We start from the raw sequence: 57,671 nt of genomic DNA on the forward strand, positions 1-57,671 counted from the left end.
ACCTGCATAGACCAATGCCATGCTGCAAACAAAAGTAAGTGCAATGGTCCAAGCCTTTAGACCTTTATGTTCTCGAATAATTAATGAAGTTAAAATAGGCAACATCGGTAAAGAACATGGTGTAAATGCGAGCAACATGCCTAAACCGAGAAATAATAAAATCCCATACCAAAGCGAGTGCTCAATTAACTTAGCTGACCAGATCTGATCTTGCGCAATTTGTGGCGTAGATAAATCTACTACAGGCTCTGTACTCTGCCCTTTTTCTAAAAGTTTTGAATCTGAAGAAGCTTCTGGTTGAGTATTTGCCAAATCGAGCAGTCGTTTTGGCGCTGTTCCTGCTTGGTTTTGCACACCAACTAAGCCATCTGCATCAGTTTGAAACTCAATAGTTTGTGGCGGATAACAAATACGATCTTTGGCACAGCCCTGCCAAGTCACACTATAGTGCTCTGAAGGTTTGGTCTTAATTTGGAAATTGATTTGATGATAATAAACCTGACTTTGCCCATAGTTTTCATCATATTGAGAAACGGCTTTAGGCAAATTTAAAGCTAAAGGTTGAGTACCTTGTTGTACAGTAAATTTATGTTGGTATAGATAATAATTCGGCTGAATCTGCCACGATAATTTCGCGATATGCGATTGTGGCGACTCAACCGAAAATGAAAAAGCCTGTTCTGGTGACAGTAGCTTATCTTCTGCAAAAACAAACTGGCTTAGTACAAAAGTAGCGGCTGCTAGAAAATAAATAATTCCCTGAGAAATAAGCTTTTTCATTAACATCAATTCAAGTTAGTTTTATCAGAATAAGAATGCCATACCTAAGCCACCTCGGTAGCCCTTATCTTGACCATCCAAATCAACACCTACACTTGCATCAAGTTGAGTACGTTTATTTAGTGCATAAACTAAACCTGTGCCTAAGCTATATTGGTAGTCTTGGCTTTCAGCTTTACGATAAACAAATTCAGAATAGCCAGAAAGTTTACCGGCAATCTTATAATTGATTGTTGGAATAGCTGTCACAGCCCAGTTGCTGTTTTGCACTTCGTAACGCATGGTAATTGCAGTATTGATCAAATCATTATATTGATAAGCCACTGCCGAACTTAAACTATAAATATCATCATGTGCAGTGAACTCATCATTACCCGTCGCAATGACAGCTTGAGCCAGCACAGCCATTGTTAAATTGTCATCATTTAAGTCAATAGCTCTTTTTAAACCGATGCTTACATCGCCTAAACCAGAGGTATCAGTGGTTTTACCTGCACGTTTGGTTTGAGTCCACCCGGGACCTTGCCAGCCTAATTGTAATTCTAAGTTCTTAGCCAAACCTGTACGGAATAACATATCCCCATTTACGGTTACGGTCTTTTCTTTCACGCCATCAACAGTTGATTCTGTATAAGTTGCACTTGGTAAACCTTGTTCCCAAGCTAACTGACCTACTGGAGTGATGCCTGTTCCAAAGCCTGAACCTGGACGGTCAAACGAGAACTCTGCTGCGAAAGTACTTCCTGCTGCAACGGTGGTCAGAGCAAAAGTTAAAATTTGTACTATTTTCATTTTAATATCCAATCAAGTAGTGAGTTCTTTTGACATTTTTGCTCCATGACGGCGCAATAACTCTAGTGTTTCACGCTCTTCTTGAAGCGCTTCTGACCAATCTATTTCATCAAAATCACAATCAAAGAACAACTGACTGATTGAAGATAAAATGGTGAGTCCTTCTTCATCACGTGTGTTTGGATCAACTTTTTCATCAAGTAAACGTTGAACCGCTGGTGCACATGCTGAGCTCGCAGCATCCCATAACGGACCATAAAACTCTTCTGCGTCCCAAAGATGTACATTCGCTTTGGCCTGAATCAAAGCTTCGAGAATATCGAGGTAAACTTGTAACGCTTGTTGCTTTTCTTCTTTTGCTAATGGTGTACCTGCTTCATAAGCTTCCGATACATTTTCCCACCATTTAAAAATTCCATCACAGATAATTGACACAGGTGGTCCCTGTTCCAGATCAATAAAATTCGGATCAAGTCCTTCAGCAAGTAATTTCTGCACTTGCGCGAGTTCTAATTCTTCTATGGCTTTAATTAAAGCTTGCTGCTGGGTGGTTAACATGACCATCTCTCAAAAATATATTAGGACTATTATGCCTAATCTCTTATCCAGATTTTAGAGGTTGATTGCATTGCATTGCAAACCTAATGTTGTGAATAGTTTTATTTTCGTCAAATATAAAAAAAGCCCCGAAGGGCTTTTTAGCATTTTTAAACTTCATCATCAATGAATTCAGGTTGCCCACCTCTCGGGTGTTCTTTTTTCTCAAAGGTATGTTCGAGGCTGCGTTTTAATTTTTCAATTGCGCCATGAATTGAAGCATCAATATTGCCTGCTTTATGGTGCACTGCAATTGGTTTCAAACCAGAAGGACGTGCTTCGATCATACATTGGATGTCTTTGTCGCCACCTTTATCCCCATTTTCATCACTAAAATGAACCGAGAAATGCGTAATACGTTCGCTATGACGTTGGAATTCTTGAGTAAGTTCTGCACGTACATAAGTAATTAAACGTTCACTATTATGGATGTTTTTATCTGTGCGGATTTCAATATTCATAAATACCATCCTCTCTTTCTTACTGTGGATCTTTTCTATGCAAAACTTTTTTATGTTGGCATGTTTTAAGCATGCATGAACTGACTTAAATTGTACATTTTGATGGTGTAATGGTTTGTTATCTCCTGTCTTAAACGTACTGCTTTTAATTTATTTTGAAGATCTTCATATCTTCAATATCAGTCCATCTATAAAAATATGCAAGCTGATTTTTTAAATTTTTATGAAAAAACGAACAAAAGGAGAGCAATCGTGTCCGAATCTTATCTATCTGGAGCAAAGCTCATTGAGCGGATTCAAAAGTCTCCTTATTCACGTGATTTAATCGGTTATCACGGACAGCCGCCACAGGTGAAATGGCCTAATAATGCAAAAATTGCTGTGCAATTTGTTCTTAATTATGAAGAAGGTGGCGAAAAACATATTGAGCATGGCGATGAGGGTTCAGAACAGTTCTTGTCTGAAATTATTGGTGCAGCAAGTTACCCAGCTAAACATATGTCGATGGACTCAATGTACGAATATGGTTCACGTGCTGGTTTTTGGCGCATTCATAGTGAGTTCCAAAAGCGCAAACTCCCAATGACTATTTTTGGCGTTGCAATGGCGCTAGTCCGCAACCCTTATATTGTGGAAGCAATTAAGCAAGCTGATTATGATGTAGTGTCTCATGGTTATCGCTGGCTTCACTATCAAGAGAGTGATATCGGACTAGAAAAACAGCATATGGAACAAGCCCTATCTGTTTTAGAAAATTTGTTTGAAAATAAAGTGATAGGTTGGTACACAGGACGTGACAGCCCCAATACACGGCAGTTACTTGCAGAGTTCCCGCAAATTCAATACGACTCGGATTATTATGGTGATGACCTCCCTTTTTGGACGACGATCACCAACTCTGCTGGTGCATCACGACCACATTTAATTATTCCTTACACCTTAGAATGTAACGACATGAAGTTTTGTTCACCCGGGGGATTTAATAGTTCAGAACAGTTTTTTCAATATTTGAAAGATAGTTTTGATGTGCTCTATGCAGAAGGTGAAAGTGCACCAAAAATGATGTCGATTGGTATGCATTGCCGTATTTTAGGGCATCCTGGTCGTTTTAAAGCCTTACAAAAATTTCTCGACTACATTCAAATGCACGACCGTGTCTGGGTGTGCCGTCGTCAGGATATTGCGCAGCATTGGTATAAAAATCACATAACTCAATAATTGATTTTTAATTTTCCAAATTCATAAGCGAATCGCAAATCACTATTGGCATTGTTATTGCTAAAACTCTATATGACAACAATGAGTTTAGGAATAACAGTGTTTTTAGCCGAGTTTAACCAAGCCCCACCAAACCAACTCCAGACGCTGTTAAAAAACTGTGTCCACATTCCAGCTTGGGCCGAAAAACTTATTAGACAATGCCCTTACTCATCAAAAGAAACTCTTTTGGAATATGCAGAGCAATTAAGCCAAATGTGGTCATGGCAAGACATCGAAACTGCTTTAGCAACCCATCCAAAAATTGGTGAACGACAGGCACAAAAGCAACTCAATGCAAAAGAGCAAGACTTTTCAGCTCAAGAACAAGCCGGCATTTCGTTAGATGAACAAACACAACAAGCTTTGCTACAAGGCAACCTCGATTATGAACAAAAGTTTGGTTTTATTTTTTTAATTAAAGCAGCAGGACTAAGTAGCAACGAGATTTTAAAAAAACTACATGAACGTCTGGAAAATGACTTGGCTATAGAAAAAATTATTGTACACGAGCAACTTGCAGCAATTGCCCTATTACGTCTGTCTCAGGAAATACAAGCATGATCAGTACTCATATTTTAGATACAAGTTTAGGTAAACCAGCTGCACAGGTGGAAGTAAAGTTATTTCACGCTGTAACTCATGAATTAATTGCTACAGCAACCACTAATCAAGATGGGCGAGTGAGTGATTTTGGAATAAAAGACTTGGGTGAAGGCGCTTATCAACTTGAATTTGAAATTGCAGCTTATTTTTCATCGCAACAAATCAAAACCTTTTTTCCACGTGTTTGTATTCAATTTTTTATAGAAGACATTAATCAGCATTACCACATCCCCTTACTGATTAGCCCATTTGCTTACTCCACTTATCGCGGCAGCTAACTCAAAATATAAATAGGAGAAAAATATGAATCATCGACAAAAAAATGCAATTTCTCCAGAGCATGAATATTTAGGAATATCCAAAAGTTTCGCCTACGGCTTACAGCATGTGCTTACCATGTATGGCGGCATTGTGGCTCCGCCACTGATTATTGGAACATCGGCAGGGTTAAGTGCAGCACAAGTCGGAATGCTCATTGCGGCTGCCCTATTTGTAGGTGGATTGGCAACACTCATCCAAACAATTGGAACTAAATATCTAGGTGCAAAGTTGCCTTTAGTTCAGGGGGTCTCTTTTGCAGGTGTTGCAACCATGGTCGCAATTATCACCACTGGTGGTGGTCTATCTGCTGTATATGGTGCAGTAATTGTCGCGTCTCTGATTGGACTATGCCTTGCGCCTTATTTCTCAAAAATTATTCGATTTTTCCCACCAGTTGTGACGGGATGTGTCATCACGATTATTGGTTTATCTTTGTTACCCGTTGCAATTCGCTGAATGATGGGTGGCAACGATAAAGCACCCGACTGGGGTAGCGTAGAAAATATCTCTTTGGCCTTACTGACCTTAGGCATTGTGATTGTTTTAAACATGCTGCCACAAGCAAGCATTCGTCGCTTATCTATTTTATTGGCTATTGTTGCTGGTACTACACTCGCCTACTTCATGGGCTTTGGGGATTTTAGTCAGGTCAGCTCAGGTGCATGGCTACAATTTCCACATTTATTTGCATTTGGTCTGCCAACTTTCGAGCTCAGTGCGATCTTATCAATGCTTATTGTTACCTTAGTCATTATGACGGAAACCACGGCCGATATTATTGCTGTAGGAGACATTGTTGGAACTGAAGTCGATGCAAAACGTATCGCCAATGGTGTTCGTGCCGACATGTTTTCAAGTGCTTTTGCCCCTATCTTTGGTTCATTCATGCAAAGTGCTTTTGCACAAAATGTTGGCTTGGTTGCAATTACAGGCATAAAAAGTCGGTTTGTGGTGGCAGCAGGCGGATTCATTCTGATTGTTTTAGGGCTGTTACCCATTATGGGCCGTTTGATTGCAGCAATTCCTATGCCTGTACTTGGCGGTGCAGGTTTGGTCTTGTTTGGGTCTGTTGCGGCGAGCGGAATTCGTACTTTGGCAAAAATTAATTATACCGATCAGAAAAATTTAATCATTGTCGCGACTGCTTTATCGGCAGGAATGATTCCAATTATTAACCATGAATTTTATGCTCATTTTCCAGTTTGGGTACAAACTTTATTTCATTCGGGTATTAGTTCAACTTGCATCTTTGCTATCTTATTGAATTTATTATTTAATCATTTTCCTTCTTTTCGTAGCTCAACTACCCCTCATTTGAACCGAACTGTAAACACCCGAAATACACATTGATGAATTACTTTTTAGAGTCCCACTTCGGTGGGCTTTTTTTTTAACCGTTGATCAAATTTGGCTTCATTTTTGCTTAAGACTCTGTATCCTTAGCGTGCTTTATTTGAGGGGAGATCATTTAAATGCGATTAAAGCAACTGGCGGCGACTTGTACCTTGTTATCTACAACTGCCATGGTTCAGGCAAAACCAATCTGGCAAGATTTTAGCGTAACCGGTCTTTATGGTGAAAACTATGAAGTTGTAGACGCAAAAGAAACCACCATTACATTGGAATATGCAGCAAAAGTTAAATATGCTGATGTGTTTTTCTTTATGGACCGCATGCGCGGCGAAAACGATCACAAAAGCACTTATTTTGAGTTATCGCCACGTTTAAGCTTAGGCGAAATATCTGGCAAAAAATTGGCGTATGGCCCAATCAAAGATGTGTTAATTAGTACCACGTGGGAAAGTAATAGCGAGAACGGTAATAATTTCGATAACTTCTTATATGGTTTTGCTGTCGATTTAGACATTCCATATTTTAAATATGCGAATTTAAACTTCTACCGCGCAAGCAATGAGAAAACTGATGACGATTATCAAATGACATTCGTCTATGGAATTCCATTTAATATTGCGTCTGAAGAATTCTTGGTAGATGGTTTCCTTGATTGGTCAACTTCTGAGGGTGACCATGCCAGCGAAATGAATTGGACAACACAATGGAAATGGAATGTGGGTAAACACATTTCTCCTGACACACGTCTATACCTCGGTATCGAACACTCTATATGGAACAATAAATTTGGTCTGCAAGGCCGAGACGAAAATAACGTCAGTGCATTGGTTAAATACCACTTCTAAAGTTTTTATTTAGAAGCATGAAACAGCAAGGAAAACTCCTTGCTGTTTTTGTTTTAATCGAGTGGATTACCCACGATATTACTAATAATACCTTGCATAATATGTCCGCCTTGCTCACGGCGTAATTCTTCATACCAAGCCTGTGTAACTGTTTCATCTTTCATATGCGTTACATCACAACGTTTGCGTGCCCTAAGAACCAATTCATTTGCACGTTCATTACGTTTGTTTTGATAGCGACGTAAAGCGTCCTCTAGCCCCAAAGTGTTAATTTGCAGAGAACGTGCTAAATAAATCGCATCTTCCATCGCTTGGCAACCGCCTTGTCCAATATCAGGTGTGGTGCTATGAGCAGCATCGCCTAAAATCACTACACGACCTTTATAAAACTCAGTGAAAGGTTCAATATCATGGATTTCTACCCGATTGGTCTTTTGCGGGTCTAAGCGCTCAATGAGTTGTTGTACTGGCTGGCACCAATCAGCAAAGTATTGTTTTAAAAATTTTTTATATTTGTCTCGATTGTTTTCTAATCCTGCTTGTAAAGGCACATCTAAAAAGAAATAGAACTTCCCATCTGCAACTGGCATCAGCGATGCACGCTTACCTTCCCCCACATAAGTCGTCCATTGCTGAGCTGGAGCTAAATCTTCAGATATTTCAACCAAGCCATTCCAGTTCACATAACCCGCATAACGGCGCTGTACTTGCTGGCCTAACACATAGGTCCGTGTAAGTGAGTGGGTACCGTCAGCCCCAATTAATAGATCAGCCTGCGTTGAACTGCCATCTGCAAAATGGACCTCAACAAAATCAGCTTTGTCTTCAAGACGTACCATTTTTTTGCCTAAATAAATCTGATCTCTGCCAAATTCATCCATCAGCATATTTTGTAAATCGGCACGTGCAACTGGATATGGTCGTTGGCCTACTTCTTCAATTAATGGTAGTAAACTGAATTGTGTCATCACATCTCCAGTTAGACCATCCACATAGGCCAAATCATCCATTTGTCCACCAAGTTTGGCGATTTTGTCAGTTAATCCCAGATAGTTTAGACATTTCACACCATTCGACCACAGTGAAATTGCAGCGCCAACTGGAAGAATCTTTTCAGTTTGCTCAAAAATGCGAACTTGGTGACCAAATTTTTTTAATGCAATGCCTGTGGTTAGACCTCCCATTCCCGCACCAATAATCACCACATTCATAACACTCTCCTATAGATATTCACCTATAGGGTGCTTATGCTAAAAACATGCCATCCTTCAAAACTTATTTAGCTTTTATATAAAACTGGCATGCACCATGCTTATATATTTACGTGTAAAACTCGTCTCAGCGCGCTGCGTGTTGGCGCAGTTTTAAATGAAAAATCATGTTTTTAACAAGAAATACGGATAATCCACTATGGCAACATTGCACGCTCCAGCTTTTGAACTTCCTGAAATTTTGAATACAAAAACCAATTTGGCAGATGCCCGAATTGGTGCACAAGTCATTGAGTGTTCAGATGATTTCTTTGCAGAAGCAAAGCGTATGCTGCAATTTGAAGCACCTGTTTTTGTTGAAGATAAATTTGATGACAACGGCAAATGGATGGACGGTTGGGAAACGCGCCGTAAGCGTCACGCAGGCTATGACTGGTGTATTGTGAAGCTTGGTGTAAGTGGAAAAATCAGTGCACTTGATATCGATACCAGCTTTTTTACAGGAAATTATCCTGCTTCTGCATCATTAGAAGCATGCTATGCACCAAATGGTGACCTTGCAGGGGCAAAATGGCAGGGTCTTTTAGGAAATACTGAACTCGGACCAAGCCAGCATCATATTTTTATGGTCGATAATGATGCACTTTTCACCCATATACGCCTCAATATTTTCCCAGATGGTGGTATTGCCCGTTTGCGTGTTTATGGAGACGTTCATATTCAGGTAACTGACAGCGAGCAAACTCTCGATTTATTAGCCCTAGAAAATGGTGGCCGTGTAGTTGCCTATAGCGATGCTCATTTTGGACATCCACGTAATTTGATCAATCCTGGCCGCGGAATCAACATGGGCGATGGATGGGAAACCAAACGCCGTCGCGCACCGGGTTATGACTGGTGTATTCTTGCGTTGGGTAAAAGCGGCAAAATTGAAAAGCTTGAAATCGATACGGCTCACTTTAAAGGAAACTTCCCTGCTCAAGTATCCATTCAGGCGGTTTACCTTGAAAATGCAACCGATGCACAGCTCATTCCACAAAGTATGTTTTGGTCCTACTTGCTTGAAGCACAGCCTATGCAAATGGACCATATTCATGAATATGTGAACGAGATTTTACAGCATGAAAAAATCTCGCATATTCGTATTAACATGATTCCAGATGGTGGCATTAGCCGTGTCCGTTTATGGGGGAAAATTGCTAAATCATGATGATGAATAAAGTCCAAATTCAGCCCTTAACGATTGAAAACTTTCAGCCCTTCGGAGAAGTCGTTTGCTGTGACGGGCATGACTTTTTTCATATTAATGATGCCCACACCGAGCGCTACCATGCGCTCGGTGAAACTGAAATTGAAGGGGAAGCAAAGGCAGGTATTAGTATTTTCCGGAATATTAAAGCCAGCGTGTTACCTCTGGAAATTTCAATGCTAGAGCGACATCCAAAAGGTTCTCAGGCATTTATTCCATTACAGCAACAAAAGTTTTTAATTATTGTGGCACCCTCTTTAGATGACCACACTCCCGATATTTCAAAGCTATGTGCTTTTGTTTCAAATGGGAAGCAAAGTATCAATTATCGGGCAGGTACATGGCACCATCCTTTGCTTACCTTTGAGGCACCTAGTGATTTTGTGGTAGTTGATCGAATTGGAGGTGGAGCAAATTGTGATATTTTTCAATTTCCACATGCTATAAAAATTATGGTCTAAATCAAAATATACAGATCTGTATATTTTGATTTAATGGTCACAACACCAATAGCAACAAACGTTGCAGTGATTTCCAACAATTTAGGTTTATATAAAAAAATCCCCGCCTATTGAGCGGGGATTTTTTTAATTCTTTTTAAACAGTGATATCGGCTAAGTTACCTTTCTGCTCAAGCCACTGCTTACGATCTGCCGAACGTTTTTTTGCAAGTAATTTGTCGAGCAAGCCTGCCGTAAAATGAGCATCATCAAGATCTAATTGAACCAAGCGACGTGTATTTGGATCCATGGTCGTTTCACGTAGCTGAATTGCATTCATTTCCCCCAGTCCTTTGAATCGGGTAATTTGCGGATTACGATTGCCTTTCACATTTTTCAAGATGACTTCAAGCTCATCATCATCAAGCGCGTAATGGACATCTTTACCAATGTCGATACGGAACAATGGTGGCATTGCTACAAACAAATGGCCTTCTTCAACCAATGAAGGAAAGTGTTTAACGAATAATGCGCATAGCAAAGTCGCAATATGTAAACCATCCGAGTCAGCATCGGCCAAAATACAGATTTTGCCGTAACGCAGCTCTGATAAATCATCACTACCTGGGTCTACGCCAATGGCAATCGCAATATCGTGAACCTCTTGAGAAGCCAAAACTTCATCCGAAGAAACTTCCCACGTATTTAAGATTTTTCCACGAATTGGCATGATGGCCTGAAAGTTTTTATCACGCGCTTGCTTGGCACTACCACCAGCCGAGTCACCCTCGACAATGAATAGCTCTGTGTCTTCACGAGTTTGCCCAACACAGTCGGCCAATTTACCTGGCAATGCAGGGCCAGAAACAATCTTTTTACGCTCAACTTTTTTAGCCGCTTTTAAACGACGACCTGCTTTAGAAATCGCCATTTCTGCCAGTTGCATCGCAATTTCAGCATGTTGATTTAACCAAAGTGAAAACGCATCTTTAGCAATATTTAAAACAATATTAGATGCTTCTCGACTAGAAAGACGCTCTTTGGTTTGACCTGAAAACTGTGGTTCTTGGAACTTGAGTGACAAAATATAGTTCACGCCGTCCCAAACATCTTCTGCTGATAGTTTGAGATTACGTGGTAACAAGTTACGTAGCTCACAGAACTCACGTAATGCTTCGGTTACCCCTGAACGCAGACCGTTCACATGGGTACCACCTTGTGCAGTTGGAATCAGGTTGACATAACTTTCTTGAACCTGCTCACCGCCTTCGACATTCCAGCAAATCGCAAACTCGCATGCCGCACGATCTGCCTGTCCACTGCTCACAAACGCAGGGTTTGGTAAGATTTCACGGTCTTGTAATTCATCCATCAAATAGTCGACGAGGCCATTTTCAAATTGCCATTCGATTTTTTCATCGTTAATTTGATCGATATAAATAATTTTTAAACCAGCGGCTAAAACAGCTTTGGCTTTTAAATTATGTTTGAGGGCTTTTAAAGCAAATTTTGGGCTATCAAAATATTTCGTTTCTGGCCAAAAATGTACCGTTGTACCTGTCGCACGTTTTGGTGCTTTACCTTCTAGCACAGCTAAAGGAGCAACTGGCTCACCTTGTTCAAATGCCATCTGGTATAAGTTACCCTGACGTTGAACTTCGACCTCAACACGTGTTGATAAAGCGTTTACAACTGAAATTCCCACCCCATGCAAACCACCAGAAAACTGATAGTTGTCGGTACTGAATTTGCCGCCAGCATGGAGCTTGGTCAGAATAATTTCGATACCACTTTGTCCATATTCAGGATGAATATCGACTGGCATACCACGGCCGTTATCTTCAACCGACAATGACCCATCTTTATAAACCGTGACACATATTTTGTCGGCATGACCCGCTAATGCTTCATCAACAGCATTATCAATAACTTCCTGAGCTAAATGGTTAGGTCGAGTCGTATCGGTATACATACCTGGACGACGACGAACAGGATCTAAACCGGAAAGGACTTCAAGCGATTGAGCCGTATATTGTGTCACGTTGTACGTTTTCCTTATTTGATGGTGTGCGCAAAGAATTCGATCACTAACGGTAATTTTTCTTCAAAATCTTCCATAGCATGATTGCCATGAGCATCCGTCAAAATCAATGAGGATGGAGTTGTAGCACTATAATAGCGTTGTGCTTGACGATAATCCAAAATTTCGTCGCCTTGTTGCAACAAGACGAGTATTTTGTCAGCATTTTCAGGTTGTTTCAGTTCCAGTTGTTGTAACTGGCGTAACTGAATATGATCAATTGACCATTGATCATTCACCACATAGGGCATGCTTTCAACTTGAAATAACTCATCAAACAACTTCCATGGTTGCATAGCCGGATTAATCAGTACAGCAGGAATATTATATTTCGCGACAAAATATGTCGCAAAAAACCCACCTAAACTACTCCCAACAAGTGCAACTTCATCCAAACTTTCAATAAGCTCTGAAACTTGCTTAACCACCTGATCTGGAGATCTATTTAGGTTTGGCAAATGCACATTAATCCCTAATTCGCTACAATACTGCCTTAAGCTCAATCCTTTAATCGAAAGAGAGCTACTATTAAAACCATGGAGGTAGATAATATTCATATATTCCCCTCTAAATTGAGACAAATTTCACAATTTTGTTCTCAGTTTGTATAGAAAAGCGCTATTGTCAGACAAGAAAAACCATTCAACTAACCATTCATCAGTATTTTAAAAAAATGTGTTATTTAAACTACTAAGATGGAAACGTTTACTACCGTTGATAAAAAGTACAGCTTAAAACGTCGGTTATAACGTATATGGGGAAAAGATATGCCGAGCTTAACACCACTACATGAAACTTATTGTAAATGGGATCGTACGCCACCTAGTCAGGCAGACGTACTAGAAGGTTTAGCTCAACTGTTCAGCACCAGCTTAAATGGTGTACATGAATTAATACAAGTTATTAATATTGAAGTATTAAAAAATGCTTTTGGTATTAGCACACAAAATGCTAAAAACTTTCAAAAACGACCATTTGTTCAAAAAGCATATCAATTTTCTTATGGCGCTTTACAAAAATATGGTCGTTATTTTTTAGCACCTGGTTTGCGTCGTATTATTGAAAAATATCCAACACTTCACGAAAAACCACTTACCCCAAGCCTACATTTTTTGGTGGGAATTTTGAATGGTATTTTTGGGGATTACCTACTTAAACAACATAGCCCCCTTGCTTTACCAATAGTGCTATACGATCACTACGGTGCCATACAGCAAGGGGAACTTGCAGGTCGTATTGTCATTTTGGTTCATGGTTTATGCATGAACCACCTTACTTGGTCAAACGCCCATTATGGTGGTATTGGAGAGCGCCTATTAGCCCAACGTGACCATAACACGATGCTATATTTAAATTACAATACAGGTCGCCGCATTTCAGCCAATGGCCGTAGTTTTTCAAATTTGTTAGAAGATCTTGTAAAACATAATCCAAGAATTACCAGTATTGATATCATTGGCCATAGCATGGGTGGGCTAGTTTCCCGTAGCGCCTTGTTTTATGGCAAACAAAATATGTATCAATGGATTCATATGGTCGAAAATCTAGTATGTATTGGTTCTCCACATCATGGTGCGGTCTTGGAGCGCTTTGGCTTTACCATTCAGGATAAACTAGGTGCATTCCCTTTCGTAGGCTTACTTGGCCAGCTAGTCAATATTCGTAGTAACGGTATTTTAGACTTACGCCACGGCAGCGTTCGTGACGACGACTGGGAATATATGGATGCACGTATTGGCATGATGGATGATAACCGCGCTCCGGCTCCTCTGCCGTCCCATATCAATACCTTTTTAGTGGCAGGCACACTCGAATTTGAAAAAGTGCGTAATAAAGCACTTACCGTGATTGGCGATTACTTGGTGAGTGTGAAAAGCGCGTTAGGCGAACACCCTAACCCACGTTTTCAGCTTAAAGTTCCAGACTCACATAAAGCCGTGTTTTATGGCTTAAATCACTTTGAAATTCAATACCACTCAAGTGTTGCCGAACAGATCACGCGCTGGTTATATCCTCATGCTAATGATTATGTGCAAGAAGGTATTCAAACCCATATTATTGATATGCCGAACTATACGCTCGAAGATTTGGAAGGAATTGTAGAGACGTAAAAAAGGCCCAACTTATGTTGGGCTTTTTTATAGAATCTGAAATATTTTAAAAAGAGCTCTATAACTATTATTTATCTTTAAAAAATAAGTTGTCTTTACTATCTAAAACTTCATCAGAATAAAGATAGTATTTTCCTTTCTTAAAGACTACTTTTCCTAACTTTTCACCACTTTGAACTTTAAAGAAATATAGTTCGTTATTTTTCTCTTTCACTTTGCATATATAAGATTTGTCAACCTGAAAGCCAGTAGTAGAATACTCACACTTTTTGGGTGTTAGTGTTAAAACGGATTCTATGGTCGCAACATTTCCACCTGCTAGTTCTTCTGAACTATAATAATGATAAGTACCATTCCACTTATCTACATTTGCAAATGTGTTAGCAGAAAGAGCCAGCAATAATAAAAAAACAAGTTTTTTCATGTAACTCAAGAATTACTAATAAATTTAAAAATATTATACCTAAACTCAGTTTACCTGTTTAAAATATACTTTTTCACCCTCGGAACATACCCCATAAAAAATTCCATAAGACTCATTATTTACAGAGGGATTATTCAAATAACCATTACAGTCTAATACTAAATCTCCAGCATTTTTCTTAAAAACTATTTTTTGCTTTTGATAATATGGAGCACCCGTATAATTATCAGCTAAATAATAGATCCCCGATTTAAAATTCTTTGATTCAGCTTGTTTAGTTGCATATCCATTCTTTATAAAATCAATCCCACCCAAAGCTAGGTTAACTTTATCAATATTTAAACTCAACTCACTACTATTATTTTTATCCACTTTAGCTTCTGCCCATCCAACTTGAACATCTTCACTATAAACATTTTTATAATATAAAGTAAAATTACCATTATTATCTTTTATATAAAATTCATCATATGCAGGATCAAGTCTTTTAAAGAGATAATTATCCATCTTTTTTGTAGGTGTAAAATTCTTACACTTTCCTGACTTTTCACAGATTCGATATGAAAAATAAAATTTTGTGTTACTTGATTTAGGCTGATCCGCTTCAGTTGTACATGCATACATTAAACTAATTAAAAATACAAGAAATAATCTGCTCATCATTGTATAGTCTCTATATATTTTTTCAACCAATACATCAGTTTAAATAAAGTCTAAAAACTTCTAGATTTTAAATTTTATGGAAATAAAAAATTAAATGGATTTAACAACTTTAGAATGAATATTATTTACAGAAGAAGTGTAATAACAATCCAAATAAAAGTATTATAAAATCAATTAAACCAATATAGGCACTTTTATTACTAAAAGTGTCTATATTATTTAAATTATCAGATAAATTTCATTAATTTTCTCTATATTTATTTCTTAAATCCAACAAACCTTTGCTATATATTTTTTCATTTTCAGTGCATGATGCTTGTAAGTTCATATCTAGGTAAGTATAACGATGTAACAACTTTTCTTCATTGTTGTGCCCTCCAAAAATATTAAAATGTGCACCTTCACTTGAAAAACATTCAGTTATAATGTTAGGAATTCCATCCCCTATCAAATCAACTCCTCTAATTTTATTATTTTTATATAAAATCTGATCCTTATTTAATTCAAAGCCATAGCCTCGAACTAAATCCTTGCTTCTTTTATTAATATTATAAAAATAGTTAGGCTCATCTGTAACAATAGTTAATTTTGAAACACAATCAGAATCATCATTTTTCAATACTGGTGTTACGACATCATATTTAATTTTTTCATCATCTTTATAAATAATTACAACATCTTTATTAAGAGTTTTTTCACTTATAATACATCCTTCATCAGAGTCTAATAATAAATAAATTTTATTATCTAAACTCTTCTTTATTTTTCTAATTTTTACAGTAGATTCAATGGATTTATTATTATCTACTTTCTGTATTTCAAAAGAATTGGCATAAGCTCCTTCAATTAGATATTGAATAGCACATACGCTTAAACCTAATAAACATACAAAACTTAATTTTTTATAAATCACTCTTATTTTCTCGTATCACTAATGAAATTAATATTTATAGCCATTCATAACTTTACTATATGAATTTTATAAAATTTCAACTTTCCAAGCTTTATTAGTAACTATTTTCCCATTTTTTACATTTAAAACGATATTGTAAGCTGCTGCACCACCAGCATTAAAAGTATTTAAAATAAAAATGTTATTATTTAAGTAATATATTTTAAAGTCAGCAAGCTCGTTCTTGCCCTCATCGATACCATCTTTAGGGAAAAAATATTGCTCAAGCTCAGTTCTACTAATTTCTATTCTGTTATCTTTTTCTTTAACAATAATTTTATCAAGTTGTAAAAAATTATTGTCAGGTAGACTACCATCTGTACCAAAGAACTTTTTATCATTAAAATATTTATATTCACCTTTAAAAGTTTTATAAAGTTTAGGATCTAAAATAGCTTTTTTTGCATACACTTCTACTATTATATTTTTATCACTATAAACAGCTTTTACTCTAGAATATTGAGATAGCTTAATAGAAGTATAACCACTAAAATTATTTATTCTGTTTTGATAAACAAATCCAGTTATACCATTACTTGCATTAACTAAACAAAAATTATTCGCCCCTTCATCCATCACACAAGAAACAATTTCATTATTATTTAATTTGGACGTAACTTTAGAATTTAAACTTGAATTTTCCCTCACATTCGCGTACCCATCCTTATCTTGAATAAAACCAAAGTCAGCATATGAAGCCTCAATAGATCCGATCATGAAAGAAGTAAAAACTATAAATTTAAGATATTGTTTCATTTAAGCTCATTCTTTATTTTGAATTTTCTCTTTTATAATAATATCATCTTTCAAAGTGATATTACTATTATTAAAAACAACCAAAATCTCAATAATACATGATTACTCTTCATCATCATGACAATCATTTTTCTTACTTTTATATTCACATCAGTTGTATAATTAATTATAAAATTTAAATTTATTAAATCTTCTTTTCTAAAGATTTTCGGAACCTATATTCCAAACATTTTTACCATTAGTAACAAATGCCAAATTAAATTCTGGAACTTTATTATTAGTATCAATTTTATATTCTACAGAAAACTCATCTTTTTTCTTACCAACAATATTATATATACTTGGCTCCTTTAACCTTTGATCACAAGCTTGATATATATATATAAATTTTGTCTTTTAAAATCTTAATTGTAATTTCACTACAATAACATCCACCTGTTTCCAACTCTTTCACAATACCATTTGTACATTTAAATGGTTTTATTAGGTTTCCTTCTAAACTATCAAAGTCCAAATATGACTTTCTCAAATCTTTTATTTTAGAATTATTAAAATCACTTAGACATTTATAGTTTTCATTACTTACTTCTTTCCCATTAAAATTACATTTTAAATTTCTACTTTTCAACCAAGAACGTTGATTATCAATAAAAAAATTAACTTCATTTTTATTATCACTGATATAGCTTTTTATATCAGAATATATACTATTCAGATCATGCTCACTATTACTATATATTGTTTTCTCATCTATTGGTTGTGATTTATAAACTGCAGCAGTTGAGGAAATGCATACGCTGAAAACCAATAAAAATTATAAAATTTAATAAAACTAGTTCTCACTATACACACCTTCAATAAAAAAATATTACGTAAATTTCTATTTATTACTTAAAAATTTAATAACTCTAGTACAATTCATAAAATTATAATTCATATAAAAAGCCCAAATATATTAGGCTTTTTATAATTATAAAATAAATTATCTAAAACTCTATAAGAATGAAGATAATATTTTTTAAAAGATAGCTTACACAAAATTTCGACTTCATATTTATTAAGTAAATCTTCATTAAAATAACATAATCTAAAAACTAGAATAAGATATTAAAAAGTTTACTTTATTTGCTGAATTTGCATAAAACCTTCATTACATTCTAGAGTTGAACCTTTTAAATCTTCACATTTAATTTTATTATCTTTTGTCAACTTAAATTTAAAACCATTATTAATTTTATACCCAGGTTTAAATTCTTTAGATAATACTCCCCAAACAGCAGGGTTGTTCTGCTCATATATCGAATTTACAGTATACATATTTAAAGAATCATCCATAGTAATTTTTTTTATATAATTTTGGTCTAAAAAATTATAATCATATTTGCCATTTTTATTGTGAGAAACACTTGTATTATTTAGTTTCACAACAGCAATTTCTTTTGTTTTTTTATTAAAAATATAAAATTTCTTTATAATATAGAAATCGCCTCTTAATACATTTCCCGTGTATTGTGTAAAACCGATAAAATTATTGTCTGCAAAATATGGTGAAATAACATATCTATTCAAACCAGATATTTTATTTTTATCCAAAGTATATATATTATTTCCTTTCTTCAAAAGAATACTATAAGAATGAGTATCTTTATCACTAGAATTCAAAGAGTTTTCTTTAGTTTGAATTTCGTAATCTTTATCTATTTTTACAGATTGGCCAAGTTCATTAATACTTTTATATCCTTGAGAAATAAAACTATTTGAATCATCATATAGAATAATATTTTTTGCCTGCGAAAGGTTTGGTATTAATAAAGCTAATATCAAAAACAATTTACTTCTAGACATCTAATACACTCAATTTATTAACATAACATTATTGAATTTAAATCAATTATTTATTCAAGCTTATAATTACGAACTCATATAAAGCAATGTTTTTTATTTTAAAGTATTCTTAAATTCAGTACCACTTAATTTTTCTAAAAAATACTTGTTAGCAGTTTCCTCATGTACATGATTATGTGCAAGAAGGTATTCAAACTCATAATTGATGAATAGAACTATACATTCAAAGATTTGGAAGGGATTGTAAAGATGTAAAAGAAGCCCAACTTTTGTTGGGCTTCTTTATAGAATTGAAACCTCTCTGGTTATCTCAGATATTGAAAATAGAAAAGGTTATAAATATATTAGAAAGAGTTCTATAACAATTATTTATCTTTAAAAAATAAGTTGTCTTTACTATCTAAAACCTAATCATCGTAACTTCATTAATTAATATTAATTCTATTATAAATTTATGAGTTATTACTCACCCAATAAAAATTTTAATATTAAAATACTATTTTAATACCAAAATTAGTTTCCAATTTATATTTAATCTTTCTGTTTTAACTTTTCTTCCAAGTTAGATCCATCAGGGTAAATAACATTTGAAATTAAACATTTATTATTACAATCCAATAAAATTGTTAATTTACTTTTATTATCAAAAAAAATATCTACACTTTTATCATTTTTTTTTAAGGCATTTGATAATATTATTTTATCCTGACTATTATAAAATGGGTCCATATCTAAGTTACATACATAACCCTCTTCTGTACATTTAATATCCTCCAAAATCAATGATTTCAAGTTATTTGTTAAAAATTCATCACCATTTTTTGATAAAAAATCACTCAATTTATTTTCGTTATCTCGTCCAAAATCATAAGGGGAATATATTTTATAAAAGTTTAGAACAAAAGATACTATATCAACTTCTTTTTGGTTTGTACTCTCTTTACTTATAGAATCCAATTTTTCCTTAGACTCTTGTACAGATTGTTTTGAATTGCAGCCAAAACAAAAAAATGTTAAAAAAATTACATATAGTAGTTTTTTAATATCAGCAAGCATATTTATCCTCTAATCATAATACCGAAAAATTCTATAACTAATGGTAGGCCTTCCTCTATAGATATTTATTCCATTTTGCCTAAAGTCCGAAATCCATTGTGACCCATCATAACCAGAAATATGCCCATGCACATGTGAACCAAATCTATCAATTATATATATATCACCAATTTGTGGCGTATATCCATCCTTATCTACTTCTCTAAATTCATTATCCTGCATAACTCTTACATACTGATAAGCAGAAGCAGGTCTAGGATTAACTTTTCCACCAGCTGCTTCAAAAGCTAATCGGACATACATTGCACACAACCCGCGGCTTTTTGCCGTAGAGTTTGCTCTTAAAGTTTGGGCAAAAATTGCTTTATTAAACCCTCCTTTAGATTTTGTTATATAAATCTTAATAGGAGACATATTTTCAATTACAGTATACTTCTCAATTAATATTTTATTACCACTTTTATATTTTATACTTATTTCTTGATTTATCTCACATTTATGTAATTTACGCCCAGTACTTCCACTTATATGGACTCGAGATTGTCCTTTATAAACTATTTCATAACTTAAATTCGATGCTAGTGCTTTTGTAGTATCCAAGTAAGTCTCTACTTCAAATGTGCCTTCTTTACTGACTAATTTAATAGGATGCCCATTATTTCCACGTACATCATTTTGCGTTATTGGTGCAGTTTTATTTTTTGAAACAACAATTTCACCATCTGCTTTTAATGGTGGAGTTGTTTTTGCAAAAGCAGGCTGTTCATATTTTTCAAACAAAGCCCGTTTATAAAATAAAACTTTATTATCAAAATATGTTTCCGGTAACACGACTTGACCTGAGGGTATAGTTAATTTTACTCCAAAGCCAGCTAAACCCTTTAAAGTGATTCTGCCATCATTTCGTGTATATTTATTTTTCTTTAAACCCCTATATTCTGAAATAATATGATAATTTCCCATAGCCTTTGTTGAAGAGTGGTCCATTATCAACACTTTTATTTCTCTAATTGGAATTTTAATGGTTTTTAATACATTCTCTTGAACATTAAATTCTTCAATTTTTTGATTAAGTTTCCCAGAAAAATCTTTAACATAAATCGTAATTTTTGCACCAGATTCTGCACGGATCTGCTCTTCACCTCTACTATCAGCAACATGTTCTTTCATCTTATTTTTGTAAAAAATTCCATACGAAAAATTTTCAATACTTTTATTAGTATCATTTTCTACAAATTTTATTTTAAAAGAAGCCAGACCATTATCAGCATTTGGTGCTGGTATAGAAGTTTGTGTTTGTCTTGAGTTTTCTACAGGAGTTTCTCTCTTAGAAGGATTGCCATTGTGTTGGTCTAATTTATCTGCTACAGGGGTTGATGCTTTAGTAATTTTAATATTTAGAGGAGCTTTAGCTGAAGGAATTTTAGCTGGAACAATGATATTATCTTTCTTAAAGCTAATAGTTCCATTTGGCTTTACAACTATACCCTTAATAATCGCATTACTATCCGTAACTTTTGTTATCTTGATATTTCCATCTATGACGATTTCAACTTCTTTATTTACTTCTTTGCTATTATCATCATCCAAAAATACAGCATTCACAATAGTGCATTGTCCACTAGATTCACCTCTAGCTATAGCCTTTCTCATTGAAGGCCCTCTAAATACCTCTATTAATTTATCTGCATATACTAATTCAAATTTTCCTGTAGCTTTATTTTTTTCCTTATGTGTAGCATATCCAGCATCTTCCAATGCTTGAGCTTCCCTTTCAAATATACCTCTCACCCCATTACTGAAAAACTTATGATACCTTTGATTTTCTTCTAAAAATTTAACCCTATCTTCAACTGCTTCATCAAAATCTTTATAATTTCTAAAATCATGATATTCCTGTACACGCGTTCCATCAGGTTTATCTTCCCAGACTAAATGCTTACTTTTAGGACCCTTCCACCTACTATCGGCCTTTATATTAAATATATTATTTGTACCTATTAATATTTTTTCTCCCCACCCAGTTTCTTGAGCAGCTTGAGCTAATATAGTTTCCCAACTTACATCCTTCTTAAATGCCATTCTCCTTACAGAACAATAGATTGAAGCAATAAAATTTAGTTTATCCTCGTATGTATAAGCCATTTATTTTACCTCAACCGCATATTTATTATACTTCAAATTTTCTGACTTATCTGCACAACTATAAAGGACTTCTAATTTATTATTTTTTTTATAAAAACCATCATCTATTTCACAAGTCCATTTTTTATTTATAAATTTATGTTCATTTAAGTTTCCAAATTTATCAAAAATACTTACCACCAATATTGACTGAGCTAATGTATTTGCAGGGTGAGTAATTGAACTAGATAAAATATAATATTTATTATTTTTAAAAGCACAATCCTGTACTGTAGTTTCAAAATAATCCGGCTTAACTTCAAATTTCGTATAGCTTTTAGCCTTCCCTAATTTTATGAAGGATACATTTGCAGGAATCGTATCATCAAACTGAACTTTATAATCACATTTTTCAGCTGCTAAAGCAGAACTAGCTATAAAAAATAATAAAATCGATACTATCTTATTCATTACTCAACTCCATTATTTTCATCAATATCATCTTCAGTGCCCATTTCATTTAAACAACTGAATAACTCATCATCAGGATCCGATAAACTTATAAACATTGTTCCATTTTCTCCATTTTCGCTGTCAATAAATCTAAATTCTATTTGATCGGAAGCATCTGAAAATAAACGATTTGTTCTAAATTCATCTAATTCACCAATATATTCTACTTTTTTCGTTTGATTAATAATTTTATAGTTTAATTCTGTATTCAAAAGATTTTCTGGTACAAGATTTTTTAAATCAATTCTCTTACTGTACATTCCACTCTCAGGCATTTTCGGCAACTCAGCATTTACTGTTGCCCCACTCGTAAACAAATGCTGCCCAGCTTTACTTTCAAACTTACCGCCTGTTGTTGAAAACACACCATTGGCATTAATTTTGAGCTGTGACCCACCTGCGGTTAATACAATTTCTTTAGGACTCGTAAGCTCGATTTTTTCTTCAGTAGAAATGAGCTTGATGACCTTCTTGGCAATTGCTTCAATAGCATCATCTTGCGCTTGTAGTTCGAGCTTTCCTTTTGCTGCATAAGCACGCAAACCCTTTTGCGCGGCGAACAAACTGATTTTGTCTTGTGCGTGCCCAATAATATTTTTTTGTGCACTCAAATTAATTGAACCGCTAGCACTTTCGGCAATATCTTGCGACGCTTGCAAAATAATATTTTCAGGTGTCGTCAAGGCAATGCCATTTGGCGATGCTAATAACATCAGGGCTTGTCTAAAAATTTTGCCTTGTTCTTGCTGTTTAGTATCAGAACTGCTTTCTAAACCTTGGGTATAACCTTCCATAAAGCCTTGCAAAGAGCTCAATGCTTTTGAAGGTGATACTTCCAATTTACTGCCTTTACTAAAAGTTCCACACACACTCATCATGTCAAAGTCTTTAGTCTCCACATTCCCTAAGACTTTTCCAACCTCTTTAATACTTTCAAATGGATTTTTATGAATACGGTCTTTAATGCTGGCGAGTTTACCTTTAACCATGTCAGCGCCATGTTCTTCAACATTTTCGATGAACGCTTTTAAATTCTCTACTGCATCTTTAGCATCGCTAAAGAAAGTATTAAATTCGTCTACAACACCTTTTGCATTTCCACCTAGTGCACCAATGTCTTGAATAAAGCCACCGCAGTCTTTTAATGCATGAATAGGATCGTTATTAATCCCTTCTTTAAACAGGTTCACCGTACTATTTAATGCCTGTCCTTTGGTTTTTAGCTCAAGCGACTGGATAAATTTGGGTAAGCGATTAATCACATTCAAAGCATCAGTTTGTTGCTTGGCTGCAACTTCACTGAGCATTTTCATGCTTTCATAGCCTTGTGACAGTAATGATTGTGCTTGTGCAGCCTCTAAATGGTCTGCAATTGCTTGCTCTTGTGCATAGGTACTAATGAGCATGCCTTTACCCGCACGCACGGCTCCCCAAGCATCAGTTCTAAGCTCAAAACCTTCACCTCGGCCATTACTGGTTGCCTGCTCTTTAGGATGGCTTAAATTACCTAAATTTAGTTGTGTTGCTGCATGGCTACTTTGTAGTTGAGTACTGATTTGCCCTGTTGTGTCATCAAATCGCAATTGGTTAAAACCGCTACCACTGACTTCCTGACTGCGGATACCGCTTAACTTCTTGGTATCAGGAAGTTGTCCTTTTACATCGAACTTGGTTGGTGAGCGCTGCGCTTCATGGATACGTCCCGTCACAAATGGACGGTCAATATTGCCATCAAAGAAGTCAATAACAACCACCTCTCCAATACGTGGCAAGAAACGTGCTCCATAGCCTTCTCCAGCCCAAGGCGTTAGTACATCCACCCAAGCGGAGTCGGTATCATTGTCATTGCTACCTGCGCCACCGTCATGGCCATGATCATCACTACGGGTAAATAGAAAACGCACTTTAATGCGCCCCCATTCATCGACATGAATGGTCTCTCCTTGTGGTCCCACGACTTTCGCTCTTTGTGGGTAGGCAATTGGGCGATGCTGTTCTGGATTATATTCAGGTGCAGTCTTAATTTGACGGCGTATTAAGGTCAGCTCATTACCTTGACGCTCAATGTCGTCGTAACCATGATCGTCCCAACGGCTTTGGGTTAATAATTGGCTAACTTGCTGATGTAAATCTTTAGGTAAATTATTTTGGTTATAGAAATTTTTGGTAATAATCAGGAACTCTTGATCTGCCCCGTCATGCTGATCAATTTCAGGATGCTCTCGTAGATTAAACCAATAGCCAACTTGGCTATCGCGGACACTACTATAGGCTTTAAAGTATTTAGCCCGACTCGCATGCATATCAGTGAAATGCTGATTTAGTTTTTCTAATTGACCACTACCCGAAGCCGTTGCCTGATCTTCCCCTTTTAAATCTTGCATCCAAGCGGGGCTTACGTGCCATGCTTGCTCAAGACTTAAAGTGGCTGAGTCAAAGTTATCTGAATGTATATGTGTAGTAGCAACTGAACCATTACCTTCCTCTTGTGACAAGGCATCAGGTTGCCAGCGCTGCACATGTACCGCGGTCGGTTGTAGACTTCGTACTGCAACAAAACCAGTAATGCTATCTTGATATTCTGTTGCACTACTTCTGTGATAGCGAATGCTACGACGTGCTAAAGCCTGATACTGGCTATTGTCATCAATTAATCGTAGTTTTTGAGCTTGTATTGGCGCGGTAAAATGAGGAACAAAAAGCTCTGATTCATCAATGAGCCAACTAATACCTTCGCTTCGCCATAGACGCGTGAGAAAGTCATAGTCGGACTCATTGTGTTGCATGACGAAAGGACGGATATCATAGTTTTGATTTAATCCACCCAAATCAAGACTTAAACTCGCAGCAAAAAGTGGGCTTTTTTCTTGCCATTCTTTAAATAGAACTTCGGTAATTTCTACGATACTTTTATTCATAAAAACACGACTATTACGGCGTTTGTGCCATAAATTTGTCGCATCTTCTAAAGTCAGCTTATACAGCGTTAAAGCACCGTCACTTTGTCCATAACTGGCTTCAGTCACAATACCCGTTGTTCGGAACAATTGGCCCGAATCTGTGACCTGATCAACAGCGACCTGAACTCCAATAAACTGCTTTAATGCAATATGAGCATTGGTCGACAGGCAAATCAACTCAGCTTCAATGCCCCCATTTAGCTGATGTTGACCTTCTATACGTTGCAAGAAAACTTGGTTATTGAGCAATTCATTAGAAAATTGCACATGGATCGCACGTTTCTGTGCACTTAGCCCTATTTTTTCTAACACACTAAATATATTAAAAAGCATTTTTTATAATCATGAGGATATATAAACGACTGCACTTTATAAAAAACAGAACTATCTGTCTACAAAATTATGCGTTGTTTCTATCAATTTTTCTTATATTTTCACTTATTCGAATATGATTAAAAAAAGCCCAACTTAAGTTGGGCTTTTTTTAATCACATTAAACTCACTTTTTAGCAGTCTTAAATACTGGATAAAAACGGAATAACTGCCATAAACAGACCAGCAATAGCAAAAGGAAATAAACCAATGACCACACTGGTAAAGCTTGGCCTAAAAAGGTCCAATCAATTGCTGCACACTCACCTGAACCCGACAATACTTCTTGCAGAACCGTTTTCATTGGTAAAGCATCAATTAAATAATTCAAACCCGGACCACAGCTTGGTACTTGATCAGGTGGTAAATGTTGCAACCAAACGTGGCGTGATGCCACACCCACTGACCATAAAATTGCGATGCCTGCCAAAAATGCATAAAAGCGTTTAACTGCGTTAGAAACTGGATTATGAAAAAATGCAATCAGTGCGACAAGGCCCATTGCCATTAAGCCAACACGTTGAAAAATACAGAGCGGACAAGGCTCTAAACCTTTTACATGTTCCAGATACAACGCAAAAGACATGCCGATAATGCTTGCCAAAACAAGCAGTCCACTCACCAAACGGTAACTTAATCGCATGTAAAACCTCATTTATTATCGATATTGTTCAAGATATTGATCGAAACTGATCTGACTATCTTGCTCAAGTTGTTCTTGCTGCTGTAAAGATTGGGCAGCCAACTGTTCAAAATGTTTCAAAGTGTCCACACTAAGCTCATGCTGCTCATAACTTTCAGCATGTAGCTGTGCCATGTGGCTACCAAAACTCCAAGTACCGCCATGCTTTAACGTATCGTCAATCACATGGGCAGACAAAGTTTCATCAACTTCATCAATTCGCGCTTGCATGACTGCTAGTGCTGAACCATACAAGTCTGTTGCATAGGTCTGATCAAGTAACTGCGCACAATCTTGCATTTTAGCAATATGTAAACGTGCCCAGTCTTCGATGTGATAAGACCCATTTGAATCTGTAATGGTTGCGTTTGGCGCTCGACCACGATTCACGACTTCTGTCTGGTTCTTTTCAATCAAATCCTGCTCAGGACCTAACAATTCAGGGCTATCACTTAATAAGCAATAAAGTGCTAACACTTCAAGGAAGCCAGCTGTCGTTTCTTCAACCCCAATCGCCGAATATGGGTTTACATCAACTGCACGCAACTCAACATACCCCACCCCTCGATTCTTTAAGGCCTGAGAAGGTGTTTCACCTGCTTGAGGTACCTGTTTTGGACGCACGAGGCTGTAATATTCATTCTCGATCTGTAAAACATGGTCGTTAATTTGCAGCGGCTCACCCGAAGCATCATTTAACCCTAAACGGCTAAATGGTGGGTAAGGTGTATGGACTGCTTTTTGTAAACCGTCCAGATAGCCACATAAATTGTTGTAATGAATACCCAAGCTTTTTTGAGCAGAGTTTTGATAGCCCAATCGCCCCATACGGAGTGCTGTAGCATACGGCAAATAATATGAACCCTTAATTAAAGGTAGTAACTGATGTTTATGCCCAGTTAAAAAACAGCGACATACTGTTGGACTCGCACCCACTAAAAACATAACCAGTGGTGTTAAGCGAATAAAATTACGAATAAGCCCAAAATAACGGTGACTACGATAATCTTGCAGACTGAGTGATTTTAATTGTTCGTCAGTTTCATGAGCCTGTAATTCGGCAAAAAGGGCATCTGGAAAAGATAAATTGTAATGCACACCTGAAATCGTCTGCATACGACGACCATAACGAATTCCTAACCCACGGCGGTAAAGCGTCTTAAAACGACCTATATTAGAAGTACCGTACTGCGCCAGACGAATTCGTTCTTCGTTGTCGTCTAACATACACGGCATCGAAAGCGGCCAGAGTTTTTCACCATTTTCTAAATGACGGTGTACAACTGCATGAATATCGGTGAGCTCATTCAATGCATCACCAATCGTTGGCTGTGGTGAAGTAATAAACTCCATCAATGCTTCAGAATAATCGGTGGTAATTTTTGGATGAGTTAAAGCCGAACCCAATGCTTTAGGATGTAAGTCTTGCGATAAGAACCCATTACTTTGCATACGTAGGCTTTCACGTTCTATTCCACGTAACATGCCTTGAAGTAGCGACGAATCCACCCAAGCAGGAATAACTGATTGAGATGGTATAGTGGGTTGACTCATGCATTTGCTCGCTTATTAAAGATCACTATATACAAAATCGTGGGATGATATGGCTATGGATATAAACACATCATTCCAGTTTGGCAATTTTTATCACAATCTTGTTATTTAAGACACGAAAGAATTGTGATTTTATTGAAGAATAATTGCTAAAGAGTTGTCAATATCATGAACGATCAAGACATTTTAAACTTCTGGTTTTCACCTGAACACCGTCCACTTTGGTTTGCAAAAAGTGATGATTTTGACAAAAAAATTCATGAACATTTTAGCGATGTTCATCGGCAGGCAACTCAAGCAGAACTTTGGTCTTGGCGAAAAACCGCAGAAGGCCGCTTGGCTGAGATTATTGTACTAGATCAATTCTCTCGCAACATTTATCGTGATCAACCTGAATCTTTTGCCTACGACGGACTCGCTTTGACTTTGGCACAAGAGGCAATTAGCCTACAACTAGATGCACAGCTCAACCCTGAGCAACGCTCTTTTTTATATATGCCATTTATGCATAGCGAGTCAAAACTCATTCATGAGTTTGCTTTAAAACTATTTCAACGCCTTGGTAATGAAATTAACTTAAGCTTCGAAAAAAAGCATAAAGTAATTATTGATCGCTTTGGGCGTTATCCTCATCGCAATGTAATCCTTGGACGTGTTTCTACACCAGAGGAAACTGAATTTTTATTAGAACCGAACAGTAGTTTTTAAAACTTCTCGATATTTAAGGCTGAGTGATCTATTTTTTAATGCTCAGCTGGGAGTTCATCATGAAATATCTCTCTATTTGTTTAGCTTTAGGCACTGCCTTAACTTTAACCGGCTGTGCAACAACGCCAAGTAAACCAAGAACTTTCGATCAGCTTGGCCAATTTTCGGCATATCCTTTAAATGCCCAAACCTTCCGAATTAGCTTTCAAGCTGATCCGAATATGAGTTATGGCAGAGCCGAAGAAATCACCTTGGTAAAATCAGCACAAACGACGGTACAAAAGGGTTTCCGCTTTTTTAAAGTAGTCAATGACCCAAGTAATCAAAGTCAGAAACCTCCTCGTCAGGCAGTGGTTTATCCATCAGCACCAAGCTTTTATCCATATGGTTATGGTCGTCGCTACCCAGGTTTCTGGAATGATCCATTCTATGATTTCCCTCAAGTGGTCAATATCGACCCCGTTCAAGTGTCGTATACTATTGAATGTTATCGGGATCAAAAGCAGGCTCCTCAAGATGCTTTTGATGCAACTTTGATCTTGAAATCAATCGGACAAAAATATGGATTGAGTCCGACAGGAGAGCTGTTGCCCCCGCCTGAGCCTCCAGTAAAACAAAAATGAATAGGGTAAATTTATGAGTATGGCAGAAGAAGTCCACCACGTGCCCAGTCTTAAACGTAGCAAATACTTTGCCACTCTCGCACTTATTATTGTGGTTGTGCTGTGGGTTGCACTCATGGTAGCCGACCGTTTTCTGCCACAATACACAGGTTTTATTCATATTTTAATGTTAGGGGCAGAAGCTGGTGTAGTCGGTGGTTTAGCCGACTGGTACGCGATTACAGTTCTGTTTCGCAACCCCTTTGGTAAATTGCCGATTCCTAAGTTTTTACGTGACCACACCGAAATTATTCCACGCAACAAAGCCCGCATTGCAGAGTCAATGGGCCGTTTTGTTCAGGAAAACTTTCTATCGCCTCAAGTGGTCGAACGAAGCTTAGAAAAAACTGACTTAAGCCTTGCAATTGGTCAATGGTTGGCAAGCCCACAAAACAATACGCAAGTGGTACAGCTCATTCAGCAAACTGTACCGAAAATTTTTGAGTTTGTTAGCCAAGATCAAATTGCCAATTTTGTGCAAAACAACAGTGTGCAATGGGTGCGAAATACTCAAGTCAACAAGCTAGCAAGTGAAATGCTACGTGCGGTATTGGAAAATGACTTTCATCAAGATGTCTTACAGCGTGGACTCGATATTGCGCATGAATGGGTCGTACAAAATCCAGATAAAACGCGTGAATTAACCCGAAAAATGTTTAAAGCGTTGGGGGTATGGTCACTTGCAAGAGGTGCGAGCTGGATTGGTATTGATGTTCAGCAACGCACAATTGATTCACTGGTTGAAAAAGTCGAGTCAATGTTGGCCGATCACGAACATCCATGGCGCCAAGAAATTGAAACCATTGCACATGCCCTCATGCTTGAGCTGGCAAAGCCAGATAGCGATGCCAGCCAAAAGCTAAATAGTGGAAAAGACGCCCTTTTAGATAGCCCACAAGTTCTGAACTTTATTAGTGGCGCAGTGACCATTTTGTGTAATGCCGTTAAAGAAGATTTAATGAAAGAAGATTCTGGCATTGCAATGAACCTTCGGGCTGCCATTCAACAACTGGGTGAAAATCTTGTTCAAAATGCCAAAGTACGCGAAGTGCTGAACAAAGAAATGACAGGACTTGCGCTGACGTTTACAGATCAATATAGCCATAAAATTATCCGCTATGTGAGCGAGCGCATTCATGAATGGGATTCGCGCGAAATGATCGGGAAAATTGAAAACGAAGTCGGTGGCGATCTACACATGATCCGAGTAAATGGCGTTGTGGTCGGGGCATTTATTGGTTTAACACTCGGTGTAATTCGGGCAGTGATTGAATCAATTTTATAACTTTAAATATTTTAATAAGAGAACAATATGCTACAGCTACAGTCAAAATTGCCCACGCAAGGCGTTACTATTTTCAGTACCATGACGGCAGTGGCACATCGACTAGGTGCACTTAACCTGTCGCAGGGCTTCCCAGATTTTCCAGCACCGCCCGCATTGCTGGAAGCCTTATCTCAGGCGACTTTAGCTGGACATAATCAATATCCACCCGGTGACGGTATTCTGGGTTTGCGTGAACAGCTCGCTTTGCAATTTCAGCACCGTGACCAACTTCAACTGGACCCTGTAACGCAAATCACGATTACTCCCGGCGCAACCATTGCAATTTTTTGTGCCATACAGGCATGCATTAATGCAGGTGATGAAGTCATTATTTTTGACCCAAGTTATGACAGCTATAGCCCTTCTGTACAGTTAGCAGGTGGTAAAGCAGTTCATATTGCGCTGGAAGCCCCAGACTTTAGGGTGAACTGGCAACAGGTTAAAGATCTAGTGAATGATAAAACCCGTATGATTGTGGTGAACACTCCCCATAATCCAACAGGTACGATCTGGGAAAAACAAGACTGGTTAGAACTCATTGAACTGATTCGAGATAAAAACATTGTCGTTTTATCCGATGAAGTCTACGAACACTTAGTTTTTGATGGGCAACAACACTTTAGTGCATTGCATTTTCCTGAACTCAGAGAGCGCAGCTTTGTGATTGGTTCTTTTGGAAAAACCTTTCATGTAACGGGCTGGAAAACTGGCTACTGTGTTGCTTCACCTGAGTTAATGCGTTTATTCCGCCAGATTTACCAATATGCGAATTTCTGTGGCACGACACCTTGTCAAATTGCCCTAGCTCAATATATGACGCAACATCCGGAACATATTCAAGAACTTTCACAGTTTTACCAAACCAAACGAGATCGATTTAATCAGGCCATCCACAATAGCCGTTTTATACTTAAGCCATCTCAAGGAACTTATTTTCAAAACTTAGATTACAGCCAAATTAGACCCGACTTAAACGATGTAGAAATGTGCCAATTTTTAGCTGAACAGCACAAGATTGTGGCTATTCCTGTTTCAGTTTTCTATCAGCAAGCGCCAGAGTCTTTACGTTTGATTCGTTTCTGCTTTGCTAAAAATGATGAGACTCTGCAAAAAGCAGGAGAAATCTTGAATGAATGTTAATAAATTTAGCCACTTAGCACAGTAAAAACACTACAAGCAATTTACTCCAACTATGTTAAGTTGAATATCTGCCCCGCTCATCAAAGAGATGGGCGATGGAGAACGTATGCCACCAAGACAGTCATTAATTCATCAACAAAATCTATGGAAAACATTTTTTGTTTTCTTGCTACCGCTGATTGCAACCAATATTCTGCAAAACCTGTCTGGTACTATTAACACCATCTTTGTCGGCCAAATGATGGGGGTAGATGCTATTGCCGCCGTCTCTGTTTTTTTCCCTATTTTATTTTTGCTACTCGCTTTTATTATCGGGATTTCAACAGGTACTACCGTTTTAGTAGGGCAAGCATGGGGTGCACAAAATATTGAGAAAGTCCAAAGCGTAGTTGGCTCTACCCTATTTATGACACTGATTGGTGGAGTAATTACCGCGATTATCGGTGTGTTCTTTGCCAGAGATATTTTAGAGTTATTAGGTACTGATCCCAAGGTAATGCATCTTGCTTTGCCTTATGTTCAATGGATGCTGGCGGGTAGCCCGCTTCTGTTTGTTTATATTATTTACACTTCAATTTTACGTGGTGTAGGTGACAGTACTACCCCATTACTTGCACTAGCTTTAACCAGTGTCATTGGTTTGGTGATTACCCCTATCCTGCTTAAAGGTTATTTTGGCTTACCAGCTCTAGGGATTATCGCTCCCGCAATTGCCACCATTACAGGATATGTGGCTATTTTAATTTTTCTGGCAATTTATCTGAACAAGAAGAATCATCCTCTTCGCCCCAACCGCCAGCTTTTGCAACATATCCGTCACAATCCAGAACTGAGCAAAATCATTTTGCGCTTAGGGGTCCCAACCGGCATTCAAATGATTACCACCTCAATGGCTGGCTTGGTTATTGTTGGGTTGGTTAACCATTACGGTTCACATGCTACAGCAGCGTATGGTGCTGTGAATCAGGTACTCAACTACATTCAGTTCCCTGCCTTATCGATCTCAATTGCAGCTTCAATCTTTGCTGCTCAAGCGATTGGTGCAGGTAAATCAGACTTGTTAGCACGAGTAACCCGTACAGCCTTAGGTATGAACTTTTTATTTACAGGTACCTTAATTGTACTTGGCTATCTATTTTCAAAGTATCTTATGGCTTTGTTTATTACCGACCCAACGGTGGTAGTACTCGGTCAACAGCTTTTATTTATTGTACTTTGGGCAATTTTGTTTTTTGGTGCGGGTGCCATTTTTGCATCGATCATGCGCGCCAGTGGAACCGTGACCGTTCCAATGTTGTTAAACATCTCTGCTATTTTATTTATTGAAATTCCATGTGCTTATTGGTTTAGCTCAATATGGGGCCTTAAAGGAATCTGGGTTGCCTATGCATTAGCATTTGTTAGCTTATGTATTATTCAAGGCCTGTATTACCAATTTATCTGGAAGAAAAAGAAGATCAAAGTTCTTATTTAGAACTACCTAAACCACATAAAAAAAGCCATCATTTGATGGCTTTTTTGCATTTAAAATTATTTCATTAACTTAGTCACAATGGTTGAAGCACGTTGATATCCTGTTGGGAATAAACGTTGGAATGCGTCAAGAATTTTTGCATCACTACCAATCAATAAACGGCGCTTATTTTTTAATACAGCTTGTAAAATTTGACGAGCTGCTTCTTCAGGTGGAGTACGCAGGAATTTGTCAAAATTTTGAATCGACTTCGCTGGGTCCATACCCAAACTAGTTAGGCTATCACTCATTTTTGCAGATTTAGCAATATTGGTACGGATTCCGCCCGGATGTACGCACAACGAGCTTACGCCACTTTTTTCAATATCCAACTCTTGACGCAATGACTCGGTAAAACCGCGTACAGCAAATTTAGTCGCGTTATAACCAGACTGTGTTGGTTGAGCGGTTAAACCAAACAAACTTGAAATATTAATAATATGGCCATCTTGAGTTTGCTTAATGAACGGTAAAAACTCTTTAGTTCCGTACACGACACCCCAGAAGTTAATCCCAACGATCCACTCTAAATCTTCGTAGGTCGCTCCTTCAACAGTTGAACCTAGAGCTACACCAGCATTGTTAAAAATCAGGTTAACAGAACCATGATCTTGAACAGTTTCTTGTGCCCACTGCTTTACCGCTTCGCGGTCAGAAACATCAAGCTTTTTGGTGGTAATAGTAATATCACTGTACGGTTTTAAAAGCTCGACAGTTTGTTGTAATCCTTTTTCATTAATATCACTCAACGAAAGATGGCAGCCCTGTTTTGCCAAAAGAATTGCTAACTGTTGCCCAATGCCAGAACCCGCGCCCGTAATTGCAGCGACTTTGTTTTTAAAATTTTTCATTGTCCATCCTTTGTTTTTCGATATTTGCACAGTCGGTTCACTGCATGTGCAATTTAGACTCTTTCAATATAATTTTGACAATATTCATTGTCAATATAGTACACTGTAATTTCAGATAGAATGGCACAATTCTGCTGAGGGCCTTATGATAGTGAGCATATTTGGCCCAAACCTATAAATTAGGAAGGCATTCATTAGGAAACGACTTATTTATGGCGACAAGCGACTCAACCAGTAAAAAGAAAACAAAAACTGTGAGTAAAGAACGTCAGTTCAAAGGGTTATCTCTATCTGAACGTAAAGAGGCACGCCGAGAAAAACTGATTGAAGCGGGTATCGCGACTTACGGAACACTTGGCTTTTTTTCCGTGACGGTCAAAGATGTCTGCCAAGAGGCAAAACTCACAGAACGCTATTTCTATGAATCATTTAAGAAAAGTGAAGATTTATTCCAAACCATCTTTTTAAAAATGATTGAAGAATTACAGCAAAACCTGATGCAAGCCGTGATTAAAGCGACGCCCGATCCAGAAAAAATGGTCGATGCGGGATTGCGAGCACTGTTGACGACATTAAAAGAAGATCCGAGATTAGCGCGTATTGTCTATGTCGATGCAGTTCTGGTACAAGAGTTACATAATCAGGCCACCATTCAGGAAACGCTTGCACAATTTGACCGCATGATTCAGGCCTTTGTTATGCTGACCATGCCACAGATTCAACACCATGAAAATGAGCTATCTTTAATCGCAACTGGTTTAAATGGATATGTCACTCAAATTGCGATTCGATGGGTCATGGGAGGGTTTGAACAGTCTCTTGAGCAGGTTTTAACCGCATGCCGCATTGTTTTCTTATCTTTATTAGCTCAGGTTTCAAAATAATATTAAAGTTTTTTGACAGCCATGAATGCGCTAAATGAGTTAAGCTATTCAGGTGATAAACTATTGAATGACTTTAAGAAAAATAAAGTCTTCATGTCACAATTTGGTCATACCTTTGCCTTAGTTTTGTCACAAATTATTGCTAAATTCAATTTTATAGACTTTTCTGCAATGAAATTGTCATAATTAATCTTTGTAATAAGCCTGTCATAACTACAAAACGGTTCACCGTTAAATCTATAGGATATTGCGCTGTGAAAGATGACTATATTTTAATTGTCGATGATGAGCTTCCTATTCGCGAAATGATCCATACTTCTTTGGACATGGCAGGCTTTCAGTGTTTACAGGCAGAAGATGCCAAACAGGCTCATCAAATTATCGTCGACCAACGTCCGGCGCTTATCTTGCTTGATTGGATGTTACCTGGAGGCGTAAGTGGTGTCGATTTATGTCGCCGCTTAAAACGCGATGAGAACCTAGCAGAAATCCCAGTTATTATGCTCACCGCTCGCGGAGAAGAAGACCACAAAGTACAAGGTCTTGATGCGGGTGCAGATGATTACATGACGAAGCCTTTTTCTACACGTGAACTGGTTTCACGTATTAAGGCCGTTTTGCGTCGTGCAAATGCATTAAGTGGCGAAAAAATGATTGATGCCAATGGCTTGATTCTTGATCCTGTGAGCCAGCGTGTTAGCTTCGGCAACAGCATTTTAGACATGGGTCCAACTGAATATCGCTTACTTGCATTTTTTATGACCCATCCAGAGCGTGCATATACCCGTGCCCAGTTGCTCGATCAGGTATGGGGCGGTAATGTATATATTGAAGATCGAACTATCGATGTACACATCCGTCGTTTACGTAAAGTTCTAGAACCTTTCGGTGTTGACCGATTTGTTCAGACTGTGCGTGGAACAGGCTACCGATTCTCAACACGTGCAGATTTAGCCGCAGGTTAACCAAGATTTATGTATGAACCCTACCCCGTCCCCGAACAGGTACGTGAACAAAAACTTTCCCGCTACAGTAGTTTATGGACGTTTGCCAAACAAGATTTACGGCTTTTATTATTTTTTCTAATTATTGCCGGTTTAGTCGGTTTTGGACTTGGGTATTTCTGGAGTTGTATTTTTATCGCCTTCGTGGTGTTTTTTACACTCCAGTTGCGTTCTTTATATCTGGTCAATGACTGGATTGCCAATAAACCATATGACGTTCCTCCAAATCTGAACGGGATTTGGGGGGCATTATTATTTAATGTTTACCGCGCTCAGCGTCAAGAACGAATTGTTCAGTCCGAAATGGTCGGTTTAATTGACCGTGCTCAATCATCGTTAGTAGCGCTTGCCGAAGCTGTTATTCTGATTGATGATCAACATCAAATCGAATGGTGGAACCCTGCAGCTGAACGTTTATTAGGTATTAGCCCGCTCGATCGCGGCCGGAATTTATTAACAATTTTACGCCAGCCTAGTTTCATTGAATATTTTAATAATATTGATCAGGCACCAGATGGTATCAAACTCCATTCCAATCTTGATGATGACCGTTATGTACAAGTCAAACTGACACGATTCGGTGGAGAAAGCCGCTTATTGGTCGCTTACGACGTTACTCGTATGCACAACCTTGAGCAAATGCGTAAAGACTTTGTAGATAATATTTCGCATGAACTCCGCACGCCATTAACCGTGTTGAGTGGCTATATCGAGACATTCACCGATCAAGAAGACATCAGCCCACGCTGGAAACGTGCATTTGACCAGATGCAATCGCAAACTAAGCGCATGAATGCTTTGGTGAATGATTTATTGTTGTTATCCAACTTGGAAAATAACAAGAAAATTGCAAAAAATCAGATTATTGAAATGCCGAGCTTAATGAATCAACTCTTTGATGATGCTCAGGCCTACAATGCCGACTACGGACATACGCTCAACTTACATATTGATAGTCACTGTGACCTGATTGGTTCCGACATGGAAATTGCCAGCGCATTTAGTAATTTAATTACCAATGCCATCAAATACACGCCAAAAGGCGGCACTATTACCATTGGTTGGCATGATGACGGTGATCATGCTTACTTTAGCGTACAAGACACGGGCATCGGAATTAACCCTAAACATTTGCCACGCCTGACAGAACGCTTTTATCGTGTAGACAGTGACCGTAGTCGCCAAACAGGTGGTACCGGTTTAGGCTTGGCGATTGTAAAACACGTTCTTATGCAACATGGCGCTTATTTAGATGTGCAATCTAAAGAAAATGAAGGTTCAACGTTCACCGTAGTTTTTCCTAAAGAAAGACTATATAACATGACCTAAGTAACCTCTCTTTCAGATAATAAAAAAGCCGACTCATGAAAAGTCGGCTTTTTTGTAGCATTTAAACCCATTTACCTAGAAGTAGAGCAATAAGATTTACTTTGATTTTTCTCGATGACATTTAAAAAGTTAGTAGCGAAAGTATTGCTCTGACGTAATGCATCACGATGATCTCCGCCATCAATTGTTTGATATATCGTTGGTTTCTTTAATTTACATAGCTGTTGGTAATAGGCATATGTCCCTCTAGGATCAACTAAATGGTCTTTAGACCCCTGAACAATCATTAACGGTACGGTAGGCACCATATTTTCAATCGACTGCTTTTTAAGATAGGTCAAAAGAGGTTTTAAATCAGCCTCGGGTCGAAATATGCTAGAAGGCGATTTCTTTAAATCAGATTGAAGTTCTGATAAACAGCGACTGCGTGCTTGAGTAAGCACGTTTTTCATTTCTGAACTGACCAAATTTTCAGGAACGATAGTGGGATCTGCTGCTTGTGCTCCCAATAACACAATTGGGAAAAATGCTGCCACACTTGGTTCCGGACGTGGATGACTCAACACATATTCTGCAATGCCTTCATATTGATAGCCACCTGGGGCAAGGGCTATCGCGCCTTTTAAATCAAGTTCGGGCGCATCTTTTTGTCCATAGGCAGACACTGCAATTGCCGCAGCCCCTCCTTGGCTGTGTCCCATGACTAACCACTGTTTATTAAAATCTTTTGGCTTAAGTGCATGTAATGCCCGCACAGCATCTACGACGGTATGCAGTTGGCTATTTGCATTCATATAGGGATGACCACCCGGTGTACCTAGCCCCTGATAATCAGGTGCAACTACTGCATAGCCTCGTGCCAGCCAAGAGTCTAAAGCTTTTGATGCAACTTCTTGATATGAATGAACAGGCCCACCAACATAATCACCTGAAGGCGCACAAGTATCGGCAACTCCAGTCGTGCCATGCGCCCAAGCAAGGATAGGCCAGCCATTTTTAGGAGCTGTACCTTTGGGCAATAAAATAAAAGCCGATGCAACAATAGGTTCGCCCTGAATACCTCGACTACGATAATTTACCAATAAGCGCTGATCTGCATGAGGAAATAAATCCGTCACATCTTGCCGCTCTAGAGACAGTATTGAACCTGGTTTTTCGCTCACAATTTGCTTATTCAAATCTGTAATTGGAGCAGCCATAGCAAAGCCAGACATCAAACACGCACTGCTAAATAAAAATTTTAAAAAAGAATTACTTTTTTTAATCAAGGGATTACTCCTCTATTATTTACACTATATCTATTTAAATAATCAATTTATAAAATCTAAAGTACCATAAAATCATCTATATTTATATTCAATTCAAACTCAATTACATTTAAATATAACCACTTAAAATTTAATTAAAATATATTTTAAAGAAACGTAGTATAAAAATGGTTGCAAAAATTAATCCTATTTAAATAATAAAAAATATATGCTGATATTTTCTTAATTACTATAGCGATTAAAATGTTAAAACAATATAAATTTATACATTACCTGATTTATCTTGCTCTCTGTTCCCTACCGATTCATAGCTTTGCAGATATATATGTATATGGACCGGGTGGGCCGGCACCTGCCATGAAAGAAGCCGCCAAACAATTCACCAATAAAACGGGCATAGTAGTAAATGTTACATCGGGTCCTACTTCTCAATGGTCTGACAAAGCGAAACTAGATGCCGATGTTATATATAGTGGTTCTGAAGCCATGATGTCTGATTTTGAAAATGCTTTTTCTGAGCAAATTATAAAAGACTCGGTGGAACCTTTATATTTACGCCCCGCAGCCATTTTAGTACGCAAAGGAAATCCTAAAAATATTAAAGGATTTAAAGATCTAGCCAAGCCAAATGTTAAGGTTTTAGTTACTCATGGTGCAGGTCAGGTCGGTATGTGGGAGGATATTGCGGGTAGAACAGGAAATATTAAATTAACCAAATCTTTTCGAAAGAATATTGCCACCTATGCAGCTAACACAGGTATTGCCAAAAAAAATTGGGAAGAAAATAGCAGTTATGATGCATGGTTAGTTTTTAATATTTGGGGTGTTAGCAACCCAGACGTTGGGCAAATTATACCGATAGAACCAGAGCTGGTTGTCTATCGCGATACAGGTGTGGCATTAACCAAACATAGTTTAAAAAACACTGAAGCTAAACGTTTTATAGAATTTTTATCTTCTCAACAAGGTAATATTATTTTCAAAAAATTTGGTTGGACTAAATAAAAAAGGATGAACTGTCATACCAAAATCAATCATGTTCCCCACAAATTTTGACTTTAACCATGAAAAAGAAAAACCGCGAATAAGAAATATAATCGAAAGAATAATTTTGCTAAACAGTGATATATATAATTGTAATTTAGCTCACTTAATAGCAATTATATTTCCATATAACATAAACAAAAAAATAAACCCTGAATTTAATTATTCAGGGTTTATTTTTTATATGGGTTATATAACTTACTAAACGATATGTCCCATGCGCTCACCCATGACAACAACAGATTCAGCTTTAAAACGTTGTTCCCATTCAATCTTATCTTTTTCAAATAAAATAACGGCTGTAGAACCTAAATAAAAACGTCCAAGCTCGGCACCTTTTTCAAGTTTTAACTGATGATGCTGCAATTCAATACGACCTGAAGGTTTCACTTTGCCTGTCGCAACGGTTTCAATACCCGCAACAATCATTGCACCAACCAATACTACTGCCATACGGCCAATTTCAGTATCAAATAAACAAACCATACGTTCGTTACGAGCAAATAAACCCGGTACATTTTCAGCAGTGACCTGATTTACCGAAAATAGCTCACCCGGTACATATAAGGTTTCAGTTAATATGCCTGCAAAAGGCATATGAACACGGTGGTAATCACGTGGAGATAAATAGACTGTCGCAAATTCGCCATTTTGAAATGGCTGAGCAAGTTGTGGGTCACCAATGAGCTTATCTACAGAAAAACTCTGTCCTTTCGCCTGAAATACTTCACCCGCAGTAATTTGACCAATTTGCGAGATTGCACCATCGGCAGGTGAAACAATGCTATCTGCTTTTTCATCAACTAGACGTACGCCATCTTTCAATGCACGAGTAAAAAAGTCATTAAAAGATTTATATTTCAGTGCATTGCCTTGCTCAGCAATCGACAAATCAATCCCATATTTGGTTTTAAACGCTTGAATAACAGCAGTTTTTACAACTGGATTTTCACTCGCAGCAACTTTACCTACCACACGGCTCAATTGATGTTGCGGAACAAGATTTTGTGCCTTAATAAATAATTCTTTTTTTAATCGAGATGTGAAACTCACGACGGTGATTCTCCAGTAATAATAGGACTATCGAGGCGATTGCCCCATTCACTCCACGCACCATCATAGGCTTTTGCTTCCCAGCCCAAGAGTCTAGCCAAAATATAGGCCAAACCAGAACGGTGATGTGACTGGCAGTACACAACTACAGGTTGCTGTAAATCGAACCCAAGTTGTTCAAGGCGCTGCCGCGTGCGTTCAAGCGGATGCAATTTTAGATGATTTTGACGATTAAGTGCAGTACTCCATTCAAAATGGAGCGCATTTGGAATGTGACCACCGCGTCGCGCTGCTAAACGGACACCACTATATTCATCACTGGTTCGACAATCCCACAACTGAACATTTTCTTGTTCGACCTGTTTGCGTAGCTCTTCATAATTCACACGGAACTGAGCAGCATGCGATAAATCAATCTGAATTAAGTCCACAACAGGAGAAACTTTTTCGACTTCTGCAGTAGTTGGTAACCCTGCTCCTAACCATGCATGGATACCGCCATTAATTAAACTGGTGCGGGTAAATCCTAAACAATGCAAATTCCAGATTAAACGTCCAGCCCATGCTCCGCCCTCATCGTCGTAGACCACAACATGATGATTAGGTGAAATATTCAATTTTTCAATCAGTGCTTGTAAACCCGCTTCATCTGGCAAAATACCGGTGGCTTCTTCGTGTTGAGTCACTAACCATTTCGGCTGTAAGTGAATAGCATGCGGAATATGAAGTTGCTCATAAACAGACGCACGGCTCAAATCTACAATGCGAATATATTCATTGCCTAAATAAGGCACTAACTCTTCTGCTTCTATTAATAAGTCGAGTTTAAAATCCGGGAGTGTCATCGTCATGATTACTTTTTATACCAGCTTAATTTCATATTAGCATAAGCATATATCTAACAAACTCTGATTTTCTGCAACGCTTTAGCAGAAAATCAGATATCAGCATTCTTACTTTTAAAGATACAAATAGCGAAACTACTTTTTACTTAAACCACTTCTTCAAGTTCTTCGATTTCAAAAACCTGACGTAAATAGGCCAAGAAAGTATCGTTATCAGTCATGGTTTTACCAGGGCTATCAGAAATTTTGGCAACAGACTGTCCATTGCATTCAACCAATTTCAACACAATATTGAGCGGCTTTTGCCCCATATCATTGGTCAAGTTGGTTCCAATACCGAAACTCACCTGAAAACGGTCTTTAAAGTATTGATGCAATTCCCAAGCTTTGGGCAAATCAAGGCCATCGCTAAAAGTCAGCATTTTGGTTTTAGTATCAATTTTTAATTTACGATAGTGCGCATAAGCTTTATCACCCCATTCATAGGGGTCACCACTGTCATGACGTAAGCCATCAAATAGTTTCGCAAAATACAGATCAAAATCTCTGAGGAAAGCGTCCATACCAACAACGTCAGTCAAAGCAATTCCTAAATCACCGCGGTACTCTTGTACCCACGTTTCTAAAGCAGCTTTCTGAAAATCACGCAGTCGTACATCAAGTGCCTGAAAAGCCTGTAGGAATTCATGAGCCATGGTTCCAATTGGCGTAATGTTTAACTCTTTAGCAAGTAACACATTACTTGTACCGCGGAACACATTTGGCACCGTTTTATGAAAGGCTGCCACAACATGCTTTTGCCATACAAAGCTATAACGGCGACGTGTACCAAAATCAGAGACTAAAAATGGTGGGTCATTTGGTTTTTGAGTTTTTTCATATTGCTGAATCAATTCAAGCTTGGCTTTTAAACGGCGTTCACCTTCAGCCCAGACTTCATCGGTTTTGATACGGCTAAAATAAAGTTCATTTACAATTGCCAATACAAAAATTTCAAACATCATGGCTTGAACCATTGGACCTTCAATATGAATATCCAAACGACCTTCGGCATCGATACTGGCCCGAATAAAGCGGCGTTTCAGTTGAAATAGTTCTAAATAATCAACAAAGTCACTTTTTATAAAGCGTAATTTACGCAAATATTGAAGCTCATCTTCTTTATATTTAAGGCTACACAAATAGTCGAGTTGCTCGTTTAAATCATCCAAAATATCCACTAGTGGATAGACAGTATCTTCTAAATTTCTACAGCGGAAATGGTAGACACTATGAGTTTGCGGGAATTTGTGCAAAACCACTTGTAACATAGTAAATTTGTACAAGTCTGTATCTAGTAAAGAATGGATAATTGGAGACATAGTCAATGATTATTCGCTTGCTTCTTAGCATTAAAGCATATTTTTATAAATGAATTGCGGGCTTTTAGACCATTGTTTCAATTCCATGAACTTTCCTTTTAAAAATCATTTAATTTAAATTCTGCTAAACTAAATCAATTCAATTAATTGCAGAAATTTGCTTTAACTATGCGCGCTTTAATACAACGAGTTCTTGAAGCCAAAGTGGTGGTAGACGGTGAGACTACTGGTGAAATCCAACACGGACTACTGGTTTTTTTAGGCATCGGCCGAGATGACACTTTAGCGATGGGCCAAAAGCTTATTGATAAGATTTTGAAATATCGTATTTTTGATGACGAGCAAGGAAAAATGGGCTGGAATGTGTCTCAAGCAAATGGTGGAGTCCTGCTTGTTTCTCAATTTACCCTGATGGCTCAAACGCAAAAAGGTTTACGTCCAGACTTTGGCCCAGCCATGCCACCTAGCGACGCCAAAGCGTTGTATGAACAACTGGTTGAATATACACATTCACAATTTGAAAAAGTTCAAACTGGCATTTTTGCAGCTGACATGAAAGTTCATTTAATTAACGATGGTCCAGTTACGTTTAACTTGGAAGTCGAAGCATAGATATAAAAAAACTCCCGAACGGGAGTTTTTTTATATCTGGCTATTAACGACCAGTTTTCTCTTTAATAAAAGCACGTGCCTGACGTACTTTATCTTTAACTGGTTTTGGCAACTTAGGTGGAATGAGTCTAGCCACTTGGTTAAACCAAACCAGTAAGCTGAAGTCTCCTTCCATTTTAATACTGCCGTTTTGCATACCTGTCATAAATGCTGTCGGGTCACCTTTAATCAAAGTTTTTACACCTTGTTCGCTATCTGCAAACTGCAAGATAAAATCAGCTTTTTCAGGTGAACCTGCAACAGTGTCGATCTGTCCATTATTAATAATGATCTGACGTGCAACACCTAAATCCGTACCGATCTGAATACGGAATGCGCGGTCATGAATCAATTCAATAAACTTAGGGCTAGTACGTGCCAATTGCTTCATACGCAGCACTAAACCTGCTACCAATAAATCTAACGGGTCTGTACTGACATCAACGAGAGGTAATTTGACTACAGGTATAGAAGAAAGTTTCATGAACATTCACGCCTATTGTATTTTTATGAAAACCTTAGAGCAAAACTCAGCAAGGACATACCATTGCCTGTGTTTTGTGCATCAACTGATAATTTTTAGCTGGCAACGCAATCTAGATGAAACGTCAACAGACCCATGTATCGTAGCATAACTGGCTATTTTTTAATAAATGCTTTGTATAATAAAAATCACGTTTCGTAAATAAAAAAGGCATGCTGTGCATACCTTTTTACCGTTAGATAACAATTTAATTATCGGCTAGAACATTGCTGCTGATCATCTTCATATACTGGCGTGTGTTCTATATATTGGCGATTTGCCAAAGCCTTTTGTGCCTGTTTATCCTCACGTAACAAAATAAATGTAACCATTACCATCGCTAGACTTAGTGCAGTTAAATAACTATATGTGACTGGCATTTCAAAAGTGACTTGAACTCCAAAACGGACCACTTCCAACAGCCCCCAAAAGAACATTCCTGCAAGCATAAAACCAAGCCAACGACGGTAAGGAGAAAAGAAAACAGCAACAAGCGCGACAGCGATCAAGCTGAATCCGGCGATAGCGGCAAAATTCGCTGTTACCATAGAAACCTCCGTCTTAATGAAAACGTCTAAAAACATTCGGTCTTAACAACCCGACCTCATTCCAAAAATATCTTTAATTCATAATTTGTGTTGAAGCTTACGATGCATTATGGATGTTTTTTTTTAGAAAAAAAGACCCGTTTTTTCTTAATGCGACATACTTTGTCGCAACATTCTTTTGTCATTACATTTTTGTAAAATTCAAAAAGTTCGATTCCCTATATGGCATCAATTCTGGCGTGTCATTACAAAAAAATATGCTGTTTTTAAGGACCAAAATAAGTTTTTTTCAGATTTTTTTATTGCCTTTTTTCTGTGCACAATTCTGTCATAACTTGCTTGATTTTATAACTATTCTGCATAAAAAAAGCGCTACTCTGAAGCAGCGCTTTAAAGCTTAGCCTTATAGGTTAAGCACGGTTTAAATCTTTATCATGCATGCCAAGTAAATACAGCACGCCATCCAAGCCAACACTTGAAATAGCCTGATTTGCATTTTGACGCACTAAAGGTTTAGCACGATAAGCAACCCCTAGCCCTGCAATCGCAAGCATTGGTAAGTCATTCGCACCATCACCTACCGCCATGGCTTGTTCTAAAGAAATGTCCATTTTGTTCGCAAGCTCACGTAATAGATCAGCTTTACGGGCGCCATCAACAATCGCCCCTTTAACCTCACCTGTTACAAAGCCATCTTGCACATCTAAAATGTTGGCATGAACTTCATCAATACCAAGTTTGCCTTGTAGATATTCAGCAAAATACTGGAATCCACCAGATAAAATTGCTGTTTTATAGCCAAGCGCTTTTAAGGTCGAGATAAGACGCTCTGCACCTTCGGTAATCGTTAAACGTTCAGCAATTTTAGGTAATACAGCAGCATCAAGCCCTTTTAACAATGCAACACGAGCACGGAAACTTTGCTGAAAATCAAGCTCACCTTGCATCGCTCTTTCAGTAATTTCAGCAACTTGTGCACCTACCCCTGCTTCAATCGCCAACTCATCAATCACTTCTTGTTCAATTAATGTTGAGTCCATATCAAAACACACCAAACGGCGGTTACGTCGATAAGCATTGTCTTCCTGAACAGCAACATCAATGTTTAATTCACTTGAAAGAAGTAAACATGCTGCACGCATCGCTTGTGCATCTAAAGTTGGGCCGCTACTTAAACCAAATTGTACACACGCACGACGCGGGAATACGCTATCCTTTTCAAAGTCGACACGACCTGATAAACGGGTGACAGTTTCGATGTTAAAGCCTTGGTTAGACACAATTTGTGTAACCGCTTGTAAATGTGCGGCAGTGAGTTCAGGTGCTAAAGCCGTGACGATATAACGAGTACGGCCTCCTTCACTTACCCATTGATCGTATTCTGCGCCTGTGATTGGTTTAAAGCGCACTGTTAAGCCAATATCATGTGCTAAAATCAGAATTTCTTTCATTGCCAACGCGGTCGCAGTTTCATTATCAGAAGCGACCACAATGCCCAATGTGAGTTGATTATGAATAACAGCCTGACCTACATCCAGTATTTGCAATGAATGTACGGATAGTACTTGCATTAATCGGGTAAACTGGTTTGGTTGGTCTGGTCCTAAAAAGGATATAAGAATGATTTCTCGCATGAATTGACTCTAGTCTGAGTGACAACTATTGTAAGAATCATAATCGAATTTCAATATAATTGCCTTGGAAGTTTAACTTGATTGCGCCTAGACAAGGGCTATTTGCTAGCCTACTGATCGTTAGTTTTGCATTGCATACCTTTTTATTGGTGATTGCAACGACACACCAGCTCAATGAAAACCGTGCGAGTCAAGGTCAGCTCATGACCAGTCAGCTCGTTGCAGACAGCTTATCTGAGCTAGAACCTGCCAATACGGTATCTTTAGCTCTGATTGCCAATCGCTATGCGACCAATCCAAGCGTTGCATCTATTCGCATTCTTGATGCCAACAAACAAGTACTGGCAACGAGTGGAATTTCAAAAACTCGCCAAGGTGAGATTTTTGCTCGCGATGCGCTGCAAAATGAAAAGAAAGTAGGCTCTATCGAGATCACGCTTATTCAGCCAAGTATTGGGGAAATTCTTCGTACCCAATGGCTAGCAATCTTAGCTTCTCTGTTTTTGCATGTTTTATTATGGCTTGCTTATCGCGCGATTGCTCGTCCAACCCGTAGCGAATATTTAGCCCGCATTAATGAAGAGAACCGCTTAAAACATGAAATTCAGCAGTTAACTCAGGCGCTTGCACTAGAAAAACAAAATACGGTGACATTGGTTGCCCAAGCTCAGCAGCAAGCGAAAGGTAAAGCTAAACCAGCGGTTCGCCCACAAACCGAAAAAACTTCAGATTCAGCTGATCAACATACTTTGGCACTCAATATCCAGTTTTATGACCCTAAACAGTTATTAAGTAGTGTTAACCAATCTGTTTCTGTTCCGTACTTTAAACTTTGTCAGCTCTTTTTAAACAAGAGTATTGAGTTGTGCGTTAAGCATTACCAATTGAAGCTAACAGATATTGAAGTGGTAGATGAGTTTAATGCCGAGGGCGCGACACTTGCGATTTCAACCTCGCATACTCACGCTGTAGAGTGTCTGCTTATGGTTGGAACCGTATTCCAGTTGCTCTCTGAAGTTTTATATAAACGTTACCGCGAAGATAAACGCTTTGCATTGCAAACGCGTAGCGCAACTTGTAATGCTGTGGAAGCGATGCAAATTGATGCGAAAGAAGCTGCTCAACGTTTAGCACAGCATCTTCATGCGAAAGAGTCTGCTTTATATCTTGAGAATGATCAACTCAAGGCAATTCAAGACAGCTATCAACTTGTTGCGCTGCCAAACCCAAGCAATGTCATGACTCGTCATGCATTTATGATCAATGGCATGAATGCAGAATGTGCTGAACTTGCTCAAAATATCAGAACTGAAATTTTGATGGGTAAAAAATCAATCCCACAAAATGATAGTCCAAGTAGCGCAGCTTCATAAAAAGTAAGTGTTCGCAGCAAAACCTAGCCTTTTGGCTAGGTTTTTTTATTTAAATTCATAGATTTTGTTTTAAATTACCCCTTTTTCTTATGATTTATTTGTATAAATAAAGCTGGATCTATTCTTTAGAGGAGTAAATTTGGATAAATCAGAATCATAGGCAAAATTCTCTAAACAGCGTAAACTATGCAAAATTTATTAAATAGAAATTGTCTAACGACAAAAAAAGGTGAAAGCGAATGCCGCTGAGTCGTGTTGAAGATCTTGTCGCCGATATTCGTGCAGGCAAAATGGTTATCTTGATGGATGACGAAGATCGCGAAAATGAAGGTGATCTTGTCATTGCAGCAACGCATGTTCGTCCTGAAGACATTAACTTCATGATTACTCATGCACGTGGTTTAGTTTGCCTAACGTTAAGCCGTGAGCGCTGTAAACAGTTAAACCTTCCGTTGATGGTTGACCAAAACGGTGCCCAGCATAGTACAAACTTTACCTTATCAATCGAAGCCGCTGAAGGTATTACAACTGGTATTTCAGCAGCAGAGCGTGCACATACAATTCAAGCTGCTGTCGCAGCGCATGCAAAGCCAAGTGATATTGTACAACCGGGTCATATTTTCCCGTTAATGGCGCAACCAGGCGGTGTTCTACATCGTGCAGGTCACACCGAAGCAGGCTGTGATTTAACACGCTTAGCAGGTCTTGAACCCGCTTCTGTCATTTGTGAAATCATCAATGAAGATGGCACAATGGCACGCCGTGCAGATTTAGAAATTTTTGCCGAGAAGCATGGCTTAAAAATTGGTACAATTGCGGACTTGATTCACTACCGCATGACCAATGAGCAAACGGTTGAACGTCTGGATCAAAAAACCATTCAAACAGAATACGGTTCATTTGAACTCTATCGTTATCGTGAGATTGGTAACCCAGACATTCATTTGGCTTTAGTCAAAGGCGAGCCAAAAGAAGGTGTTACAACAGTACGTGTACATGGTTTCAGTCCAATTCGCGATTTACTTAAGCTGAATAAAGCTGGTGGTGAACCTGCGTGGAATCTAGACCGTGCACTACAGACAATTGCAGCGAGTGATCGCGGTGTTTTAGTCTGGATCGGGCAAGATCATTTGCAAGACTTGGGACCAGCGCTGGATGATTTAAATAAACCAAAACCGGTGAAATCCAATGCAGCACTTTCACATCAATATCAAACGATTGGTGTAGGCGCTCAAATTTTGCGTGATTTAGGTGTTGAAAAGATGAAGCTTCTTAGCTCACCATTACGTTTCAATGCTTTATCTGGCTTTAATTTAGAAGTAGTGGAATATATCACTGCTGATCAAATCACAACGAAATAATCGAGGTTGCTATGGCAATTCGCCGTATTGAAGGTTTATTACATCTCGCAAGCGAAGGTCGTTATGCGATTTTAGTGGGTCGTTTCAACAGTTTTGTTGTTGAACACTTATTGGATGGTGCAATCGACACATTAAAACGTCATGGCGTAAATGAAGATAACATTACTGTTATTCATGCTCCTGGCGCATGGGAACTCCCGATTGTTGCTAAAAAATTAGCTACATCAAATCAGTTTGATGCAATCATCGCACTTGGCGCAGTTATTCGTGGTAGTACACCACACTTTGACTTCGTTGCTGGTGAATGTGCAAAAGGTTTAGGTGTAGTGGCGTTAGAAAGCAGCTTGCCTGTCATCAATGGTGTATTAACTACTGATAGCATCGAGCAAGCCATCGAACGTTCAGGTACAAAAGCAGGAAACAAAGGTAGCGAAGCTGCTTTAACTGCAATTGAAATGGTTAATTTATTAAAGGCAATTTAAAGCATGTCTCAAACACTGCAAGCCGCTTATGCAGCAAAACGCAAAGCACGTCGTTTTGCTGTACAAGGTATTTATGAGTGGCAAATGAGTCACAATCCTGTACATGAAATTGAAGCACGTACTCGTGCTGAAAATGCGATGCACAAGGTAGACTTAAATTACTATCACGAACTATTAACGCAAGTGATTGCACTGCGCGACGATCTTGATGCATTACTCATTCCGGTACTTGACCGTGAACTTGATGCACTTGATGGTGTAGAGCTCGCAACCTTACGTTTAGGTGCTTATGAGTTACGTGATCATTTAGAAGTACCTTATCGTGTAGTTCTTGATGAAGCCATTGAACTCGCCAAACACTTTGGTGGAGCAGATAGCCATAAATACATTAATGGCGTTTTAGATCGTTTAAGTTCAACACTACGTAGTGCTGAAAAACAACAAGCAAACTAATAGGTTTGAAGTTGATATGGCTGAGTTTTCTATTATTGACCAATACTTTAACAGACAATCTTACACAGATGTCACCTTAGGTATTGGAGATGACTCAGCCTTAATCACCCCTCCTGTAAACCAACAATTGGTGATCTGTGCAGATACGCTAGTTGCTGGTCGTCACTTTCCTCTTAATACATCAGCGCATGCAATTGGCTGGAAAAGTGTGGCTGTTAATCTTTCAGATATTGCTGCCATGGGTGCTAAACCCCATAGTATTTTACTTGCGTTAAGCTTACCTACTATTGACCATGAATGGCTCGAAGGATTCAGTCAGGGCATCTATGACTGCTGTAATCAATTTGGCGTTGCTCTCATTGGTGGAGATACGACCCAAGGTCCACATCTCACCATTACCGTGACGGCTATGGGCTGGATTGAAACCGGACAAGCTGTGTTACGTTCGGGCGCAAAAGTCGGTGACTATGTTTGTGTAAGCGGTCAAGTTGGAGATGCAGCTTATGGTTTACAACACCTAGGACACCCCTTACAACAACGACTAGACTACCCGACACCACGTTGTCAGCTTGGACAACAGTTGAAGGGATTAGCCTCTAGTATGATTGATATTTCTGATGGATTAGCCCAAGATTTAGGCCATATTTTAAAAGCATCCAAGGTTGGAGCACGACTCTTCTTGGAAAAACTACCTGTCGATCCAGTATTACAACAATTAAACGAACAACAACGTTGGCAATATGCTCTGGCTGGTGGTGATGACTACGAATTATGTTTTACAATAACACCGCAAAATTATGAAAAACTTTTGCAAAAACAATTGGACGTTAAGATTACAATGATTGGACAGATCGTTGAACAAACAAAACTAACTTTTGAGCATTTGGGTTCAGATTACCCGTTGCAAATTCATGGATACCAACACTTTGCATAAACCGCCGATTCATTTTAAGAACATGTCTTGGTTCAACCGCTGCATCGTTTTCTGTGGGGTTGGTTTTGGATCTGGTCTCGCACCTAAAGCACCCGGCACTTTTGGCTCTGCTTTTGCCTTACTTTTCATTCCTATCTGGGTATCTCTCGGTTTTACGTTAAGTACAATTGCTATTCTCATCATGTCCTTGGTGGGAATTTATATTTGTGACCAAACCGCAAAAATCATTGATGTTCATGATGATGGACGAATTGTGTGGGATGAATTTGCAGGACAATCAATTACTCTGCTGCCTTTAATATATTTTAATATTATGTCGTTACAATGGGCGCTAATTGGTTTTTGCTTATTCCGTCTGTTTGATGTTTGGAAACCTTGGCCAATCCGTGTTGCCGACCAGAAAGTTGCTGGTGGCTTCGGAATTATGCTGGACGACATCATTGCAGGGCTTTGGGCGGCACTATGTATCATCATATTTATTACTTTTTGGGGCGTAACGCCATTTAAGTAGGTTTACTCATGTCAACTACCGTTATTATCCTTGCTGCAGGCAAAGGAACGCGAATGCGTTCACAACTACCTAAAGTATTACAACCTTTAGCTGGTCGCCCGCTACTAGGACATGTTATTAAAACCGCAAAACAACTATTAGCAAAAAACATCATTACCATTTATGGACACGGCGGCGATCACGTAAAACAGACGTTTGCACAAGAAAATATTGAATGGGTTGAACAAGCAGAACAATTAGGTACAGGTCATGCTGTACAAATGACTTTACCAGTACTTCCTAAAGACGGTATTTCATTAATTCTATACGGTGATGTCCCTTTAGTACGTCAAACAACGCTAGAGCAACTTGTTGAAGTATCAAGTAAAACTGGTATTGGCATGATTACTTTACATGTCGACAACCCAACAGGTTATGGTCGTATTGTTCGCCAAGACGGAAAAATTCAAGCGATTGTTGAACATAAAGATGCAACAGAAGCTCAGCGTCAAATTCAAGAAATCAACACAGGTATTTACTGTGTAAGCAATGCAAAACTTCATGAATGGTTACCTAAGCTTTCTAATGAAAATGCTCAAGGCGAATACTATTTAACTGACATCGTTGCAATGGCGGTAGCAGATGGCTTAGAAATTGCCTCTATTCAGCCAGAACTTGCTTTTGAAGTTGAAGGGGTTAATGACCGCTTACAACTTGCAGCACTTGAACGTGATTTTCAGCAACAGCAAGCAAAAGAGCTTATGCAACAAGGCGTAACTTTTGCCGACCCTGCCCGTTTTGATTTACGTGGTTCTGTAAAAGTTGGACACGATGTTCGTATTGATGTGAATGTCATTATTGAAGGTGACTGCGAAATCGGTGACTTTGTAGAAATCGGTGCTGGTTGTATTTTGAAAAATACAAAAATTGCAGCAGGAACTAAAATCCAAGCGTATAGCGTTTTTGATGGTGCAATTGTTGGGGAAAATGCCCAAATTGGCCCATTTGCACGCTTACGCCCAGGCGCGAAATTGGCTAACGAAGTCCATATTGGTAACTTCGTAGAAGTCAAAAACACAACTATCGGTCTTGGCAGTAAAGCCAATCACTTCACCTATTTAGGTGATGCTGAGATCGGTGCTGACTCAAATATTGGGGCAGGTACAATTACTTGTAATTATGACGGTGCAAATAAACACAAAACCACTATTGGCGATGCAGTCTTTATCGGTTCTAATAGCTCGCTGGTTGCGCCTGTGACTATTGGAAATGGAGCAACAGTCGGTGCGGGTTCTGTGATTACGAAAGATGTGGCTGAACAAAGTCTCTCCTTTGAACGTGCTCAACAAATTTCTAAAGCAAATTATCAACGTCCCCAAAAGCGTGAAAAATAAGAGGATTGAATTATGTGTGGTATCGTCGGAGGCGTTGCAGAGCGTTGTGTAACTGAGATTTTAATCGAAGGTTTAAAACGTCTTGAATATCGCGGTTATGATTCAGCGGGCGTTGCTTTACTGAATAATCAACAAGTTTTACGTGAGCGTCGTGTGGGTAAGGTCATTAACCTTGCCGATGCAGTTGCTGATCAGCAGCTCACTGGGGTCGTTGGTATTGCTCATACACGTTGGGCAACACATGGTAAACCAACTGAAAATAATGCTCACCCGCACATGTCGGGTAAAGTGGCAGTCGTTCACAACGGTATTATCGAAAACTATCAAGAGCTTAAAGATGACCTTCAAGCTTTAGGATATGTATTTACCTCTCAAACAGATACAGAAGTTGTTGCTCACTTAGTTGCTGAAGCACTAAAAAGCACTGACAGCTTACTTGAAGCAGTAGAATCTGTTGTTCCTCAGCTTAAAGGTGCATACGCACTGGGTATTATCCATAGCGATTATCCAGATGAGTTAATCACTGTACGTGAAGGTTCACCACTTGTGATTGGTGTAGGTATTGGTGAAAACTTTATTAGTTCAGACCAACTTGCGCTTTTACCTGTGACTAACCGTTTTATGTATTTAGAAGAAGGTGATATTGCTCGCCTGACTCGTACTTCAATTGAAGTATTTGTAAACGGTCAACCTGTTGAACGTCCAGTGAAAGAGCTTGACGCAACAGTAAGCAATGCTTCAAAAGGTGAATACAAACACTACATGCTCAAAGAAATTTATGAGCAGCCAGAAGCAATCAAACAAACGATTTCTCAAGCACTTGATGGCAACAGCTTACGCGAAGATTTCTTGCAAGATGCAAATGCAGATTTCAGCAAAATTCAAAGCGTACAAATCATTGCGTGTGGTACAAGTTACCACTCAGGCATGATCGCGAAATATTGGTTTGAACAACTGATTGGCGTGCCATGCCAAGTTGAAATCGCGAGTGAATTCCGCTATCGCACACCTGTAATTGTTGAAAATACGCTTTATGTGTGTATTTCTCAATCAGGTGAAACAGCCGATACTTTAGCTGCATTACGTGAAACTCAAAAACGTGCCAAAGCAAACAAGCTCAGCATTCAGACTTTAACGATCTGTAACGTTGCAACGTCTTCAATGGTACGTGAAACTGATCACCACTTATTGACCCTTGCTGGGCCTGAAATTGGTGTTGCATCAACTAAAGCGTTCACCACTCAGCTTGCTGCGCTCATGTTACTCGTTCTAAAAATTGGACAAGTAAAACAGCGTATTAGCAACACGATGATTGAAGAGCTTGCTCGTGAATTATGGCACAGCCCGAAAGTCATTCTTGATACGCTTAAAAATGATGATGAAATTTTACGTTTATCAGAATTGTTCGTTGAAAAACAACACTGTTTATTCTTAGGCCGTGGCACGCACTATCCAATCGCATTGGAAGGCGCATTAAAGCTTAAAGAAATTTCATATATTCACGCAGAAGGTTATGCGGCTGGTGAGTTAAAACATGGGCCATTGGCACTTGTTGATAATGAAATGCCAATCGTTATTCTTGCTCCAAACGATGAAATGCTTGATAAGCTTAAGTCGAATATGGAAGAAGTACAGGCGCGTGGTGGTGAATTATTCGTTTTCGCTGATGAAAATAGCGGTATTGCCGAAAAAGATCGTCAACACGTTGTACAGATTCCAGCAGTAAACGAATGGCTTGCACCAATCATTTATAGCGTACCAGTTCAGTTGTTGTCTTATCACGTTGCTGTATTACGTGGTACAGACGTTGACCAGCCACGTAACTTGGCGAAGTCAGTAACTGTAGAATAAAAATATAGAGTTATCAAAGCTGTCATAGTTTTGATAACTCATATTAAAAGCCCGATATGCATAATTGCCTATCGGGCTTTTTTATTGCGTTCATAAAGCCCTAAGAAAAAGTCTCTAATGTTTATTAATTTATTCTTACAAATACAATTAAATCAATATGTTACGTTAACAATTTTACAAACTAATTTCTTGTTGAAATATAAAAATATGATATAAAACACGCTTCGAAATTTACTTAATAACTATTAATTTCGACTATTACAAAAACTTTCTAATTATAAGGAGTGGCTCAACATGGCCAATGGTTTTCCAGAAGGAAATTTTAGAATCATTAATAAAGCGACTGGTGCGTGTATTTCAAGTCTGTATGGTGGTCAATCCCACGGTCTGCAAGATGCAGCGACTGCACGTGGTGAAACTGGGGTTTTGTCATATTCCCATACAAACGACCGTGAATTTACGGTACATGACAAAGTTAAAAACATAGAAGAAGAGCTTTGGTATTTTGATAGTAGTGCAGATACTTACGGCCGACGAAAGAATATGCTTTATAACTATGTTCAAGATATTCGTTCTCGTTGGGTCTTAGGTGCCAATATTGAGGCAAAACCCATTGCCTATAAATTGCGAGACCAAGACTTAGAAAAATTTCTGGGGCTTTTACCAGAGCAAAATAAAGAAACTCTCGCCCACTTAAGAACCAGTGATTGTCTTGATATTACTCATTTAATTTGTGCATTTATCTATGTTAACTGCGAAGAAACTGTTAAATCCGAACTCATTGGCAAGCTTGATGATAAAAAGTTTGATGATTATTTAAATACAGTACTGGCTTATGATTCGCTTCATAACATTCAGCAAAAGTTCCAAGAATATGCTTCCTCTTCTTTTCTAGATTTAAACATTCCTGAACTTAAAGATTTGCCTGAGAATCCTTTCACTCAGTATCATGAGCAGCTCTATAAAATAATTATTGCTTCTATCAAATTAGATATCTTGAACAGACAGAATTACAGCTCAGATTCGGTAGAGTTCAGATTGGCTTTAAGACATCAGAATCTTAATACACTTCTAGGAAAACTGAAAAAAGAGAAATTTGAGGAGCTTCAAGATAAGGTATGGAAAGAATATGAAAATATTGAAAACCCTCAAAAAGAAGCTGTAAAAATCATTCAGGAGCTTAGAGAAACTCTAAATTTAAATACGAATGGAAAAAATATTGATACTGCCAAAAAGATTTTACAGACAGGCTTAAAATCAAATGAGTCTTTTGAGCAGCTCAAAACAGCGTTAAACCATACTCATGGTAAAGAACTACAAGCAATCAATATGTATGGTGGCAATATTTTCTTGCAAGGAAGTGGTCGCCAATATCAAACTAAGTGGGCATTTGAAGATGGTTATATCTTTGTAGAAGGCCAGCCAGATGCTGTACTGACATGTTTAGGTGATACGCATGTATATATCAGTCATCGATCTGATAACCCACATCAACGTTGGGAATTTAAGAGAGCTTAATCTAGCTTTTCTGAGCGTAGGTTTTAGAACACTCCCCTAGGCCTCTGTGTCCCAACGGACGTTTTACTTTGCGCTGATTTAAAGTGTGAGAGATCATTGCGACACAGAGATAAAGGAGCTAAGCGAACTTAGCCCATTTCAGTTTTGTCGCAGCGTCGAATGCTGCTGAACAAGTTAGGGGCAAAGTCCTGTGGGAGATCAGGACTTTGCAAACTGGTGTGCTTTAAACGTTGTACGGTTTGAGGTGAATACACCTGTGCAAGCTGTTGGCAAACACAATCGCAACTGGTTTGCATGTGTTCACCTGACAAACAAATTCTTTTAAATTCCTGCTGAGCTTTGGCATCAGCATTTGTAATACCGTAAACACCTGCAATAAGGTTTAAAATTAATATAAATTTATGAAGTTTCATATTATTCTCATGATTATTTATATCTACATTAATATAAAAATATAATTCATCTAAATATTAAAATAATTTTTTAAATAAAATTAATCCTCCCACAGAAATAGGAAAATAAAATAATTAAGATTTTAAAATAAAAATAATTTATAAATTTAAAAAATTAGGTCGCAAAAATCCAAATTTTAAATAAATAAAATAGTTAAATGAGAGAGAAAATAAGTTTGAATAATAGCATGGCCAACTCCTTAAAAATGGAGTCCTGCCACCAAATCACCGTCAATTGATTAGGGTGGCAGAACGAAAGAGGGTTAGCAGACTGACCTAGCGACCAGCACGCGCGAACGCGTCCCCCTTCCGCCCTACCATAGAGAAAAAGGGGGCACAAAGGTTCCACATGGGAAATACTCAGAAAGTATAACCCATTCGCTAGGATACGGTCTGCTAAAACCGACTGGCAATGTAGGCCAGCAACGAAATAATAATCGGTATAATAAAGAACGTCAATTTATTTTAATGAAAAAGTTTAAATATAATAATTTAATTAATACTTAAATAATATTATCCTTTTTATTATACTCATGACTTTTAATTAATTTTAAAATATAAACTTGGGTTATATACATTTAGTTAATAAAATAAATTAATCGTTAAGTAATTTAAAAATATATCATTATCAAAGCAGCCATAACTTTGATAACTCATCTATTAGAAAGCCTGATATGTCTTTGAAATACATATTGGAATTTTTTATTGCATTCATAAAGCTCTAAAACATAGTAGCTCCCTTTTATTAAGGTATTCTAATAAATATAAATAATTCAATATGTTATATACAAAAACCAACAAAAACACTTGGATTTATACATGAAAAGTTATGGTATAAATCACGCTTCGAAATTTGCCTAATAACTATAAATTTCGACTATTACAAAACACTTTCTAATTATAAGGAGCGACTAATCATGGCTAACGGATTCCCAACTGGAAACTTTAGAATCGTTAACAAAGAAACAGGTGCGTGTATCGCAAGCGCATACGGTGGACAAACCCATGGCTTAC

At 38.0% G+C, this 57,671-nt stretch carries 54 protein-coding genes and 3 pseudogenes (2 of these 57 running past the window's edge); 29 read left to right on the forward strand and 28 right to left on the reverse strand.

Annotated features, from left to right (window positions below; genetic code table 11):
* The 4 genes from dsbD to I5515_RS10500 form a co-directional block, all read right to left on the reverse strand.
* Nucleotides 1–786: the beginning of a protein-disulfide reductase DsbD gene (gene dsbD / locus I5515_RS10485; protein WP_199966443.1), read on the reverse strand. 1,041 nt of this gene lie to the left of the window's left edge; only the first 786 of its 1,827 coding nucleotides appear in the window; the start codon lies at nucleotides 784–786; the stop codon falls past the left edge of the window.
* Between the two features lie 18 nt (nucleotides 787–804).
* Nucleotides 805–1,572 carry a transporter gene (locus I5515_RS10490; protein WP_199966445.1) on the reverse strand — a complete coding sequence of 256 codons (768 nt, stop codon included), beginning with the start codon at nucleotides 1,570–1,572 and terminating at the stop codon, nucleotides 805–807.
* 12 nt (nucleotides 1,573–1,584) lie between these two features.
* Nucleotides 1,585–2,130 carry an ankyrin repeat domain-containing protein gene (locus I5515_RS10495; RefSeq protein WP_199966447.1) on the reverse strand — a complete coding sequence of 182 codons (546 nt, stop codon included), beginning with the start codon at nucleotides 2,128–2,130 and terminating at the stop codon, nucleotides 1,585–1,587.
* A 149-nt stretch (nucleotides 2,131–2,279) separates the two neighbouring features.
* The gene (locus tag I5515_RS10500; RefSeq protein WP_199966449.1) at nucleotides 2,280–2,630 is read right to left on the reverse strand and encodes an HPF/RaiA family ribosome-associated protein; all 351 of its coding nucleotides are present in this window, start codon (nucleotides 2,628–2,630) and stop codon (nucleotides 2,280–2,282) included.
* A gap of 252 nt (nucleotides 2,631–2,882) precedes the next feature.
* On the opposite strand from I5515_RS10500, the gene puuE reads away from it, so the two are divergent.
* The 5 genes and pseudogenes from puuE to I5515_RS10525 all read left to right on the forward strand — a co-directional run bounded on the left by puuE (nucleotide 2,883) and on the right by I5515_RS10525 (nucleotide 7,012).
* On the forward strand, nucleotides 2,883–3,848 hold the full coding sequence (puuE, locus tag I5515_RS10505; protein ID WP_199966451.1) for an allantoinase PuuE: 966 nt from the start codon (nucleotides 2,883–2,885) through the stop codon (nucleotides 3,846–3,848).
* Between the two features lie 99 nt (nucleotides 3,849–3,947).
* A complete protein-coding gene (gene uraD, locus I5515_RS10510) occupies nucleotides 3,948–4,451 on the forward strand; it encodes a 2-oxo-4-hydroxy-4-carboxy-5-ureidoimidazoline decarboxylase (protein ID WP_199966680.1) in 504 nt (167 codons plus the stop codon).
* Nucleotides 4,448–4,771, forward strand: coding sequence for a hydroxyisourate hydrolase (uraH, locus tag I5515_RS10515; RefSeq protein ID WP_199966453.1), 324 nt, complete (start codon nucleotides 4,448–4,450; stop codon nucleotides 4,769–4,771). The genes uraD and uraH overlap by 4 nt, the downstream gene beginning before the upstream one ends.
* A 25-nt stretch (nucleotides 4,772–4,796) precedes the next feature.
* Nucleotides 4,797–6,164: pseudogene (locus I5515_RS10520) on the forward strand (nucleobase:cation symporter-2 family protein).
* Nucleotides 6,165–6,286: 122 nt separating this feature from the next.
* Complete coding sequence (locus I5515_RS10525) at nucleotides 6,287–7,012, forward strand: outer membrane protein OmpK (RefSeq protein WP_199966455.1); 726 nt, start codon at nucleotides 6,287–6,289, stop codon at nucleotides 7,010–7,012.
* A 53-nt stretch (nucleotides 7,013–7,065) separates the two neighbouring features.
* On the opposite strand, the gene hpxO is transcribed toward I5515_RS10525, so the two are convergent.
* Nucleotides 7,066–8,223 carry an FAD-dependent urate hydroxylase HpxO gene (hpxO, locus tag I5515_RS10530; RefSeq protein WP_199966457.1) on the reverse strand — a complete coding sequence of 386 codons (1,158 nt, stop codon included), beginning with the start codon at nucleotides 8,221–8,223 and terminating at the stop codon, nucleotides 7,066–7,068.
* A 199-nt stretch (nucleotides 8,224–8,422) separates the two neighbouring features.
* Here hpxO and alc point away from each other — a divergent pair, with 199 nt between their 5' ends.
* Nucleotides 8,423–9,433, forward strand: coding sequence for an allantoicase (alc, locus tag I5515_RS10535; RefSeq protein WP_199966459.1), 1,011 nt, complete (start codon nucleotides 8,423–8,425; stop codon nucleotides 9,431–9,433).
* Nucleotides 9,430–9,933, forward strand: a complete 504-nt coding sequence (locus tag I5515_RS10540; protein WP_199966461.1) for an ureidoglycolate lyase — start codon at nucleotides 9,430–9,432, stop codon at nucleotides 9,931–9,933. Before alc ends, I5515_RS10540 begins: the two co-directional genes overlap by 4 nt.
* Before the next feature lie 136 nt (nucleotides 9,934–10,069).
* Here I5515_RS10540 and parE read toward each other — a convergent pair whose 3' ends face one another.
* Together parE and I5515_RS10550 are read right to left on the reverse strand one after the other, a co-directional pair.
* Entirely contained in the window at nucleotides 10,070–11,953 is a 1,884-nt protein-coding gene (gene parE, locus I5515_RS10545; RefSeq protein ID WP_199966463.1) for a DNA topoisomerase IV subunit B, read from the reverse strand.
* Between the two features lie 14 nt (nucleotides 11,954–11,967).
* Nucleotides 11,968–12,549: a YqiA/YcfP family alpha/beta fold hydrolase gene (locus tag I5515_RS10550; protein WP_199966466.1), complete on the reverse strand. Its 582-nt coding sequence runs from the start codon at nucleotides 12,547–12,549 to the stop codon at nucleotides 11,968–11,970.
* Nucleotides 12,550–12,759: 210 nt separating this feature from the next.
* On the opposite strand from I5515_RS10550, the gene I5515_RS10555 reads away from it, so the two are divergent.
* Entirely contained in the window at nucleotides 12,760–14,103 is a 1,344-nt protein-coding gene (locus tag I5515_RS10555; RefSeq protein ID WP_199966468.1) for a hypothetical protein, read from the forward strand.
* A 67-nt stretch (nucleotides 14,104–14,170) separates the two neighbouring features.
* On the opposite strand, the gene I5515_RS10560 is transcribed toward I5515_RS10555, so the two are convergent.
* From I5515_RS10560 to gshA, 12 genes and pseudogenes are all read right to left on the reverse strand, one after another.
* Entirely contained in the window at nucleotides 14,171–14,527 is a 357-nt protein-coding gene (locus I5515_RS10560) for a DUF5991 domain-containing protein (RefSeq protein ID WP_199966470.1), read from the reverse strand.
* Between the two features lie 45 nt (nucleotides 14,528–14,572).
* Nucleotides 14,573–15,190, reverse strand: coding sequence for a hypothetical protein (locus tag I5515_RS10565; protein WP_199966472.1), 618 nt, complete (start codon nucleotides 15,188–15,190; stop codon nucleotides 14,573–14,575).
* Between the two features lie 241 nt (nucleotides 15,191–15,431).
* The gene (locus I5515_RS10570; RefSeq protein ID WP_199966474.1) at nucleotides 15,432–16,103 is read right to left on the reverse strand and encodes a hypothetical protein; all 672 of its coding nucleotides are present in this window, start codon (nucleotides 16,101–16,103) and stop codon (nucleotides 15,432–15,434) included.
* Nucleotides 16,104–16,169: 66 nt separating this feature from the next.
* On the reverse strand, nucleotides 16,170–16,898 hold the full coding sequence (locus tag I5515_RS10575; protein WP_199966476.1) for an SH3 domain-containing protein: 729 nt from the start codon (nucleotides 16,896–16,898) through the stop codon (nucleotides 16,170–16,172).
* 102 nt (nucleotides 16,899–17,000) lie between these two features.
* Nucleotides 17,001–17,741: pseudogene (locus I5515_RS10580) on the reverse strand (lysozyme inhibitor LprI family protein).
* Between the two features lie 273 nt (nucleotides 17,742–18,014).
* Entirely contained in the window at nucleotides 18,015–18,743 is a 729-nt protein-coding gene (locus tag I5515_RS10585; RefSeq protein ID WP_199966479.1) for an RND transporter, read from the reverse strand.
* A gap of 531 nt (nucleotides 18,744–19,274) precedes the next feature.
* Nucleotides 19,275–19,799 (reverse strand): hypothetical protein, encoded by a 525-nt coding sequence (locus I5515_RS10590; protein ID WP_199966481.1) that lies wholly within the window; start codon nucleotides 19,797–19,799, stop codon nucleotides 19,275–19,277.
* 9 nt (nucleotides 19,800–19,808) lie between these two features.
* Nucleotides 19,809–21,944 (reverse strand): glycoside hydrolase family 73 protein, encoded by a 2,136-nt coding sequence (locus tag I5515_RS10595; RefSeq protein WP_199966483.1) that lies wholly within the window; start codon nucleotides 21,942–21,944, stop codon nucleotides 19,809–19,811.
* Nucleotides 21,945–22,394, reverse strand: coding sequence for a hypothetical protein (locus I5515_RS10600; RefSeq protein ID WP_199966485.1), 450 nt, complete (start codon nucleotides 22,392–22,394; stop codon nucleotides 21,945–21,947).
* Nucleotides 22,394–25,729: a type VI secretion system Vgr family protein gene (locus I5515_RS10605; RefSeq protein WP_199966488.1), complete on the reverse strand. Its 3,336-nt coding sequence runs from the start codon at nucleotides 25,727–25,729 to the stop codon at nucleotides 22,394–22,396. The genes I5515_RS10600 and I5515_RS10605 overlap by 1 nt, the downstream gene beginning before the upstream one ends.
* A 166-nt stretch (nucleotides 25,730–25,895) precedes the next feature.
* Nucleotides 25,896–26,411, reverse strand: coding sequence for a disulfide bond formation protein B (locus I5515_RS10610; protein ID WP_199966490.1), 516 nt, complete (start codon nucleotides 26,409–26,411; stop codon nucleotides 25,896–25,898).
* 15 nt (nucleotides 26,412–26,426) lie between these two features.
* On the reverse strand, nucleotides 26,427–28,004 hold the full coding sequence (gene gshA / locus I5515_RS10615) for a glutamate--cysteine ligase (RefSeq protein ID WP_199966492.1): 1,578 nt from the start codon (nucleotides 28,002–28,004) through the stop codon (nucleotides 26,427–26,429).
* A gap of 168 nt (nucleotides 28,005–28,172) precedes the next feature.
* Here gshA and I5515_RS10620 point away from each other — a divergent pair, with 168 nt between their 5' ends.
* The 5 genes from I5515_RS10620 (at nucleotide 28,173) to I5515_RS10640 (ending at nucleotide 33,315) form a co-directional block, all read left to right on the forward strand.
* On the forward strand, nucleotides 28,173–28,712 hold the full coding sequence (locus I5515_RS10620) for a DUF924 family protein (RefSeq protein WP_199966494.1): 540 nt from the start codon (nucleotides 28,173–28,175) through the stop codon (nucleotides 28,710–28,712).
* A 59-nt stretch (nucleotides 28,713–28,771) separates the two neighbouring features.
* Nucleotides 28,772–29,335, forward strand: a complete 564-nt coding sequence (locus I5515_RS10625; protein WP_199966496.1) for a CC0125/CC1285 family lipoprotein — start codon at nucleotides 28,772–28,774, stop codon at nucleotides 29,333–29,335.
* Nucleotides 29,336–29,348: 13 nt separating this feature from the next.
* On the forward strand, nucleotides 29,349–30,659 hold the full coding sequence (locus I5515_RS10630; RefSeq protein ID WP_199966499.1) for a DUF445 domain-containing protein: 1,311 nt from the start codon (nucleotides 29,349–29,351) through the stop codon (nucleotides 30,657–30,659).
* Nucleotides 30,660–30,686: 27 nt separating this feature from the next.
* Nucleotides 30,687–31,841: a pyridoxal phosphate-dependent aminotransferase gene (locus I5515_RS10635; protein WP_199966501.1), complete on the forward strand. Its 1,155-nt coding sequence runs from the start codon at nucleotides 30,687–30,689 to the stop codon at nucleotides 31,839–31,841.
* 106 nt (nucleotides 31,842–31,947) lie between these two features.
* Nucleotides 31,948–33,315: an MATE family efflux transporter gene (locus tag I5515_RS10640; protein WP_199966503.1), complete on the forward strand. Its 1,368-nt coding sequence runs from the start codon at nucleotides 31,948–31,950 to the stop codon at nucleotides 33,313–33,315.
* A gap of 56 nt (nucleotides 33,316–33,371) precedes the next feature.
* On the opposite strand, the gene I5515_RS10645 is transcribed toward I5515_RS10640, so the two are convergent.
* On the reverse strand, nucleotides 33,372–34,205 hold the full coding sequence (locus I5515_RS10645) for an SDR family NAD(P)-dependent oxidoreductase (protein WP_199966505.1): 834 nt from the start codon (nucleotides 34,203–34,205) through the stop codon (nucleotides 33,372–33,374).
* A 212-nt stretch (nucleotides 34,206–34,417) separates the two neighbouring features.
* Here I5515_RS10645 and I5515_RS10650 point away from each other — a divergent pair, with 212 nt between their 5' ends.
* The 3 genes from I5515_RS10650 (at nucleotide 34,418) to phoR (ending at nucleotide 37,422) form a co-directional block, all read left to right on the forward strand.
* On the forward strand, nucleotides 34,418–35,089 hold the full coding sequence (locus tag I5515_RS10650) for a TetR/AcrR family transcriptional regulator (protein WP_199966507.1): 672 nt from the start codon (nucleotides 34,418–34,420) through the stop codon (nucleotides 35,087–35,089).
* Nucleotides 35,090–35,343: 254 nt separating this feature from the next.
* Entirely contained in the window at nucleotides 35,344–36,054 is a 711-nt protein-coding gene (gene phoB / locus I5515_RS10655) for a phosphate regulon transcriptional regulator PhoB (protein ID WP_199966509.1), read from the forward strand.
* A gap of 9 nt (nucleotides 36,055–36,063) precedes the next feature.
* Complete coding sequence (phoR, locus tag I5515_RS10660; protein ID WP_199966511.1) at nucleotides 36,064–37,422, forward strand: phosphate regulon sensor histidine kinase PhoR; 1,359 nt, start codon at nucleotides 36,064–36,066, stop codon at nucleotides 37,420–37,422.
* A 71-nt stretch (nucleotides 37,423–37,493) separates the two neighbouring features.
* Here phoR and I5515_RS10665 read toward each other — a convergent pair whose 3' ends face one another.
* Nucleotides 37,494–38,690 carry an alpha/beta fold hydrolase gene (locus I5515_RS10665; protein WP_199966513.1) on the reverse strand — a complete coding sequence of 399 codons (1,197 nt, stop codon included), beginning with the start codon at nucleotides 38,688–38,690 and terminating at the stop codon, nucleotides 37,494–37,496.
* Between the two features lie 243 nt (nucleotides 38,691–38,933).
* Between I5515_RS10665 and I5515_RS10670 the strand changes: the two genes are divergently transcribed.
* A complete protein-coding gene (locus I5515_RS10670) occupies nucleotides 38,934–39,695 on the forward strand; it encodes an AcfC family putative adhesin (RefSeq protein ID WP_199966515.1) in 762 nt (253 codons plus the stop codon).
* Between the two features lie 240 nt (nucleotides 39,696–39,935).
* On the opposite strand, the gene asd is transcribed toward I5515_RS10670, so the two are convergent.
* The 3 genes from asd to pncB form a co-directional block, all read right to left on the reverse strand.
* Nucleotides 39,936–40,787, reverse strand: coding sequence for an archaetidylserine decarboxylase (asd, locus tag I5515_RS10675; RefSeq protein ID WP_199966517.1), 852 nt, complete (start codon nucleotides 40,785–40,787; stop codon nucleotides 39,936–39,938).
* Nucleotides 40,784–41,632 carry a sulfurtransferase gene (locus I5515_RS10680; protein ID WP_199966519.1) on the reverse strand — a complete coding sequence of 283 codons (849 nt, stop codon included), beginning with the start codon at nucleotides 41,630–41,632 and terminating at the stop codon, nucleotides 40,784–40,786. Before I5515_RS10680 ends, asd begins: the two co-directional genes overlap by 4 nt.
* Nucleotides 41,633–41,778: 146 nt before the next feature.
* Entirely contained in the window at nucleotides 41,779–42,993 is a 1,215-nt protein-coding gene (pncB, locus tag I5515_RS10685; RefSeq protein WP_199966521.1) for a nicotinate phosphoribosyltransferase, read from the reverse strand.
* 168 nt (nucleotides 42,994–43,161) lie between these two features.
* Here pncB and dtd point away from each other — a divergent pair, with 168 nt between their 5' ends.
* On the forward strand, nucleotides 43,162–43,605 hold the full coding sequence (gene dtd / locus I5515_RS10690; protein WP_199966523.1) for a D-aminoacyl-tRNA deacylase: 444 nt from the start codon (nucleotides 43,162–43,164) through the stop codon (nucleotides 43,603–43,605).
* Nucleotides 43,606–43,648: 43 nt separating this feature from the next.
* Here the strand turns inward: dtd and I5515_RS10695 are convergent, their stop codons facing one another.
* Nucleotides 43,649–44,128 (reverse strand): SCP-2 sterol transfer family protein, encoded by a 480-nt coding sequence (locus I5515_RS10695; RefSeq protein ID WP_199966526.1) that lies wholly within the window; start codon nucleotides 44,126–44,128, stop codon nucleotides 43,649–43,651.
* A 251-nt stretch (nucleotides 44,129–44,379) separates the two neighbouring features.
* Complete coding sequence (gene aciT / locus I5515_RS10700) at nucleotides 44,380–44,715, reverse strand: ciprofloxacin tolerance protein AciT (protein ID WP_002119105.1); 336 nt, start codon at nucleotides 44,713–44,715, stop codon at nucleotides 44,380–44,382.
* 113 nt (nucleotides 44,716–44,828) lie between these two features.
* Between aciT and I5515_RS17625 the strand changes: the two genes are divergently transcribed.
* A complete protein-coding gene (locus tag I5515_RS17625) occupies nucleotides 44,829–45,116 on the forward strand; it encodes a hypothetical protein (protein WP_320159795.1) in 288 nt (95 codons plus the stop codon).
* Between the two features lie 9 nt (nucleotides 45,117–45,125).
* Here I5515_RS17625 and serB read toward each other — a convergent pair whose 3' ends face one another.
* Nucleotides 45,126–46,349 (reverse strand): phosphoserine phosphatase SerB, encoded by a 1,224-nt coding sequence (gene serB / locus I5515_RS10705; protein WP_199966528.1) that lies wholly within the window; start codon nucleotides 46,347–46,349, stop codon nucleotides 45,126–45,128.
* A 59-nt stretch (nucleotides 46,350–46,408) separates the two neighbouring features.
* On the opposite strand from serB, the gene I5515_RS10710 reads away from it, so the two are divergent.
* The 9 genes from I5515_RS10710 (at nucleotide 46,409) to I5515_RS10750 (ending at nucleotide 56,205) form a co-directional block, all read left to right on the forward strand.
* Complete coding sequence (locus tag I5515_RS10710; RefSeq protein WP_199966530.1) at nucleotides 46,409–47,722, forward strand: hypothetical protein; 1,314 nt, start codon at nucleotides 46,409–46,411, stop codon at nucleotides 47,720–47,722.
* Between the two features lie 239 nt (nucleotides 47,723–47,961).
* Nucleotides 47,962–49,083, forward strand: a complete 1,122-nt coding sequence (ribBA, locus tag I5515_RS10715) for a bifunctional 3,4-dihydroxy-2-butanone-4-phosphate synthase/GTP cyclohydrolase II (protein WP_199966532.1) — start codon at nucleotides 47,962–47,964, stop codon at nucleotides 49,081–49,083.
* Nucleotides 49,084–49,094: 11 nt separating this feature from the next.
* The gene (gene ribE / locus I5515_RS10720; RefSeq protein WP_002119264.1) at nucleotides 49,095–49,565 is read left to right on the forward strand and encodes a 6,7-dimethyl-8-ribityllumazine synthase; all 471 of its coding nucleotides are present in this window, start codon (nucleotides 49,095–49,097) and stop codon (nucleotides 49,563–49,565) included.
* A 3-nt stretch (nucleotides 49,566–49,568) separates the two neighbouring features.
* A complete protein-coding gene (nusB, locus tag I5515_RS10725; protein WP_049837559.1) occupies nucleotides 49,569–50,018 on the forward strand; it encodes a transcription antitermination factor NusB in 450 nt (149 codons plus the stop codon).
* A 16-nt stretch (nucleotides 50,019–50,034) separates the two neighbouring features.
* A complete protein-coding gene (gene thiL / locus I5515_RS10730; RefSeq protein ID WP_199966534.1) occupies nucleotides 50,035–50,952 on the forward strand; it encodes a thiamine-phosphate kinase in 918 nt (305 codons plus the stop codon).
* Entirely contained in the window at nucleotides 50,930–51,463 is a 534-nt protein-coding gene (locus tag I5515_RS10735) for a phosphatidylglycerophosphatase A (RefSeq protein ID WP_199966536.1), read from the forward strand. The genes thiL and I5515_RS10735 overlap by 23 nt, the downstream gene beginning before the upstream one ends.
* 8 nt (nucleotides 51,464–51,471) lie before the next feature.
* Nucleotides 51,472–52,836, forward strand: coding sequence for a bifunctional UDP-N-acetylglucosamine diphosphorylase/glucosamine-1-phosphate N-acetyltransferase GlmU (gene glmU, locus I5515_RS10740; protein WP_199966538.1), 1,365 nt, complete (start codon nucleotides 51,472–51,474; stop codon nucleotides 52,834–52,836).
* 12 nt (nucleotides 52,837–52,848) lie between these two features.
* The gene (gene glmS, locus I5515_RS10745) at nucleotides 52,849–54,687 is read left to right on the forward strand and encodes a glutamine--fructose-6-phosphate transaminase (isomerizing) (protein WP_199966540.1); all 1,839 of its coding nucleotides are present in this window, start codon (nucleotides 52,849–52,851) and stop codon (nucleotides 54,685–54,687) included.
* Nucleotides 54,688–54,981: 294 nt separating this feature from the next.
* Complete coding sequence (locus I5515_RS10750) at nucleotides 54,982–56,205, forward strand: hypothetical protein (RefSeq protein ID WP_199966542.1); 1,224 nt, start codon at nucleotides 54,982–54,984, stop codon at nucleotides 56,203–56,205.
* A 118-nt stretch (nucleotides 56,206–56,323) separates the two neighbouring features.
* Here I5515_RS10750 and I5515_RS10755 read toward each other — a convergent pair.
* Nucleotides 56,324–56,618, reverse strand: a pseudogene (locus I5515_RS10755) (hypothetical protein).
* Between the two features lie 956 nt (nucleotides 56,619–57,574).
* Here I5515_RS10755 and I5515_RS10760 point away from each other — a divergent pair.
* Nucleotides 57,575–57,671 carry the start of a hypothetical protein gene (locus I5515_RS10760; RefSeq protein ID WP_199966546.1) on the forward strand. It continues 1,115 nt past the right edge of the window, so only the first 97 of its 1,212 coding nucleotides appear in the window; the start codon lies at nucleotides 57,575–57,577; its stop codon lies off the right edge, out of view.

Source organism: Acinetobacter calcoaceticus (assembly GCF_016508255.1).
Lineage (GTDB): Bacteria > Pseudomonadota > Gammaproteobacteria > Pseudomonadales > Moraxellaceae > Acinetobacter > Acinetobacter calcoaceticus_E.

Coding starts and splice junctions, on each gene's coding strand:
- I5515_RS10585 (WP_199966479.1), bottom strand. CDS start 18,743: ATGTCTAGAAGTAAATTGTTTTTGATATTAGCTTTATTAATACCAAAC.
- dtd (WP_199966523.1), top strand. CDS start 43,162: ATGCGCGCTTTAATACAACGAGTTCTTGAAGCCAAAGTGGTGGTAGAC.
- I5515_RS10575 (WP_199966476.1), bottom strand. CDS start 16,898: ATGAAACAATATCTTAAATTTATAGTTTTTACTTCTTTCATGATCGGA.
- I5515_RS17625 (WP_320159795.1), top strand. CDS start 44,829: ATGTTTTTTTTTAGAAAAAAAGACCCGTTTTTTCTTAATGCGACATAC.
- ribE (WP_002119264.1), top strand. CDS start 49,095: ATGGCAATTCGCCGTATTGAAGGTTTATTACATCTCGCAAGCGAAGGT.
- I5515_RS10610 (WP_199966490.1), bottom strand. CDS start 26,411: ATGCGATTAAGTTACCGTTTGGTGAGTGGACTGCTTGTTTTGGCAAGC.
- I5515_RS10595 (WP_199966483.1), bottom strand. CDS start 21,944: ATGGCTTATACATACGAGGATAAACTAAATTTTATTGCTTCAATCTAT.
- I5515_RS10500 (WP_199966449.1), bottom strand. CDS start 2,630: ATGAATATTGAAATCCGCACAGATAAAAACATCCATAATAGTGAACGT.
- serB (WP_199966528.1), bottom strand. CDS start 46,349: ATGCGAGAAATCATTCTTATATCCTTTTTAGGACCAGACCAACCAAAC.
- I5515_RS10670 (WP_199966515.1), top strand. CDS start 38,934: ATGTTAAAACAATATAAATTTATACATTACCTGATTTATCTTGCTCTC.
- I5515_RS10630 (WP_199966499.1), top strand. CDS start 29,349: ATGAGTATGGCAGAAGAAGTCCACCACGTGCCCAGTCTTAAACGTAGC.
- aciT (WP_002119105.1), bottom strand. CDS start 44,715: ATGGTAACAGCGAATTTTGCCGCTATCGCCGGATTCAGCTTGATCGCT.
- I5515_RS10490 (WP_199966445.1), bottom strand. CDS start 1,572: ATGAAAATAGTACAAATTTTAACTTTTGCTCTGACCACCGTTGCAGCA.
- phoR (WP_199966511.1), top strand. CDS start 36,064: ATGTATGAACCCTACCCCGTCCCCGAACAGGTACGTGAACAAAAACTT.
- I5515_RS10650 (WP_199966507.1), top strand. CDS start 34,418: ATGGCGACAAGCGACTCAACCAGTAAAAAGAAAACAAAAACTGTGAGT.
- I5515_RS10560 (WP_199966470.1), bottom strand. CDS start 14,527: ATGAAAAAACTTGTTTTTTTATTATTGCTGGCTCTTTCTGCTAACACA.
- I5515_RS10645 (WP_199966505.1), bottom strand. CDS start 34,205: ATGAAAAATTTTAAAAACAAAGTCGCTGCAATTACGGGCGCGGGTTCT.
- I5515_RS10750 (WP_199966542.1), top strand. CDS start 54,982: ATGGCCAATGGTTTTCCAGAAGGAAATTTTAGAATCATTAATAAAGCG.
- I5515_RS10555 (WP_199966468.1), top strand. CDS start 12,760: ATGCCGAGCTTAACACCACTACATGAAACTTATTGTAAATGGGATCGT.
- gshA (WP_199966492.1), bottom strand. CDS start 28,004: ATGAGTCAACCCACTATACCATCTCAATCAGTTATTCCTGCTTGGGTG.
- pncB (WP_199966521.1), bottom strand. CDS start 42,993: ATGTCTCCAATTATCCATTCTTTACTAGATACAGACTTGTACAAATTT.
- I5515_RS10625 (WP_199966496.1), top strand. CDS start 28,772: ATGAAATATCTCTCTATTTGTTTAGCTTTAGGCACTGCCTTAACTTTA.
- I5515_RS10550 (WP_199966466.1), bottom strand. CDS start 12,549: ATGAATATTATCTACCTCCATGGTTTTAATAGTAGCTCTCTTTCGATT.
- uraH (WP_199966453.1), top strand. CDS start 4,448: ATGATCAGTACTCATATTTTAGATACAAGTTTAGGTAAACCAGCTGCA.
- I5515_RS10565 (WP_199966472.1), bottom strand. CDS start 15,190: ATGATGAGCAGATTATTTCTTGTATTTTTAATTAGTTTAATGTATGCA.
- I5515_RS10605 (WP_199966488.1), bottom strand. CDS start 25,729: ATGCTTTTTAATATATTTAGTGTGTTAGAAAAAATAGGGCTAAGTGCA.
- I5515_RS10695 (WP_199966526.1), bottom strand. CDS start 44,128: ATGAAACTTTCTTCTATACCTGTAGTCAAATTACCTCTCGTTGATGTC.
- glmS (WP_199966540.1), top strand. CDS start 52,849: ATGTGTGGTATCGTCGGAGGCGTTGCAGAGCGTTGTGTAACTGAGATT.
- hpxO (WP_199966457.1), bottom strand. CDS start 8,223: ATGAATGTGGTGATTATTGGTGCGGGAATGGGAGGTCTAACCACAGGC.
- I5515_RS10590 (WP_199966481.1), bottom strand. CDS start 19,799: ATGCTTGCTGATATTAAAAAACTACTATATGTAATTTTTTTAACATTT.
- alc (WP_199966459.1), top strand. CDS start 8,423: ATGGCAACATTGCACGCTCCAGCTTTTGAACTTCCTGAAATTTTGAAT.
- I5515_RS10680 (WP_199966519.1), bottom strand. CDS start 41,632: ATGACACTCCCGGATTTTAAACTCGACTTATTAATAGAAGCAGAAGAG.
- I5515_RS10640 (WP_199966503.1), top strand. CDS start 31,948: ATGCCACCAAGACAGTCATTAATTCATCAACAAAATCTATGGAAAACA.
- I5515_RS10495 (WP_199966447.1), bottom strand. CDS start 2,130: ATGTTAACCACCCAGCAGCAAGCTTTAATTAAAGCCATAGAAGAATTA.
- I5515_RS10540 (WP_199966461.1), top strand. CDS start 9,430: ATGATGATGAATAAAGTCCAAATTCAGCCCTTAACGATTGAAAACTTT.
- thiL (WP_199966534.1), top strand. CDS start 50,035: ATGGCTGAGTTTTCTATTATTGACCAATACTTTAACAGACAATCTTAC.
- glmU (WP_199966538.1), top strand. CDS start 51,472: ATGTCAACTACCGTTATTATCCTTGCTGCAGGCAAAGGAACGCGAATG.
- I5515_RS10620 (WP_199966494.1), top strand. CDS start 28,173: ATGAACGATCAAGACATTTTAAACTTCTGGTTTTCACCTGAACACCGT.
- I5515_RS10600 (WP_199966485.1), bottom strand. CDS start 22,394: ATGAATAAGATAGTATCGATTTTATTATTTTTTATAGCTAGTTCTGCT.
- I5515_RS10635 (WP_199966501.1), top strand. CDS start 30,687: ATGCTACAGCTACAGTCAAAATTGCCCACGCAAGGCGTTACTATTTTC.
- ribBA (WP_199966532.1), top strand. CDS start 47,962: ATGCCGCTGAGTCGTGTTGAAGATCTTGTCGCCGATATTCGTGCAGGC.
- nusB (WP_049837559.1), top strand. CDS start 49,569: ATGTCTCAAACACTGCAAGCCGCTTATGCAGCAAAACGCAAAGCACGT.
- I5515_RS10525 (WP_199966455.1), top strand. CDS start 6,287: ATGCGATTAAAGCAACTGGCGGCGACTTGTACCTTGTTATCTACAACT.
- I5515_RS10735 (WP_199966536.1), top strand. CDS start 50,930: ATGGATACCAACACTTTGCATAAACCGCCGATTCATTTTAAGAACATG.